The 54036-nt window shown below is 63.0% G+C and carries 53 protein-coding genes and 1 pseudogene (1 of these 54 cut by a window edge); 28 read left to right on the forward strand and 26 right to left on the reverse strand.

Going from position 1 to position 54036, the window contains the following annotated elements:
• Both cydC and CKO11_RS08785 read right to left on the reverse strand, forming a co-directional pair.
• Positions 1–1413: the 5' portion of a thiol reductant ABC exporter subunit CydC gene (gene cydC, locus CKO11_RS08780; protein ID WP_223636640.1), read on the reverse strand. 252 nt of this gene lie to the left of the window's left edge; the window shows 1413 of its 1665 coding nt (coding positions 1–1413); its start codon is at positions 1411–1413; its stop codon lies off the left edge, out of view.
• Positions 1410–3098 carry an ABC transporter ATP-binding protein/permease gene (locus tag CKO11_RS08785; protein ID WP_223636643.1) on the reverse strand — a complete coding sequence of 563 codons (1689 nt, stop codon included), beginning with the start codon at positions 3096–3098 and terminating at the stop codon, positions 1410–1412. The genes cydC and CKO11_RS08785 overlap by 4 nt, the downstream gene beginning before the upstream one ends.
• Before the next feature lie 141 nt (positions 3099–3239).
• Between CKO11_RS08785 and CKO11_RS08790 the strand changes: the two genes are divergently transcribed.
• From CKO11_RS08790 to CKO11_RS08815, 6 genes are all read left to right on the forward strand, one after another.
• Complete coding sequence (locus CKO11_RS08790; protein ID WP_223636645.1) at positions 3240–3947, forward strand: energy-coupling factor ABC transporter ATP-binding protein; 708 nt, start codon at positions 3240–3242, stop codon at positions 3945–3947.
• Positions 3941–4588 carry an energy-coupling factor transporter transmembrane component T family protein gene (locus tag CKO11_RS08795; protein WP_223636647.1) on the forward strand — a complete coding sequence of 216 codons (648 nt, stop codon included), beginning with the start codon at positions 3941–3943 and terminating at the stop codon, positions 4586–4588. Before CKO11_RS08790 ends, CKO11_RS08795 begins: the two co-directional genes overlap by 7 nt.
• A complete protein-coding gene (locus CKO11_RS08800; protein WP_223636652.1) occupies positions 4578–5150 on the forward strand; it encodes a biotin transporter BioY in 573 nt (190 codons plus the stop codon). The genes CKO11_RS08795 and CKO11_RS08800 overlap by 11 nt, the downstream gene beginning before the upstream one ends.
• Before the next feature lie 182 nt (positions 5151–5332).
• Positions 5333–6142 (forward strand): UDP-2,3-diacylglucosamine diphosphatase, encoded by an 810-nt coding sequence (locus tag CKO11_RS08805; RefSeq protein WP_223636655.1) that lies wholly within the window; start codon positions 5333–5335, stop codon positions 6140–6142.
• Positions 6142–7266, forward strand: coding sequence for a ceramide glucosyltransferase (locus CKO11_RS08810; protein WP_411742004.1), 1125 nt, complete (start codon positions 6142–6144; stop codon positions 7264–7266). Before CKO11_RS08805 ends, CKO11_RS08810 begins: the two co-directional genes overlap by 1 nt.
• Positions 7263–7949, forward strand: a complete 687-nt coding sequence (locus CKO11_RS08815; protein WP_223636661.1) for a glycosyltransferase family 2 protein — start codon at positions 7263–7265, stop codon at positions 7947–7949. Before CKO11_RS08810 ends, CKO11_RS08815 begins: the two co-directional genes overlap by 4 nt.
• A 6-nt stretch (positions 7950–7955) precedes the next feature.
• Here CKO11_RS08815 and CKO11_RS08820 read toward each other — a convergent pair whose 3' ends face one another.
• From CKO11_RS08820 to CKO11_RS08830, 3 genes are all read right to left on the reverse strand, one after another.
• Positions 7956–9194, reverse strand: a complete 1239-nt coding sequence (locus tag CKO11_RS08820) for an ROK family transcriptional regulator (protein ID WP_317851803.1) — start codon at positions 9192–9194, stop codon at positions 7956–7958.
• A gap of 157 nt (positions 9195–9351) precedes the next feature.
• A complete protein-coding gene (gene ccrA / locus CKO11_RS08825; protein ID WP_223636664.1) occupies positions 9352–10644 on the reverse strand; it encodes a crotonyl-CoA carboxylase/reductase in 1293 nt (430 codons plus the stop codon).
• Positions 10645–10821: 177 nt separating this feature from the next.
• Positions 10822–11154, reverse strand: a complete 333-nt coding sequence (locus CKO11_RS08830) for a hypothetical protein (RefSeq protein WP_223636667.1) — start codon at positions 11152–11154, stop codon at positions 10822–10824.
• A gap of 228 nt (positions 11155–11382) precedes the next feature.
• Between CKO11_RS08830 and CKO11_RS08835 the strand changes: the two genes are divergently transcribed.
• From CKO11_RS08835 to CKO11_RS08845, 3 genes are all read left to right on the forward strand, one after another.
• Positions 11383–13365, forward strand: coding sequence for a protein meaA (locus CKO11_RS08835; RefSeq protein WP_223636670.1), 1983 nt, complete (start codon positions 11383–11385; stop codon positions 13363–13365).
• Positions 13366–13437: 72 nt separating this feature from the next.
• Positions 13438–14979, forward strand: a complete 1542-nt coding sequence (locus tag CKO11_RS08840) for an ATP-dependent RecD-like DNA helicase (protein ID WP_223636673.1) — start codon at positions 13438–13440, stop codon at positions 14977–14979.
• A 54-nt stretch (positions 14980–15033) separates the two neighbouring features.
• Complete coding sequence (locus CKO11_RS08845) at positions 15034–15270, forward strand: Lrp/AsnC ligand binding domain-containing protein (RefSeq protein ID WP_223636676.1); 237 nt, start codon at positions 15034–15036, stop codon at positions 15268–15270.
• Here CKO11_RS08845 and CKO11_RS08850 read toward each other — a convergent pair.
• The 12 genes from CKO11_RS08850 to CKO11_RS08905 form a co-directional block, all read right to left on the reverse strand.
• Positions 15267–16019 carry a TIGR02186 family protein gene (locus CKO11_RS08850; protein ID WP_223636679.1) on the reverse strand — a complete coding sequence of 251 codons (753 nt, stop codon included), beginning with the start codon at positions 16017–16019 and terminating at the stop codon, positions 15267–15269. The two genes, CKO11_RS08845 and CKO11_RS08850, sit on opposite strands and share 4 nt — an antisense overlap.
• Positions 16016–16936, reverse strand: a complete 921-nt coding sequence (locus CKO11_RS08855) for a sulfite exporter TauE/SafE family protein (RefSeq protein WP_223636682.1) — start codon at positions 16934–16936, stop codon at positions 16016–16018. The genes CKO11_RS08850 and CKO11_RS08855 overlap by 4 nt, the downstream gene beginning before the upstream one ends.
• Positions 16937–17008: 72 nt before the next feature.
• Positions 17009–17809: a purine-nucleoside phosphorylase gene (locus CKO11_RS08860; protein ID WP_223636700.1), complete on the reverse strand. Its 801-nt coding sequence runs from the start codon at positions 17807–17809 to the stop codon at positions 17009–17011.
• Positions 17793–18761 carry an ABC transporter permease gene (locus tag CKO11_RS08865; RefSeq protein WP_223636703.1) on the reverse strand — a complete coding sequence of 323 codons (969 nt, stop codon included), beginning with the start codon at positions 18759–18761 and terminating at the stop codon, positions 17793–17795. The genes CKO11_RS08860 and CKO11_RS08865 overlap by 17 nt, the downstream gene beginning before the upstream one ends.
• Positions 18761–19849, reverse strand: coding sequence for an ABC transporter permease (locus CKO11_RS08870; RefSeq protein ID WP_223636706.1), 1089 nt, complete (start codon positions 19847–19849; stop codon positions 18761–18763). Before CKO11_RS08870 ends, CKO11_RS08865 begins: the two co-directional genes overlap by 1 nt.
• The gene (locus CKO11_RS08875) at positions 19846–21450 is read right to left on the reverse strand and encodes an ABC transporter ATP-binding protein (RefSeq protein ID WP_411742003.1); all 1605 of its coding nucleotides are present in this window, start codon (positions 21448–21450) and stop codon (positions 19846–19848) included. Before CKO11_RS08875 ends, CKO11_RS08870 begins: the two co-directional genes overlap by 4 nt.
• Entirely contained in the window at positions 21450–22439 is a 990-nt protein-coding gene (locus CKO11_RS08880) for a BMP family protein (RefSeq protein WP_223636709.1), read from the reverse strand. Before CKO11_RS08880 ends, CKO11_RS08875 begins: the two co-directional genes overlap by 1 nt.
• Positions 22440–22593: 154 nt before the next feature.
• Positions 22594–23004 carry a ribosomal protein S18-alanine N-acetyltransferase gene (gene rimI, locus CKO11_RS08885; RefSeq protein WP_223636740.1) on the reverse strand — a complete coding sequence of 137 codons (411 nt, stop codon included), beginning with the start codon at positions 23002–23004 and terminating at the stop codon, positions 22594–22596.
• On the reverse strand, positions 23004–23615 hold the full coding sequence (tsaB, locus tag CKO11_RS08890; protein WP_223636743.1) for a tRNA (adenosine(37)-N6)-threonylcarbamoyltransferase complex dimerization subunit type 1 TsaB: 612 nt from the start codon (positions 23613–23615) through the stop codon (positions 23004–23006). Before tsaB ends, rimI begins: the two co-directional genes overlap by 1 nt.
• Positions 23605–24171, reverse strand: coding sequence for a NifU family protein (locus CKO11_RS08895; protein WP_223636746.1), 567 nt, complete (start codon positions 24169–24171; stop codon positions 23605–23607). Before CKO11_RS08895 ends, tsaB begins: the two co-directional genes overlap by 11 nt.
• A gap of 86 nt (positions 24172–24257) precedes the next feature.
• Positions 24258–24713, reverse strand: coding sequence for a universal stress protein (locus CKO11_RS08900; protein ID WP_223636749.1), 456 nt, complete (start codon positions 24711–24713; stop codon positions 24258–24260).
• 84 nt (positions 24714–24797) lie between these two features.
• Positions 24798–25664, reverse strand: a complete 867-nt coding sequence (locus tag CKO11_RS08905) for a branched-chain amino acid aminotransferase (RefSeq protein WP_223636752.1) — start codon at positions 25662–25664, stop codon at positions 24798–24800.
• 179 nt (positions 25665–25843) lie between these two features.
• Here CKO11_RS08905 and CKO11_RS08910 point away from each other — a divergent pair, with 179 nt between their 5' ends.
• The 3 genes from CKO11_RS08910 to CKO11_RS08920 all read left to right on the forward strand — a co-directional run bounded on the left by CKO11_RS08910 (position 25844) and on the right by CKO11_RS08920 (position 29401).
• Positions 25844–26734 (forward strand): NAD-dependent epimerase/dehydratase family protein, encoded by an 891-nt coding sequence (locus tag CKO11_RS08910; protein WP_223636755.1) that lies wholly within the window; start codon positions 25844–25846, stop codon positions 26732–26734.
• Positions 26731–27342: a sugar transferase gene (locus CKO11_RS08915; protein WP_223636759.1), complete on the forward strand. Its 612-nt coding sequence runs from the start codon at positions 26731–26733 to the stop codon at positions 27340–27342. Before CKO11_RS08910 ends, CKO11_RS08915 begins: the two co-directional genes overlap by 4 nt.
• Before the next feature lie 316 nt (positions 27343–27658).
• Positions 27659–29401, forward strand: a complete 1743-nt coding sequence (locus CKO11_RS08920; RefSeq protein WP_223636762.1) for a polysaccharide biosynthesis protein — start codon at positions 27659–27661, stop codon at positions 29399–29401.
• Positions 29402–29423: 22 nt separating this feature from the next.
• Here the strand turns inward: CKO11_RS08920 and truA are convergent, their stop codons facing one another.
• The gene (truA, locus tag CKO11_RS08925; RefSeq protein ID WP_223636787.1) at positions 29424–30191 is read right to left on the reverse strand and encodes a tRNA pseudouridine(38-40) synthase TruA; all 768 of its coding nucleotides are present in this window, start codon (positions 30189–30191) and stop codon (positions 29424–29426) included.
• 131 nt (positions 30192–30322) lie between these two features.
• On the opposite strand from truA, the gene CKO11_RS08930 reads away from it, so the two are divergent.
• Positions 30323–31726, forward strand: coding sequence for a YcjX family protein (locus tag CKO11_RS08930; RefSeq protein WP_223636790.1), 1404 nt, complete (start codon positions 30323–30325; stop codon positions 31724–31726).
• Positions 31723–32727: a YcjF family protein gene (locus CKO11_RS08935; RefSeq protein WP_223636793.1), complete on the forward strand. Its 1005-nt coding sequence runs from the start codon at positions 31723–31725 to the stop codon at positions 32725–32727. Before CKO11_RS08930 ends, CKO11_RS08935 begins: the two co-directional genes overlap by 4 nt.
• A gap of 3 nt (positions 32728–32730) precedes the next feature.
• On the opposite strand, the gene CKO11_RS08940 is transcribed toward CKO11_RS08935, so the two are convergent.
• The 4 genes from CKO11_RS08940 to ruvC all read right to left on the reverse strand — a co-directional run bounded on the left by CKO11_RS08940 (position 32731) and on the right by ruvC (position 35513).
• Complete coding sequence (locus CKO11_RS08940) at positions 32731–33141, reverse strand: group III truncated hemoglobin (RefSeq protein WP_223636796.1); 411 nt, start codon at positions 33139–33141, stop codon at positions 32731–32733.
• A gap of 36 nt (positions 33142–33177) precedes the next feature.
• Positions 33178–34227 (reverse strand): Holliday junction branch migration DNA helicase RuvB, encoded by a 1050-nt coding sequence (ruvB, locus tag CKO11_RS08945; protein ID WP_223636799.1) that lies wholly within the window; start codon positions 34225–34227, stop codon positions 33178–33180.
• A 66-nt stretch (positions 34228–34293) separates the two neighbouring features.
• Positions 34294–34965, reverse strand: a complete 672-nt coding sequence (gene ruvA, locus CKO11_RS08950; protein WP_223636802.1) for a Holliday junction branch migration protein RuvA — start codon at positions 34963–34965, stop codon at positions 34294–34296.
• Positions 34962–35513: a crossover junction endodeoxyribonuclease RuvC gene (ruvC, locus tag CKO11_RS08955; RefSeq protein ID WP_223636805.1), complete on the reverse strand. Its 552-nt coding sequence runs from the start codon at positions 35511–35513 to the stop codon at positions 34962–34964. Before ruvC ends, ruvA begins: the two co-directional genes overlap by 4 nt.
• 347 nt (positions 35514–35860) lie before the next feature.
• Here ruvC and CKO11_RS08960 point away from each other — a divergent pair, with 347 nt between their 5' ends.
• Complete coding sequence (locus tag CKO11_RS08960; protein WP_223636808.1) at positions 35861–36049, forward strand: DUF1127 domain-containing protein; 189 nt, start codon at positions 35861–35863, stop codon at positions 36047–36049.
• Positions 36050–36138: 89 nt separating this feature from the next.
• Here the strand turns inward: CKO11_RS08960 and CKO11_RS08965 are convergent, their stop codons facing one another.
• The 3 genes from CKO11_RS08965 to CKO11_RS08975 all read right to left on the reverse strand — a co-directional run bounded on the left by CKO11_RS08965 (position 36139) and on the right by CKO11_RS08975 (position 39700).
• A complete protein-coding gene (locus CKO11_RS08965) occupies positions 36139–36486 on the reverse strand; it encodes a hypothetical protein (RefSeq protein WP_223636811.1) in 348 nt (115 codons plus the stop codon).
• A 100-nt stretch (positions 36487–36586) separates the two neighbouring features.
• Complete coding sequence (locus tag CKO11_RS08970; protein ID WP_223636814.1) at positions 36587–37459, reverse strand: 50S ribosomal protein L11 methyltransferase; 873 nt, start codon at positions 37457–37459, stop codon at positions 36587–36589.
• Positions 37460–37510: 51 nt separating this feature from the next.
• A complete protein-coding gene (locus tag CKO11_RS08975; RefSeq protein ID WP_223636817.1) occupies positions 37511–39700 on the reverse strand; it encodes a primosomal protein N' in 2190 nt (729 codons plus the stop codon).
• A 128-nt stretch (positions 39701–39828) separates the two neighbouring features.
• Between CKO11_RS08975 and fsa the strand changes: the two genes are divergently transcribed.
• The 6 genes from fsa to CKO11_RS09005 all read left to right on the forward strand — a co-directional run bounded on the left by fsa (position 39829) and on the right by CKO11_RS09005 (position 44568).
• Positions 39829–40482 carry a fructose-6-phosphate aldolase gene (gene fsa, locus CKO11_RS08980; RefSeq protein ID WP_223636820.1) on the forward strand — a complete coding sequence of 218 codons (654 nt, stop codon included), beginning with the start codon at positions 39829–39831 and terminating at the stop codon, positions 40480–40482.
• A 128-nt stretch (positions 40483–40610) separates the two neighbouring features.
• Positions 40611–41315 (forward strand): DUF484 family protein, encoded by a 705-nt coding sequence (locus tag CKO11_RS08985; protein WP_223636822.1) that lies wholly within the window; start codon positions 40611–40613, stop codon positions 41313–41315.
• Positions 41316–41319: 4 nt separating this feature from the next.
• Entirely contained in the window at positions 41320–42243 is a 924-nt protein-coding gene (locus tag CKO11_RS08990) for a tyrosine recombinase XerC (RefSeq protein WP_223636825.1), read from the forward strand.
• Positions 42244–42371: 128 nt separating this feature from the next.
• Positions 42372–43256 carry a hypothetical protein gene (locus tag CKO11_RS08995; RefSeq protein WP_223636828.1) on the forward strand — a complete coding sequence of 295 codons (885 nt, stop codon included), beginning with the start codon at positions 42372–42374 and terminating at the stop codon, positions 43254–43256.
• A 182-nt stretch (positions 43257–43438) separates the two neighbouring features.
• Positions 43439–43735, forward strand: coding sequence for a hypothetical protein (locus CKO11_RS09000; protein ID WP_223636831.1), 297 nt, complete (start codon positions 43439–43441; stop codon positions 43733–43735).
• Positions 43736–43869: 134 nt separating this feature from the next.
• Entirely contained in the window at positions 43870–44568 is a 699-nt protein-coding gene (locus CKO11_RS09005; protein ID WP_223636834.1) for a CDP-alcohol phosphatidyltransferase family protein, read from the forward strand.
• 66 nt (positions 44569–44634) lie between these two features.
• On the opposite strand, the gene ileS is transcribed toward CKO11_RS09005, so the two are convergent.
• Positions 44635–47538, reverse strand: coding sequence for an isoleucine--tRNA ligase (gene ileS / locus CKO11_RS09010; protein WP_223636850.1), 2904 nt, complete (start codon positions 47536–47538; stop codon positions 44635–44637).
• Positions 47539–47786: 248 nt separating this feature from the next.
• Between ileS and glpD the strand changes: the two genes are divergently transcribed.
• The 7 genes and pseudogenes from glpD to CKO11_RS09045 form a co-directional block, all read left to right on the forward strand.
• A complete protein-coding gene (gene glpD / locus CKO11_RS09015) occupies positions 47787–49343 on the forward strand; it encodes a glycerol-3-phosphate dehydrogenase (protein ID WP_263298432.1) in 1557 nt (518 codons plus the stop codon).
• A 9-nt stretch (positions 49344–49352) separates the two neighbouring features.
• Positions 49353–50837, forward strand: coding sequence for a glycerol kinase GlpK (gene glpK / locus CKO11_RS09020; RefSeq protein ID WP_223636857.1), 1485 nt, complete (start codon positions 49353–49355; stop codon positions 50835–50837).
• Between the two features lie 68 nt (positions 50838–50905).
• Complete coding sequence (locus CKO11_RS09025; RefSeq protein ID WP_223636860.1) at positions 50906–51574, forward strand: hypothetical protein; 669 nt, start codon at positions 50906–50908, stop codon at positions 51572–51574.
• Positions 51571–51972 (forward strand): tol-pal system-associated acyl-CoA thioesterase, encoded by a 402-nt coding sequence (gene ybgC, locus CKO11_RS09030; RefSeq protein WP_223636863.1) that lies wholly within the window; start codon positions 51571–51573, stop codon positions 51970–51972. The genes CKO11_RS09025 and ybgC overlap by 4 nt, the downstream gene beginning before the upstream one ends.
• A 121-nt stretch (positions 51973–52093) precedes the next feature.
• Positions 52094–52789, forward strand: a complete 696-nt coding sequence (tolQ, locus tag CKO11_RS09035) for a protein TolQ (RefSeq protein ID WP_223636866.1) — start codon at positions 52094–52096, stop codon at positions 52787–52789.
• A 3-nt stretch (positions 52790–52792) separates the two neighbouring features.
• Positions 52793–53278, forward strand: coding sequence for an ExbD/TolR family protein (locus tag CKO11_RS09040; RefSeq protein WP_223636869.1), 486 nt, complete (start codon positions 52793–52795; stop codon positions 53276–53278).
• Positions 53279–53286: 8 nt separating this feature from the next.
• Positions 53287–54036: pseudogene (locus CKO11_RS09045) on the forward strand (hypothetical protein); the annotation flags it as partial.

The following is a 54036-nucleotide window of genomic DNA, read 5'->3' on the forward strand; positions in this document are numbered from 1 at the left end:
CAGGCCTTCACGGGCACGCAATACGCCTGCCAGATGCACCGCCTCCAGTGCCTGCCACATTCGGTCTTCGTCTTGTGCGCGTTCCTCGGGCAGGGCGAGCGCAAGGTTTTCGGCAATCGTGCCACCAATCAGCGCAGAGCGCTGCGGCACCAAGGTCAACCGCTCGCGCAGTCGTGCCTCGGACCAGTCTTTCAGCGGCGCGCCGGCCAGCAAAATCTCGCCCGAACTGGGCGCGATCAGCCCCGCCAGTGTGGACAGCAGCGTAGATTTTCCGGCGCCCGAAGGCCCGGTGACCAAAAGCGTTTCACCCGGTGCCAGCGTGAAAGAAAGCGGGCCGAAACTGGCGCGTTCCGCGCCCGGGCGCCGATGCACCAAAGCTTTGGCTTCCAGCACCGGGGCGCCGCTGCGCGGGGCGGGGGCACTTTGCGGGGCCGGGCGCGCGGGTGTGTCCACCAGCGCCAAGACCCGGACCGCCGCGCCCTGCATCCTTCCCCATTCAGCCAAGCCCCGGCGCAAGGTTGTCAGCGTTTCCGCCAGCGCCAAGGCAACAAAGAAACCGATCGCGCTTTCGGCTGGGGTGATCCGGCCCGCTTCGGCGGCCGTGCCACCAAGATAAAGCGCCGCCGTCGCCGCCAGCCCCGCCGTCAGCGCAAGCGCGGCACCAGACCACAGATCGATGTCATCAAGCCGTTGGCGCGCGGCTTCCTCGGCCCGCACGGCCTCCAGCGCGCCATCGGTTTGCCGCTCCAGCGCGCCCGCCACGGTCAGATCGGCGCGGTTGCGCATCAGATCAAGGCTTTTTGCGCGAATCTTTTGCAAGCTTTCCTCTGCCAGCGTGGCCGGCGCATGGGCGCGAAGCGCGGTCAGCGCAAGGATGGAAATCCCGCCCAGTGAGTATATCGCCATCACTGCGATCGCCGTGGCAGGTGTGACAAGCAACCAAAGCGCGACAAAGGCGACCGCCTGTGTGGCACAGGCCGCAAAAAAGGGCAGCACAAGGCGCAGCATCAGCCCGTCAAGTGCATCGATGTCGGCGGTCAGCCGGTTCAACGCCTCGGCCCCGCGCAGGCGCGCCTGCACCTCATGCGGCAGCCGGGTGATGCCCGCATGGACCGCGCCGCGCAGCCGGGCAAGGGCTCGCAAGGTGGCATCATGGCTGAGCATCCGCTCGCCATAGCGCGCGGCGGCACGTCCGAGCGCCAAGAACCGCACCCCGGCAGAGGGCCGGAAGAAATCAAAGGCAATGCCGATCCCGCCAATGCCCGCCGCCGCGGCCGCGGTGACGAACCAGCCCGACAGGCCCAACAGCGCGGCGCCCATGATCAAGACGACGATCGACAAAATCAGCCCGCGCAAGAAAGCTTGGCGTTCGTTTTCAGAAATCAGGCGCGCGACCAGAAGCAGCGACTTCATTTCAGCCCCCCGGCTTCAAGCGTGATGACCCGGTCACAAGCGGCAATCACTGCCGGATCATGGCTTGCGATCAACAGCGCGGCGCCTTTTGCCTTCAGCGCCATCAACCCCGCCAGAACGGCCTGCGCCGTCTCGGCATCCAGATCGGCGGTGGGCTCATCGGCCAAGATCAGCATGGCTTGGGCGTGATGTGCGCGCGCCAGCATCAGCCGCCGGGCTTCGCCCCCTGAAACGCCGCCGCCAATATCGCCGAGCGGGGTTTGCAACCCCTCGGGCAGGGCGGCCACGATATCTTCGGCCTGCGCGGCTTTGAGCGCAGAGTTCAGATCGCCCGCACGGCCCAAGGTGATGGCGTCCGCCAGTGGCGCAGCAATGAACTGCGGCGCCTGCGGTAGCCAGCCCATCCCGGCGCGGATGCTGTCGGCGCTGTCATCGTCAAGCCGGGTTTCGCCCCAGCGGATCACGCCTTCATCAGGTCGGATCAACCCGGCCAACGCGGCCAAAAGCGTGGTCTTGCCCGCGCCCGATGGCCCCGAAAGTGCCACCGCCTCACCAGGCGCGATCTGGCCATCGGCGAAACGGATGGGGGCGGCCCCGGGCGCGGGGCGCAGGGCAAGACCGTCCCATGTCAGCGCGGCGGGGGCGGGGGGCGGCTCTGGCGTGCCGTAGCCCAACAGCGTGCCTTCGCGTGCCAGCGTTTCCTTGGCTGCCGCCAAATCGGTCGCAACGGCAAGTGCGGAGGCGCGGTCATGCCACGCCGCCGACAGATCGCGCATCGGTTGGAACACGGTCGGCGCGATCATCAACAGGAAAATCCCGGCCTCGGGGCTAAGCGGTGCGCCCCACGATCCCCAGGGGATTTCCCCCAAAAGGTTGAAGCCCACATAAATCGCCACCAAGGCGACCCCAAGGGCGGAGAAAAGTTCAAGCACGGTCGAGGACAGGAACGCCACGGCCAGCACCTTCATCGTGCGCGCGCGCAGCCGTTCAAATACCGTGCCAAGGTCATTGCCCGCGCGCGTTTCGGCCCCGATCAGCCGCAAATCCGTGACTGCGGCGATCCGGTCCACCAGCGCGCCGTTCAGCGTGCCCATCTGCGCCATCTGCTTTTCAGAGGCTTCTTGGGCGGCAATGCCGACAAGCGCCATGAAGATTGGGATCAGCGGCAGCGCGATCAAAAAGATCAACACCGCGATCCAGCTAAAGGGCAGCGTCATCAAGATCAGCGCCAAAGGCACGATGCGCGAGCGCATTTCGGCCGGGGTGTAGCGCGCGGCAAAGGGGCCCAAAAGCGCGAGCTTTTCCCCCGAAAGCGAGGCCAATTCCGCAGGCGTTAGCCCGGAGGCGCGGGCATCAAGCCGCGCGGCGGCGGAAATCAGCGCCTGCCGTTCGGTTGAGACAAGCCGTGTCGCCCCCCGGCTGGCCAAAGATTGCGCGGCGGCATCCAGCGCGGCACGCAACGCCATCAGAGCCATAAAGCCCACTGCGGCCTCCCAAATGGGCAGCAGCACGGGGGGGGCCAGCATGCCCCCAATCGCCAAGGCCACCAGCGCAGCTTGCGCGGCCCATAGCAATTCGGACACCGCGGCCAGCAGCCCTGCAAGACGCAAGCGGCCTGAGACCGGGGCAATGAGTCGGGCCAGTTCGGCCTTGGCGGAGGAGGTGCAATTGTCGCGTTTCTTCATTGCAGGCGTCAGTCGAAATCCTTGCGCGCATCCGTGCAGCGGGGGCCAAAGCGCCCCTTGCGGTCTCTGCCTTAACACTGTCGTTCGGAAATCACCACCACGTCGGTTGACGGCGGCAGCAACACAGGGCAATGCGGCGCCATGACACAGGGAATCGATATCCAAAACGTCCACCTGACGCGCGAGGGCACGGCGGTTTTTGCCGGGCTCAACCTGCAATTGCGCGAACGGCGGATTGGGATCGTGGGGCGCAATGGTGCGGGCAAGTCCTCTTTGATCCGGTTGATGGCGGGCCTTGCAGTGCCGCAATCGGGGCGCGTCACGGTGGAAGGTGTGGATGTGCTCAAAGACCGCTCCGGGGCTTTGGACACGATCGGGATTTTGTTCCAAAACCCTGATCATCAAATCATTTTTCCGGCTGTGATCGAGGAAATCGCCTTCGGTCTGGAGCAAAAGGGACTCAAGCGCGCGGCGGCGCAGGCGCGCGCGCGGCAGGTGCTGGAACACCATGGGCGCGCGGATTGGGCCGACCGGCTGAGCCATGCGCTGTCGCAGGGGCAGCGCCAATTGTTGTGCCTGATGGCGGTCTTGGCGATGGAACCGCGCTGGATCTTGTTTGACGAGCCTTTTGCCAGCCTCGATATGCCCACGGCTTTGGCGATCGAGGCGCGGATCAAGGCGCTGGATCAAAATGTCGTGCTTATTACCCATGACCCGGCGCGGGTGACCGGATTTGACCGGATTATCTGGCTTGAGGCGGGGCAGGTCGCGGCGGATGGCCCGCCCGAGGATGTGCTGCCGCGCTACCGCGCCGCGATGGAAGATCTGGCGCGGGGCATGGCATGCTGAGCCTTGCACTGCCTCAACGCAGTTGGGCGCATCGGCTGCCCGCCAGCCTTAAATTCGCCGTTTTGGCGATTTTGATGCTTGGGCTAATGCCGCTTGGCACCGTGACCGGGCAGGGGGCGGGCGTGGCCCTCGCTGCGGGGCTGGTGGCAAGCCTTGGCTGGCAGGCGAGTGTGATCGCGCTGCGGGCCCTGCGTCCGGTGATGTGGATCGTTGCCGTGATCGTGGCGTGGCATCTGTGGCAGGGCGAGCTGCGCCAAGGCGCGGTGTTCGGGCTGCGGGTCGTGGCGATGATGGGATTGGCCAATTTCGTCACGCTGACCACGCCGCTGCCCGAGATCATCGCGCTGGTTGAGCGGATGGCGCAGCCGCTCGCGCGGTTGGGCCTGTCGCCCCGGTTGCCCGCATTGGCGGTCGGGCTGGTGTTGCGTTTCATTCCCGAATTGCGCGCCCGTCACGCCGAAATGACCGATGCTTGGCGCGCGCGCTCGCCGCGCCGCGCCCGCACAAAAATCATCGCGCCTTTGGCGTTTTCTTTGTTAGACGATGCCGACCGGCTGGCCGAGGCGCTGCGCGCACGCGGCGGGATCGCGCCGGTTCCAACCGCCCCCCTTGCTGAGGAAAGACACCCCTATGGAACGTAACCTAACCCTGATTGTTTTGTTTTCCGCCCTGATCGTCGTCTTGGGCCTTGTGCCCGCGATCCTGCTCGGTTTCGGTGTGCCGATCACCATGCAGTCATTGGGCGTGATGCTGGCCGGTGCGGTGCTGGGCAGCTGGCGCGGCGCGCTGGCGGTGTTGCTGGTGCAGGGGCTGGTGGCGCTGGGCCTGCCGGTTCTGGCGGGCGGGCGCGGTGGCTTGGGCATCTTTGTCGGGCCGACGGCGGGCTTCTTGATCGGCTGGCTGCCCGCGGCCTTCGTAACGGGCCTTGTGGTTGAGCGTATCCGCGCCCTGCCGGTTTCGGTCGCTGCGGGTCTTGGCGCGGTGCTGGGCGGGATCGGCGTCTTGTATACGCTGGGGATTGTCGGTTTTTGGCTTTTCAAAAATGCTGGAATTGGCCCGGAAGACACCCCGATGAGCCTTTGGAGCGCGACCCTGATCATGGCGCCGTTCATTCCCGGTGACCTCGTCAAAGCGGTTTTGGCGGGTATGATCGCGCGCACCATCGCACGCTATCGCCCCTCGGCGCTGATTGCGCGCGCGTAAATGTGCACCTGCGGCAATCTGGCCATTTCGGCCGATTGCCGCACAAGCCACGGAGGAGTGGCTGTTTTTTCCTGCTAAAGAGGCGTGCCGCTTTCTGATCTGTCACGGAAGTTTCGCATCTTTGCAATGGAAGCGTTGTCCCCGGCGTTCATGGCCTAACTGTGCCATCAGCAGGGGGCCACATGCTCGATACATCGTTTCAACCACCGCGCAGACGCTTTCGTAGCCTGTTCCTGTCCGATCTCCATCTTGGGGCTCGTGGCTGCCGGGCGGACGATATTTTAGAGTTTCTGAAAACTGTAGAGGCCGAGACCGTCTATCTGGTTGGGGATATCCTCGACATCTGGCATCCGGGCAAGGTGCACTGGGGCCGGGCGCAAGATGCGATCTGGGAAGACCTGACCCGGCGGCAGGCGGAAGGGGCGCGGGTGGTTTATCTGCCCGGCAACCACGATGCGGCCTTGCGCGCAGGCGGCGGCGGGCGGATCGACCGGTTCGAATGTGCCGACAGCCTGACCCATGTGGCCGCCGATGGTACGCGCTACCTCGTGCTGCATGGCGATCAATGCGATGCGCGGATCTTCCGGTTCCACCTGATGACCCGGATCGGCTCGCGCGCCGATGCCGCTTTGCGGGCCGTGGATGCGTGGCTGCGCCATCTGCGCCCCTCAATGGAACGGGGCCTGTTCGAACTGCTGATTGGGGCGGTGAACCAGTTGATGATGGTGGGCAACGGCTTTGAAAAACGCCTCGCCACCTTGGCGCGGGCGGGCGACCATGATGGGGTGATCTGCGGACACTTCCACAAGGCGGCGCTGCGCCGGGCCGAAGGCATCACCTATGCGAATTGCGGCGATTGGGTCGATAGCCGCACCGCGTTGGTCGAGACCTTCGACGGGTCTTTGAAATTGCTGGAGTGGCAAGCCGCGCCGCAAACCAGCGCCGCGTCGGTTTCCGCCTCTGGCGTGCGGGTTGGCGAGGTGTCGCAATGATGGTTTGGATTGCTGGTCTGCTGCTTGGATTTGCTGCAATCGCGCTGGGGCTGCATTTGGTCTCGGCGGCGTTGACCGCTTGGCGCTATCGCGCGCCGACCCCGCGCCATCTGCCCGCAGCCCCGCCCTTGGTGACGCTACTGCGCCCGGTCTGCGGGCTTGATACCCATGATGCAGAAACGCTGGGCTCCACCTTTCGGCTGACCTATCCCAATTTGGAGATTATCTTCTGCGCGGCGCGTGACGAGGATCCGGCGGTCGCGCTTTTGACGCGGTTGATCGCCGAAAACCCCGGTGTCAATGCGCGGCTGCTGGTGGGGGAAGATCGGATCACCGCGAACCCCAAGCTGAACAATCTGGAAAAGGGCTGGCAGGCCGCGCGCGGGGAATTTGTCGCAATGACCGATTCCAACCTGCTTTTGCCCGAAGATTACATCGAACAATTGCTGGCCGCTTTCCGCCCAGATACCGGGCTTGTCACGTCGCCACCGATTGGTGTGCGCGGCGATGGGATGGCGGCGGCGCTGGAATGCGCCTTCCTGAACGGGTTTCAAGGGCGTTGGCAATTGGCCGCCGATAGTGTTGGGCTGGGCTATGCGCAGGGCAAAACCCTGATGTGGCGCCATGAGGTGCTTGAACGTGCGGGCGGTCTGGTCAGCCTTGGCCGCGATCTGGCCGAAGATGTCGCCTCGACCAAGCGGGTGCGCGATCAGGGGCTTAAGGTGCGGCTAACCCGGCAGGCCTTCACCCAGCCGATCGGGCCGCGCAATTTCGCCGCCGTTTGGGCAAGGCAGTTGCGCTGGGCGCGGGTGCGGCGCGATGGGTTCGTGGCGCTTTTTGCGCTGGAAATCCTGTTGGGCCCGTTCGTGCCGCTGGCTGCGTTGGTGCCCACGTTGGGCTGGGGCACGCTTGGGGCCGCGGTGCCCTTCCTTGGGCTGTGGTATGGGGCGGAACTGGCGATGATGCGCTTTGCGGGATGGCCCTCGAAACGAACGGATATCGCGGCAATGGCGCTGCGTGATCTGCTGTTGGCGCCCCTGTGGCTGCAAACTTGGCGCAGCCGCGGGTTTGAATGGCGCGGCAGTGCGATGGCGCCGGGTGTCGTGACGGAGGCCAAGGCATGAGAGGGCTGAGCTGTATCATTCCCGCTTATAACGAAGCGCCTCGGATTGCCGCCGTTCTGGAAAGCGTCGTCGGCCACCCGCTGATTGACGAGGTGATCGTGGTCGATGATGGTTCGCGCGATGGCACCGCCGATATTGCCGCGCAGGTGCCCGGCATCCGGCTGATCCGCCTGCGCCAGAACCGGGGCAAAAGCTGGGCCGTGGCCGAGGGGGTGGCGGCGGCCGAGCATGACTTGATCTTACTGCTGGATAGCGATCTTTTGGGGCTTGCGCCGGAATCCTTGGCGGCGCTGATTTTCCCGGTGCGTGAAGGCTGCGCCGATGCCACGATTTCGTTGCGCGGCAATGCGCCATGGCTGTGGCGCGTGATCGGGCTTGATTATATCTCTGGCGAACGGGTTTTGCCCAAGGCGCTGATCGGTGCGCCAGAGGCGCTGCGCGCCTTGCCCCGGTTCGGGCTGGAGATGCATTTGAACCGGCGCATGATCGCGGCGCGGGCGCGGCTTAGGGTCGTGGAATGGCCCAAGGTTGCCAGCCCCTGGAAAGGGACAAAACGCGGCCGCTGGGCCGGGATCAAGGCCGATGTGAAGATGCTGGCTGATATGTTCCGCACCGTGCCGCTGCATCGGGCGATGGCGCAAATCTGGGCGATGATCGGGCTGCGCGCCCCGCCGCTTTACTGATCTGCCTTAGGGCTCGCGCGCGGGCGCGTCCGGCAAGCCGCCAAACTCGACAAGGAATTTGTTCGACAGCGGCAGGCTGGCTGCCCCCATGGCGCGGGCAAGCGGCCCAACCGTGCCCGCCAAAATGGTAGGCCGTGCCATGCCCGACAGCGCGATCTTGTCAAGTTCCGCTTCGATCCCGGCAATCAAACGGCTGCGCAAGCTCTCGGGCAGCCAGCCATCGATCACCATGGCTTGCAAATCGCACAGCGCCCCGGCCGAGGCCGCGACATGCGCCAAGGCCCGCGCCGCCTGCGCAAGCCACGGGGCGACGATCTCTTCGTCCAGATCCCAATCCGGGGCGGATTCCCACAAAAACGCGCCGTCACGCCCGCGCGCCATCAGCGCATGTTCCAAGGCACAAAGCGAGGCCAGCTCGACCAATTGCCGCGCACCGCCCGCCCCATCGGGCACCGGCATCGAGGCCAGCGCACCGGCATTGCCATTATGGCCAGCAAACATCGACCCACCCAAAACCAACCCGCCGCCGACAAAAAAGCCAAGGAAGGCATAAACAAAATCGCGCGGCAGTGCGCGGTTGCCAAAAATGAGTTCCGCATTGCACGCGGCAGAGGCATCGTTTTCCATCAGCACCGGCCATGGCATTTCGGCGCCAAGCTCCGCGCCGATCTCGCGGTGGCGCCAATCGTCCATCGCGCCTGCGGGCAGGCCAAGGCTTTCGGCCCAGTCCCAAAGCTGGAATGGCAGACCGATCCCCAATCCCTGAATGCGGTATTTGAGCTTTTCTGAAAGCGGCGTGGTCAATTCCGCCACCGATTGGCGCGCAAAGGCCAAAACGCCATCAGGCGTGGGGTAGTCATGACGCATCACGGTCGAGGCCATTACCTGCCCCAAAAAATCGATCAACACCATTTCGGTGCGTCGCCGCCCAACCTTAAGGCCTAGGAACAAGGCCCCCTCTGGTGCAAGCGACATGGGCACGGTCGGTTGGCCGACTTTGCCGCGCACGGGCGATTCCCGTTTCAGCAGACCCGCGCTTTCGAGCCCGCGCATGATCACGGAAACGGTCTGTGCGGACAGCCCGGTCAGGCGCGCAATTTCGGATTTTGCCAGCGCGCCGTGCCGACGAATGAGTGACAGCACAAGCCGTTCATTGCGCGCCCGCATGGCAGAGTGATCGGTGCCGATCTTCGGTGTCGGGCTTGGCGTGTCGCGCCCCGTTTCGTCCTTCACCGAGCCTTGCACTGTGACCTCCGCTGTTCTTCCGGGGCAGAATGCCGCCCGGTCGCGATAGGGTCAAGAAATAAATAAATAACGGTGATTTATAAGGTGGCCCGGCGCAAACCGTATGCCAAACAAAAGACCCGCGCCGGGGCGCGGGTCAAGACGCAATCAAAAGGGCTTAGCGCGCCGGGCCTGCCTCTAGCGCATCTTCAAAGGTGCGCAGGCCGGTTTTCGGCGCCTGCACCAGCACCGCCATATTGCCCGGCTTATGCTGGTTGCGCAGCATTTTGGTATGGGCTTGCGGGATTTCGTCCCACGGGAAAACCTCGGACATGCAGGGGTCAATCCGACGTTCCAGCATCATCCTGTTTGCCGCCGCCGCTTGCTTCAGATGCGCGAAGTGCGACCCTTGCAGACGCTTTTGGTGCATCCACATGTAGCGCACGTCAAAGGTGCAGTTGAAGCCAGAGGTGCCCGCGCAGATCACGACCATGCCGCCCTTTTTCACCACAAGGGTCGAAACGGGGAACGTCGCTTCGCCGGGGTGCTCAAACACCATATCGACGTTCACGCCTTTGCCGGTGATCTCCCAGATCGCCTTGCCGAATTTGCGCGCTTCGCCCAGCCATTCCTTGTACTCGGGGCTGTTTACCGTGGGCAGTTGCCCCCAGCATTTGAAGTCTTTGCGGTTGATCACGCCCTTGGCGCCCAGATCCATCACGAACTGACGCTTGTCTTCTTCGGAAATCACGCCGATTGCATTCGCGCCCGCCGCGTTGATCAGCTGAATGGCAAAGCTGCCCAGGCCGCCCGAGGCGCCCCAGACCAGCACGTTCTGGCCCGGTTGCAGATCATGCGGCGCATGGCCGAACAGCATCCGGTAAGCGGTGGCCAGCGTCAGCGTGTAGCAGGCGCTTTCTTCCCAGGTCAGATGCTGCGGACGGCGCAGAAGTTGCTGCGCTTGCACGCGGGTGAATTGCGAAAACGACCCGTCATGCGTTTCATAGCCCCAAATCCGCTGGCTGGGCGAGAACATCGGGTCACCGCCGTTGCATTCTTCGTCGTCGCCATCGTCTTGGTTGCAGTGGATCACGACCTCGTCGCCCACTTTCCAGTTCTTCACCTTGTCGCCGACTTTCCAGACGATCCCCGAAGCGTCGGAGCCCGCGATGTGATAGGGCTGTTTGTGGCCGTCAAACGGGCTTACCGGCACGCCAAGTCCAGCCCAGATGCCGTTGTAGTTCACGCCCGCAGCCATCACCAGAACCAGCACCTCATGGCTGTCGATCTCCCAGGTCGGGACAACTTCGACCTGGAAGCTTTGCTCCGGCTCGCCGTGGCGGTCGCGGCGGATCGCCCATGCATACATGTTTTTGGGCACATAGCCGAGCGGCGGCATTTCCCCGATCTCGTAAAGATCTTTCTCGGGGGCTTCATAAGGCGCAATGCCGGTGTTCTGATCGAGGGCCATCAGCGTCTCCTGGGTTTCGCCGCGCCGCAGAATCGGGGCGCTGTCCGCTAGGAGTTAATCGCGCATGCGCAACAATGCAATGCCTGACGTTAGGTTTTTGTAATTTTATGACCGCGCAAGCGCAGCATTTTTGAGGTAGGCGGTCGCGTCCGGCGGGGCACGACCGCCTTTGAGCGTCTATCTATATGTAAAGGTGCCAATCTCGCAGACATTCACGCCTTCTTTGACCAACTCGTCACCGTCTTCGAACACAGCCTTGAAGTCGAATTTGCAATAGCCCGAGGCATCATCGAAATTGATGATCACCGAGTCGCCCGACGGCAGCACATCGCGACCAAGAATGTCTTCTTCCCAACTGTCAGATCCGGTGTTGGACCCATAAAACCGCACCATCGTATAGCCGGTGACATTCACGATCTTCACGCGACGATCCAAGGCGGCGGCCGGGACCGCGACTGATGCTAGAACTGCCGCAACCGCAGCCACTGTCACAAAACGTCTGGACACCATGTTTTCCCCCTTTGGGTGTGGCCCATGCTGACGCGACGCCATCCGCCGCCTCGCCAAGCTGGCATGTTCTGGCCACGGTGCCTGTGATCCAGGCCAAGAAATCGAAGAAATTCCAGCTTTTGGAGCTCGCCGCAGCGCAGCGAATTGACAGCGACACATTGTTACGCTTATCAGCTTAAATGAATAACAATCTTGCGAACCATAGAATCGCCTGCGCCGGAGGCCGCCATGACCGACACGACGACACCCGCATCGCCCACCAAGGATAAGCCTTGGCTGTTTCGCACCTATGCTGGCCATTCCACGGCCGAGAAATCCAACGCGCTTTACCGCATGAACCTTGCCAAGGGGCAGACGGGCCTGTCGGTCGCCTTCGATCTGCCGACACAGACGGGGTATGATAGCGACCACGTGCTCAGCCGGGGCGAAGTGGGCAAGGTTGGCGTGCCGGTGTGCCATCTGGGCGACATGCGCACGCTGTTCGATCAGATCCCGCTTGAACAGATGAACACGTCGATGACGATCAACGCGCCCGCGCCTTGGTTGTTGTCGCTTTATATTGCGGTGGCCGAGGAACAGGGCGCCGACATCTCCAAGCTGCAAGGCACGGTGCAAAACGATCTGGTGAAGGAATACCTTAGCCGCGGCACCTATATTTGCCCGCCCAAGCCCAGCTTGGCGATGATCACCGATGTGGCCGCCTATACCCGCGAAAACCTGCCCAAATGGAACCCGATGAACGTCTGTTCTTACCATTTGCAGGAAGCGGGCGCGACGCCGGAACAAGAACTGGCCTTCGCTCTGGCGACCGCGATTGCGGTTCTGGATGACCTGAAAACCAAAGTCCCGGCCGAGGGCTTCCCGGCCATGGTCGGGCGGATTTCCTTCTTTGTGAATGCGGGCATCCGGTTCGTGACTGAGATGTGTAAGATGCGGGCCTTCACCGAGTTGTGGGATGAAATCTGCCGCGAGCGCTATGGCATCGAGGAAGAGAAATACCGTCGGTTCCGCTATGGCGTGCAGGTCAATAGCCTTGGCCTGACCGAACAACAGCCCGAAAACAACGTCTACCGCATTTTGATCGAGATGTTGGCGGTGACGCTTTCCAAAAACGCCCGCGCCCGTGCGGTGCAACTGCCCGCGTGGAACGAGGCTTTGGGCCTGCCGCGCCCGTGGGATCAGCAATGGTCGCTGCGCATGCAGCAGATCATGGCCTATGAAACCGATTTGCTGGAATACGGGGATCTGTTTGATGGCAACCCGGCGGTCACCGCCAAGGTTGAGGCGCTGAAAGATGGCGCGCGTCAAGAATTGGCGATGATCGACTCGATGGGCGGGGCGATTGCCGCGATCGACTATATGAAAGAGCGGCTGGTAGATTCCCACGCTGCCCGGATTGGTGGCATCGAGACCGGTGCGACCACCATCGTCGGCGTGAACCGCTGGACCGAGGCGGAACCCTCGCCGCTTTTGGGCAGCGATGGCGGCATTATGACGGTCGACCCGGAGGTTGAAGAAAATCAGATCGCCCGTTTGCAGGCGTGGCGCGCATCGCGCGACGATGCGGCGGTGAAAGCGGCGCTTGAAACGCTGCGCGCCGATGCGGCCGCGGGGCGCAATATCATGCCGGCCTCCATCGCGGCGGCGAAGGCCGGGGTCACCACAGGCGAATGGGCGGGTGTGATGCGCGCCGTGCATGGCGAATATCGCGGCCCCACCGGGGTTTTGCGCTCGCCCTCGAACCGGCTTGATGGGCTGGATGATATTCGCGCGGCGGTCGATACCGTGTCGAGCCGGTTGGGGCGGCGGCTCAAGCTTTTGGTGGGCAAGCCGGGGCTGGACGGCCATTCCAACGGCGCCGAACAGATCGCCTTCCGCGCCCGCGATTGCGGTATGGATATCACCTATGAAGGCATTCGGTTGACGCCCGAACAGATCGTTGCGCAGGCGCTTGAACAAGAGGCCCATGTGGTGGGGCTCTCGATCCTTTCGGGGTCGCATATTCCGCTGATGAAAGACCTGATGGAGCGGATGCGCGCGGCGGGGTTGGGCGACGTGCCGGTGGTCGTGGGCGGCATCATCCCCGATGAGGATGCCGAACTGCTCAAAAGTTTTGGTGTGGCGCGGATCTATACACCCAAGGATTTCGAGTTGAACCGGATCATGATGGATATCGTCGCGCTGGCGACCCCCAGCGAAGCGGCGGCTTAACTGGTGGCGGCGGGGGCGCCCCCGCCGATTTCCCGCCTTTCGGTCGCCGCGCGCGCCTTGTAAAGTCGCGCCATGACGCTGCCCGCCACGCTCACCTTTTCTGACGACCAAGCCGAGGCTTGGGATGCCGTTGCCTCTGCCCTAGAGGCCGCGGGCGTTGATATCTTGGACGGCAGCTTGATGCCCGAAGGGGGCGAAACCCGCGTTATGGCGGTGATCGGCAAGGCGGGCTCTGGCAAGACGCTGTTGTTGGCCCAGCTTTTCAAGGCCTTGGCCGAGGCCGGGGTCGATATCGTTTCGGGCGATTATGAGGGCAAGCGCCGCAAGGATCGGCGCACTTTGGCCATTTTGGCCCCCACCAATAAGGCGGCATCGGTGCTGCGCGCACGCGGGGTGCCCGCCACCACGATCCACCGCATTCTTTATACCCCGGTCTATCACCCCGAATACGAGGCGATTGCAGACTGGCTGGCGGGGCAGGGAGATCGCCCCGATCTGGAGCAGCTGAAGATCGACGGGCTGTCGGAGTTGGCGCTTGATCGCGCCAAGGCGTTTTACGACACCAATGCCTCGATCCCCGGGGCCTTGGCGGCGGCGGGGCTGCGGGGCTCGGATTTCATTTCCGGCTGGAAGCGGCGCGAAGACCCGCTGGATATCGGTTTTGTCGACGAAGCTTCCATGCTGGATGAGCGCCAGTTCGACGATCTGAAAGAAATTTTTCCCACGCTGGTTTTGTTTGGCGATCCAGCGCAGCTCGCGCCCGTCAATCAATCGGGGCATATGTCGTTTGAGCGCCTGCCGCAAAAAGAGGTGCATGCGCTGCACCGCATCCACCGCCAAGCCGATGACAACCCGATCTTGGATTTGGCCCATGCTTTGGCCGATGACAGCCTCGATTTCTACGCTTTTGAACGCAAGCTGGCCGAAGCTGCGAAATCGGACCCGCGCGTGGTTTGGGCCGAACGGGTGGAAAGCGATCTGATGGCGCGCTCGCCGGTGTTGGTGTGGCGCAATGCAACCCGCATCCGGCTGATTCAGGCGTTTCGCGGCGCGCATTCCGCGCCCGCAGACGCGCTGTTGCCCGGCGAGCCATTGATTTGCGACGGGATCGAATTGCCGCTGAAGCATCGCAAGAAGCGCATCGACCTTGAGGCGCGCGGGCTGATTAAGGGCGCGCAGGTGATCTATCTTGGTCCCGGCAAGAAACCCGGCTTTTCACGTCTGCATGTGATCGGGGCGGAAGATCCGCGTCTGTCGGCGGCGTCGATTGTGAAGATCGAAATGCCCGATGAAGAAGAGCCCTTTATCCCCTTTGCCGCGCGGATGGGGGCAACCTTTCTGCATGGGGCGGCGGTCACGATCCACAAGGCGCAGGGTAGCCAATGGCGCGATGTGCAGGTCTTTGCGCCCGATATTTATGCCGCTTTCCGCGCGGGCCGGTCCGAAGCGGGCATCCCGCTTTGGAAACGGCTGGCCTATGTGGCGATCACCCGCGCCGAACAGCGGCTTTTGTGGGTGACCAAGGCGCGGCTTGCCCGTCCTTCGGCACCATTGGGGATCGACGATCTGCCCGCCGGTGCGGCCGCGCTGAAGCTGGAAGCCCAGTCCGACTAGGTCTTTTCCTTTCCGCCTGTGCCGCCTAATCTGGCCCAAACAAGGAGGCATCCGATGCGTTGCGTTTTCGTCCAGTTCCGTTGCCAGCCCGGCCAGACCTACAAGGTGGCCGATGCGATTTATGAGCGCGAGGTGGTGAGCGAGCTTTATTCCACCTCGGGCGATTATGATCTGATCGCCAAGGTCTATATCCCCGAAGACGTGGATGTGGGCCATTACCTGTCGGAAAAGCTCTTCGATATTCCGGGCATCAGCCGCACGCTGACGACGATGACCTTTAAAGCGTTTTAACGCTTCAGCATCCGGAACGCGGCAGAGGCGGCCCAGCCTGCAAAGACCGCAAGCGCCAAAGACATCAGCCCGTAAAGCGCGGGCCGGTCTTGCGACATCATATAGGTAAAGCGCTCCAGCCCGACGCGGCGCACGCGGATGGGGCGCTCTGCCCGGTCGATCAGATTGCCGTCACGCAGCAAAAAGATGCGCGCGGTATAATCGCCCTCGATCAGGTTGGCGGGCAGCTCGAAATCGGCCCGAAACAGGGTGTCTTGCACCAGTTTCACCGGGTTGCGGGTGAGTTGATAGACCCCCGCCTTTTCCCGAATACGCATCAGCGCCTCGGCATAGGGGCGGGTGTCGCTTTCCCCCAAGGGTCCGGCAAAGGCCCGCATCGCCAGCGGCAGCGAGATGTTTTCCAGCGCATCCAGCGCGGGCGGCAAGATCCGTTCCAGCGGTGCCGAACTGGCCACCGCATAATAGCTTGGTGCCTCTGGCACCACCACCTTGCCGGTGTTGACCCAAATGCCGAATTCGCGCGATTTGCGCCGCACGGTGACTCGCTGCATCGGCCCTTCCAGCGTGACAATCACCCCAAGCCGCCCCGGCGGTTCGGGCGCATCGCGTTTCACCGCGCCATAAAGCAGCACGGTCGAGCCATCGAACGACGCCGTGATGCCAATATCTTCTTCGCTTAGCCCGGCCACGACCTTTTCGGCCTGCGCGGGCAGGGCCAGCATCAGCCAGATCAGCATCACCCGGATCATCTGGGCACCCCCGTGGTGAGGGAGTAAAGCTCGCCCGGCATCAACAGCAGATCGAGGCCCAGTTTCACCGCCACGGCCAGAACCAGAAGCGCCAGCAGGATGCGCAATTGCTCGGCCTTCAGCTTCGCCCCCAGTTGCGAGCCGATCTGCGCGCCCACGACCCCGCCGACAATCAGCAGCAGCGCCAGCATCACATCCACCGACTGGTTGGTAATCGCATGCATCAAGGTGGTAAAGGCGGAAACGAACAGGATCTGAAACAGCGAGGTGCCGATCACCACCTTGGTCGGCATGCCCAGCAAATAGATCATCGCGGGCACCATGATGAAGCCGCCGCCGACCCCCATGATGGCTGCCAGAACGCCGACCGCCATCCCCACCAGAACCGGCGGAATGACCGAGATATAAAGCCCCGATGCGCGGAATTTCACCTTGAAGGGCAGGCGGTGAATCCAGTTATGGCTGCGCGCCTTGGTGCGCGGCGCATCGGCGCGGCGCGTGCGGCGCAGCGCGCGGATCGATTCTTGCAACATCAGCGCGCCGATCGACCCAAGGAAGACGACATAGGACAATTGCACCGCAAGGTCGATTTGGCCCAGCCGCGTCAGCAGGTTGAAGAGGTAAATCCCCATGCCGGACCCGGTCAGGCCGCCGATCATCAGCACCAGCCCCATCGGCACATCGACGGCCTTGCGCTTGAATTGCGCCAAAACCCCGCTGACCGAGGAGGCCACAACCTGATTGGCCCCGGTTGCCACGGCCACGGCGGGCGGAATGCCGATAAAGAACAAAAGCGGCGTGATCAGAAATCCGCCGCCCACGCCAAAAAGACCCGACAAAAGGCCCACGAGCCCGCCTAGGCCCAGCAAAAGGAAGATGTTCACCGATATCTCGGCGATGGGGAGGTAGATCTGCATGGCGACGTGTCGGCTTTGCTATTGCAGCATGACGTGCATGGCGCAGGGTAGCAAGACCCGCTTTCGCCCCGGTTAACCGGTTTTCAGCATCCGGCGCAGGATCTGCTCGAATTTCGCCGCGCCTTTGGGGGCCATGGCCTTGGTCTGTTCATGGCTGATTTGTTCATCGGCCATGCCCGCGCCCATATTCGTGATGATCGAAACCGCCGCGACCCGCAGCCCCAAAAAGCGCGCAAGAATGATTTCCGGCACTGTCGACATGCCCACCGCATCGGCGCCAAGGATTTTGGCGGCGCGAATTTCGGCTGGGGTTTCGAACGAGGGCCCCGAAAACCAGCAATAAACCCCTTCGGGCAGGTCAATCCCCTCGGCCTTCGCGGCCGCTTTTAACTGTGCCCGTAGGCCAGCGTCATGCGCATCGGTCATCGGCACAAAACGGGCATCGGTCGGCTCGCCGATCAGCGGGTTGATACCGGCAAAGTTGATATGGTCATTGAGCAGCATCAGCCCGCCGGGCGGGATGTCGGCGCGCAGGCTTCCGGCGGCATTCGTCAGCAAAAGCTGGGTGCAGCCCAGATCGCGCAAAACTTCAAGCGCGCACCGCATTTCGGCGGGGTTGCCATGCTCATAGTAATGCCCGCGCCCGCCGAATACCGCGACCCGCACACCCTCTAGATCGCCAATCGCCAGTGTTGGATTGTGGCCCGACACCCCCGCCTGCGGAAACCCCGGCAGATCGGTATAGGGGATCGCCACGCCCTCCACCGTTTCAGCAATATGGCCCAGTCCCGAGCCAAGGATCAGCCCCAGTTTTGGGGGCGCATCGCCCGCGCGGGCGCGGATCAATTGGGCAAGTTCAGCGCTCTTTGACATAGGGCTGGCCTCCGGCACGGGGGGGGATGGCGCGGCCGACGAACCCGGCCAGCACGATCACGGTGAGGATATAAGGCAGCGCATCCAGCGCAGGCACCGGAATCTTCATATGCAAAGTGCCCTCGATCACATCGGGGCGCAGGGCGATGGCTTGCAAAAAGCCAAACAGCATCGTGGCCCCCAGCGCATACCAAGGCCGCCATTTGGCAAAGATCAGCGCGGCCAGCGCGATATAGCCGCGCCCGGCGGTCATTTCGCGCCCAAATCCCGCTTGCAGCGCTGTGGCCATATAGGCCCCGGCAATCCCGCACAGCACCCCGGTCAGCACCAGCGCGGTATAGCGCAGCCGAATGACCGAAACGCCCGCAGTATCGACCGATTCCGGGTTTTCACCCACCGCGCGCAGCCGCAGCCCGAAACGGGTGCGGAACAAAAGCCACCACGTCAGCGGCACCGCTGCCAGCGCAAGATAAACCAGCAGCGAATGCCCCGAGATCACCTTGGCATAAAACGGCCCCAGCCATGGCACGGAGGACAGCGCCTCGACCCCCGGCAGGGCGATGCCGTGAAACCGCGCGTCGCCCGACAGCGGCGGCGTGCGCCCGCCTTGGTGAAACAGCGTTTGCGCGATCAGCACGGTTGCGCCCGACGCCACGAAATTGAGCGCGACGCCAGAGATCAACTGATTGCCGCGAAAGGTGATAGAGGCGAGCCCATGGATCATCGCAAAGATCAGCGACGCCACGATCCCCGCCCCAAGGCCCAGCCAAGCCGAGCCCGTCAGCGCCGCCACCGCGCCAGAGGCCATGGCGGCCATCAGCATCTTGCCTTCAAGTCCGATGTCGAAAATGCCCGCCCGTTCGGAATAAAGCCCGGCCAAACAGGCCAGAAGCAACGGCGTGCCCAGACGCAGGGTCGATCCCAGAACCTCGATCAGTGTTGCGTAATCCATCACGCGGCCCTCCGGGCAAGGCGGAAGAATGGCAAAAGCATCATCCGCACCATCGTATCCAGCGCGCCGGTGAACAGGATCACCAGCCCCTGTAACAAAAGCCGCAGCTCAATGGGAATGGTGGTCCAAAGCCCCATTTCGGCCCCGCCCTGATACAGAAACCCGAACAAAAGCGCGGCCAGAAAGACACCAAAGGGATGGTTGCGTCCCATCAACGCAACGGCAATGCCAATGAAACCTGCCCCTTCGGAAGAGTTCTGCACCAGCCGCTCGGATTCCCCCATCACGTTGTTGATCGCCATAAGCCCGGCCAAACCGCCCGAAATCAGCATCGACAGCATGATCACCCGCACCGGCGAAATTCCGGCATAGACCGCGGCACTTTCAGATTTACCAAAAGCGCGGATTTCATAACCAAGCTTGGTGCGCCACAAGAGTGCCCAAACCGCGAAACAGGCTGCCACCGCCACAAAGAAGCTGACATTGGCGGGCACCTTGTTTGAAAAGATCAGATCAAACCCCGGAATTTGTCCGAAGTTGGGCAGCTTCGCGCCCTCGGGGAAGCGGGCCGAGGCCGGGTCCATCTGGCCCACCGGGCGCAACACTTCGACCAGCATGTAAACGATCAGCGCCGCGCCGATATAGTTGAACATGATCGTGGTGATCACGATATGGCTGCCGCGTTTTGCTTGTAACCATGCGGGAATGGCGGCCCAAGCCGCGCCGAAGAGCGCTGCCCCCACGCTGGCCGCCAACAGGGCCATGCTCCAATGCGGCCATGGTAGCGCAAGGCAAACAAGCGCTACGCCCAAGCCCCCAAGCTGCGCCTGCCCCTCGCCGCCGATGTTGAACTGCCCGGCATGATAAGCAACCGTCACCGCAAGCCCGGTGAAGATGAAAGAGGTGGTGTAGTAAAGCGTGTAGCCCCAGCCATAGGGCGAGCCAAGCGCCCCATCGACCATGACCGTCACCGCCTCGATCGGGTCACCGCCAATCGCCAAGATCACGATGGCCGAGATCGCCGCCGCCAGCACCAAAGAGATGAGGGGCACCAGAACAAGGTCCGCCCAAGTGGGGAGTTTTGTCATTCTGCCGCCCCTTCGCCCTGCGCAACGCCCGCCATCAACAGGCCCAGTTCGCGCTCATTCGTCTCGGCAGGCAGCCGCTCGCCCATGATCTGGCCGTCGAACATCACCGCGATCCGGTCAGAAAGCGACATGATTTCGTCGAGCTCGACCGATACGAGCAGCACCGCCGCCCCTGCATCGCGCAATTCCACAATCCGGCGGTGGATGAACTCAATCGCGCCAATATCCACACCGCGCGTGGGCTGGCCCACCAGCAACAGCGCCGGGTTGCGCTCGATCTCGCGTGCTAAAACGATCTTTTGCTGGTTGCCGCCCGAAAAGCTTTTCGCGGGCAGTTGCGGGTTCGGCGGGCGCACGTCGAACCGCTCCATTTTGCCTTCGGTGTCGCGGATGATCGCGCCATTATCCATGAACAGCGCGCTGGCCTGATAGTCCGGCGCGGAGTGATAGCCAAAAGCCATGTTTTCCCAAGCAGTGAAATCAAGGATCAGGCCAAGGTGATGGCGGTCTTCGGGCACATGGGAAATGCCCGCCGCGCGCCGCGTTTGCCCGGTTGCGCCGCGCCCAGACAGCGCGAGTGGCTGCCCTTGCAGCGACAACTGCCCCGAGATTTTGCCCGCGCCAAAACCGCCCAGCACCTTGAGCAATTCCGATTGCCCATTGCCCGCCACCCCGGCGATCCCCAAAATCTCGCCCGCGCGGATCGACAGGTTTACGCCCTTCAGCCGGGCCACGCCCTCGTCATCGGTGACGCGCAGGTTTTCCAGCCGCAGCACTTCGGCGCCGGGATTGGCCGGGCCCTTGGGCACATGCATCAGCACCTTGCGCCCCACCATCAATTCGGCCAGCGCCTCGGGCGAGCTGTCGGCGGTTTGCACCGTCGCCACCATCTCGCCGCGCCGCATCACCGAAACGGTATCGGTGATCTCCATGATTTCACGCAGCTTGTGGGTGATCAAAATGATCGTCTTGCCTTGATCTTTCAGCCCCCGCAGGATGCGAAACAGGTGATCGGCCTCATCGGGCGTCAGCACGCCCGTGGGTTCATCCAAAATCAAAATATCGGCGTGGCGGTAGAGCGCCTTGAGGATTTCAACCCGCTGTTGGTGGCCCACCGAAAGCTCTTCGATGACGGCTTCGGGATCAACATCGAGTTCATATTCTTCGGCCAGATGGGCGAGCGTTTTGCGCGCTTTGGCTAGCGAGGGGCGCAACAGCGCACCATCTTCCGCGCCCAGAATGACATTTTCGAGCACGGTGAAATTCTGCACCAGCTTGAAATGCTGGAACACCATCCCAATACCCGCGCGGATCGCGGCTTGGCTGTCAGGAATGGTGGTCGGGCGGCCATGGATCAAAATTTCGCCCGCATCGGCGCGGTAAAAGCCGTAAAGGATCGACATCAGCGTCGATTTGCCCGCGCCGTTTTCGCCGATGATGCCGTGAATCGTGCCCGGCATCACGCGAATGGAGATATCCTTGTTCGCCTGAACCGGCCCGAAAGCCTTGGAAATGCCGCGCAATTCGATGGCGGGCGCAGCGGCCCCGGCGTTCATCGGGGCGGCAGTTGCCTGCCGCCCCGCATCCGTTGTCATGGTCATCATTCCACCGGGCAGGTGTTGTCCGTCATGTAGTCATGCACGACGATCTCGCCCGCAACGATTTTCGCAGCGGCTTCATCGACGGCGGCCTTCATCTCGTCGGTAACCAGATCGGCGTTATATTCATCAAGCGCATAGCCCACGCCATTATCGGCCAGGCCCGAGACGATCACCCCGGTTTCCAGATCGGTCCCTTCCATGAACGCCTCATAGACCGACAGATCGACGCGCTTGACCATTGAGGTTAGCATATTGCCCGGATGCATATAGTTTTGGTTGCTGTCGACGCCGATACCCAAAATGTCTTCATCGGCAACGGTTTGCAGGATACCAAGCCCGGTCGAACCTGCGGCCGAAAAGACCACATCGGCGCCTTGCGCAATTTGCGCCTTGGTCAGTTCCGACCCTTTGACCGGGTCGTTCCAGGCCGCGGGCGTGGTGCCGGTCATGTTATAGACCACTTTCACATCGGGGTTCGCCGCTTTCGCGCCTTGTGCGTAGCCGCATTCAAACTTGCGGATCAGCGGAATATCCATGCCGCCGACAAAACCGACGACGCCGGTTTTCGACGCCATCGCCGCCATCATGCCGACAAGGTAAGAGCCTTGCTCTTCTTGGAACACGACCGAGCGGACATTGGGCTGATCCACCACCATGTCGATGATGGCGAATTTCGTGTCGGGGTAATCGGGGGCCACGGTGTTGAGCACATCGCCAAAGGCAAAGCCCGTCATCACGATCGGGTTCGCGCCCGCTTCGGCAAAGCGGCGCAGCGCTTGTTCACGCTGGGCTTCGGATTGCATTTCCAGCTCTTTGTAGCTGCCGCCGGTTTCCGCGGCCCAGCGTTCGGCGCCGTTAAAAGCCGCTTCGTTGAAGGATTTGTCGAATTTGCCGCCAAGGTCGAAGATCAGCGCGGGATCTGCTGCAGCGGCCCCGGCACACAGCGCCAGCGCGGCGGTGGCGCCAAGAAGGTATTTCGTCATGCTCATGGATCACTCCCGGTCATTGTTGCGCGTTCCCCGACGGAACGCTATTGGCGGGGCGCGCCCGCGGACCTCGGGGATTAGGGCGCTGAAACCGGGGGCGGTCAAGCGGGTTTTTGGCTATCGTCGCGTCTTGGTGGGGCAATCGCGGCGCGGCTGCCTAAAGCGTTTGCACAAGCACCAGCGCATCTTCCGCCGTGCCATCGGGGGCGTGGTAATAGCCTTTGCGGCGCCCGGCCTTTGTCCAGCCGGTGCGGGCATAAAGCACTTGCGCCGCGTTGTTATTGGCCGCCACTTCTAAAAAGGCTGTGGTGGCGCCGCGCGCACGGGCCGTGGTCAAAAAATCGCTCACAAGCTTGGCGCCGATGCCCTGACGCCGGGACTGCGGATCAACCGCTAAAGTCAGCAGTTCGGCTTCATCCGCGATCACCCGCCCCAACAAGAAACCCTGTGCCGCACACAGCAAAAAACAATGCCGGGAGCGGATGAGATCAGCGAATTCCGCCGCCGACCATGGGCGCGGCGTGGTGAAACATGCGGCATGAAGCCGTTCAAGCGCGGAGGGGTCCATCAATCCAGCAATACGGGCGGTGGGTCAGAGGGGGGCGCGGCATCGGCGCCGCGCAAATAAAGCGGCGCGGGTTTGGGCTGTGGACTGCCCAAACGGCTGGCGGCCACCCGTGCCATGGCCACGGGCAAGGCAAAGGCCGCTTGATCCGGCCCCAAGATCGGTGTGCCTGCCAGTTCGGCTTGCAAAATCTCTGCCGGGGCCAGACGAGGCGCATCGGCACCGGCTTGCGTAAACCGCTGGGCATAGGCTTCGCCGCGCCGAGCATCCAACAGCACTGCGACGGGGCGCGCGGCGCCCTCGGCCACCGCCTCGAAGGTGGACACGCCAATGGCCGGAATGCCAAGGCTCAGGGCCAGTCCTCGCGCGGCAGAAACCGAAATCCGAACCCCGGTGAAATTGCCCGGCCCGACGCCCACGCCAAGGCCGGCAAGGTCGTGCCAGCCATAGCCCGCCTCGGCCAGCAGCTCCTCCAAAAGCGGCATCAACCGTTCGGCTTGGCCCTTGGCCATCTCTTCCACCCGATGCGCCAGCACCGTCTCGCCTTGCAGCAAAGCGGCCGCGCAATGCGCGGCCGATGTGTCAAAGGCCAGGATCAAGGCGTCATTGCGCAACGGCGCGCACCTCGGTCACCTCGGGGATGTAATGGCGCAGCAAGTTCTCGATCCCCATTTTCAGGGTATAGGTCGACGAGGGGCAGCCCGCGCAAGCCCCCTGCATATGCAGGTAAACAACGCCTTTTTCAAAGCCGTGAAAGGTGATGTCGCCACCATCTTGCGCCACGGCGGGGCGCACACGGCTGTCGAGCAATTCCTTGATCTGGGCGATGATCGCGCCATCCTCACCATCATCGGCACTGCCTTCGGTGTGGCCGCCGCTGGCGGCCCCCATCAACACCGGCTGGCCAGATTGGTAATGTTCCATGATCGCGCCCAAGATCGCCGGGCGGGCATGGGCCCAATCGGTTTCTTCGTCCTTCGTCACGGTGACGAAATCGGCCCCCAAAAACACACCTTTCACGCCCGCGACGCGGAAAATGCGCCCCGCAAGCGGCGAGACCTGTGCGGCTTCTTCTGTGGTGAAATCGGCGCTGCCCTCGGGCAAGACTTCAAGGCCCGGCAAGAATTTCAGCGTGGCGGGGTTCGGGGTGGTCTCGGTCTGGATGAACATGGCATGCCTCCTTGGCTTGCGGCAGATATGCGCCTTCCGACCAAATTCGTCAAGTTTTGGGCGGTGAAAGATACGTGCCGCAGCGCTCAGGTGATTGATTCGAGCCGTTCTTTCGACATATCGCCCGGCACGATGGTCACCGGGATCGGCAGGCTGCCGGAATTGCGGCTCATCTGGGTGACAAGCGGGCCGGGGCCGGCCTTTTCGGTGCCCGCGCCCAGCACAAGCACGCCGATTTGCGGATCTTCATGCACCTGCGCCAAGATTTCGGCCACCGGATCGCCTTCGCGGATCACCAGCTCCGGGTTCACGCCCTGCTTGTCGCGCATCCATTTCGCGAACACTTCGAAATGGGCCTCGATCGCTTCGCGGGCCTCGGCCCGCATGATATCGGCGACCCCGATCCAATGCTGGAATTCTTCGGGCGGGATCACCGACAAGATCGTGACCCCGCCATGGGTTCGGGACGCCCGCATCGCCGCATAGCGCATGGCGTTCAGGCATTCACGGGTCTGGTCGAGCACGACGAGAAACTTGCGCATACGCACCTCCGACATTGGCGGCATGTTCACCTCCCTGTCGCGTTTTGGCAACTGCGGCGTTCGCGCGCCCGGTGGCCGGGTGGCTTAAAGCGGCTGAGAGGCCGCCCAATCCCAGTAAAGCGACCGGATGCGCTGCGTCACCGGGTTGTCGCCATAGCGCACATCGTCAAAGGCCGTGACCGGCGTGACCTTGGCAAAGTTGCCTGACAAGAACACCTCGTCGGCGGCGCGCACATCCTCGATGCGCAGCACGCATTCGCGCACCTCGATCCCGGCGGCGCGCATATTAGAAATATGCCGCGCCCGGGTGATGCCCGATAAGAAGGTCCCATTGGCAATAGGCGTCATCGCAACGCCATCGCGGATGATGAAAACATTGGCAGTGGCGGTTTCGGCGACATTGCCCATCGCATCGCAGACCAGCGCATTGCCAAAGCCCTTACGCTGCGCCTCGACCAGCATCCGCGCGTTGTTGGGATAAAGGCAGCCCGCTTTCGCATTGCACACATTGTCGGCCAGCACGGGGCGGCGGAATTGCGTGGTGGTCAGCGTGGTGGCTTTATCGGCGGGCGGCATCGCCACCTCTTCAAGGCACAGCGCGAAACGGGTGGAATTGGCCATCGGCGCCACGCCCAGTTCAGAGCCCGCAACCGCCCAATACATCGGGCGGATGTAAACGGCGGCGTCGCGCCCATAGGCGCGCAACCCCTCGCGCGCGATTTCAACCATTTCGGTGGCCTCCACCGTGGGGGTGATCATCAGCGCCTCGGCCGAGCGATTCACCCGCGCGCAATGGGCCTCCAGATCGGGCACCAGCCCGTCAAACAGCCGCGCCCCGTCGAAGACCGAGGAGCCTTGCCAAAGCCCATGGTCGGCGGCGCGCATAACGGGAATGTCGCCCTCGTGCCAGCTGCCTTCGAAAAAGGTGCGGATGTTGGTGCCGAATGCCATGAGCCTCTCCTTTGCGTCGCGCGCGGATGCTAAGCACCACGCGCCGAAAAGGTCCAGAGGGGCGATTGTATCGGTGCAAACGCGCGGCGCGCCGCGCGCCGGGGCGATTGCGGCATTTGACTGCGCGGCTGCGGATGCTATCGGTCGAGCGGTATTTTGAAACCGTGACAGGAGCCGCTATGCCGCGTTCGCCCCTTTCTCGCCGGTCAGGCGTGGCCCGTCTGCTGATCGTTGGCGGTTCGGGCCGACTGGGCAGCATGATGCGCCGCGCTTGGCCTTTGGCCGGGGCGGGGGTCGTGCCAATCTGGCAGGCGCGGCGGCAAAGCGATTTTGCCGGGCTTGGCGGGCCAGATGTGGTGTTTGATCCGCTGGCCGCGCCTGAGGCGTTTCAGGCCGCCGCGCAGGGCGCCGACGCGGTGCTGATGCTGGCCGCGCCGATGCCAGGCGGTGCGGCGGATTGGGCGCAAGGCACCGATCTGGCCTTGGCGGCGGTGGCGGCTGCGGCGGGGCGTCCGGTCTTTGTCGCCTCGTCGGCAGCGGTCTATGGCGCACCAACCGGCCCCGCGCCCTTTGGCGAAGACGATCCGCCTGTGCCTGTGTCGGACTATGGGCGCGCGAAAGCGGCGATGGAGGCGGCACTGGCGGACCATCCCGGGGTAACGGTGTTGCGGATCGGCAATGTGGCGGGGGCGGATGCGCTTTTGGGTTTTGCGCCCGAGGGCGTGCCGCGGCGGCTGCATATTCTGTCCGATGGGATTGGGCCGCGCCGCAGCTATATCGGGCCGCAGGCCTTGGTGCGGGCGCTGGCCCGGGGGGTGCGGCTTTCCGTTTTTGCCGAGCAGGCAAAGCTGCCCGCGCGGCTCAACCTTGCCTTGCCCGGTGTCGTGCCGATGGAGGCTTTGTTGCGCGCCGCCGGGGCGGATTGGGTGGCCGAACCGGCCCCCGACAGCGTCATCCCACGTGTGGAACTGGATGTAACACGGGCCATCGCGCTGGGGCTTGTTCCCGAAGATCCTGCCAGTGCGGCGCGGATCGTGGCGGATCTGCGCGCGCTGGAGGGCACCGCATGAGGGCGCGCAAACGTCTTTTTGATCTGACCGTCGCGCTGGTCTTTCTGCCGGTGCTGACGCTGATCGGCCTTGGCGTGCTGATCGTGCTCGCGCTGACGCAGGGGCGGCCCTATTTCTATGCTGGCGAGCGGATGAAAACCCCGACCGAGGCGTTTCGCTTGTGGAAGTTCCGCACGATGACGGTGGCGCAGGCAGATCGCGGCGTCTCTGGCGGCGACAAGGCGGGCCGGATCACCCCGGCAGGGCGTGTGCTGCGGCGGCTGCGGCTCGATGAAGTGCCGCAAATCTGGAACATCTTGCGCGGCGATATCGGCTTTGTCGGCCCGCGCCCGCCGCTGCGCGAATATGTCGAGCGTTTCCCCGAGGTCTATGCGCAGGTTCTGCGCACCCGGCCCGGGGTCACCGGGCTTGCCTCGATCCATTTTCACCGCCACGAGGAATGGCTTTTGGCGCGCTGCGACACGCCCGAGGAGACCGACCGCATTTATTGCACGCGCTGTATTCCATCCAAGGCCCGACTTGATCTGATTTACGCCCGCCACGCCTCGGTCTGTTTCGACTTGCGGTTGATCGGGCGCACGATCCACCGGGTGCTGCGCAAAGATTGAGCCAGATAGGTCACTTTCGCGGCGAAAAACCGCTCTTAGCGCCGGTGAAAAGGTGTGAACCGTTGACCAAGCGGGACATGTGAGTATTGTTTGCGTGAATTATCAGCGCGGAGCCGTGCCGGGCGTGCTCGTCAAATCTATCATATCTCTCAGTAGGGCACAGAAGGCCGTTATCCTTCTGTCCCTTGATATTCTTCTGGTTGCAGGCGCCTTCCTCGGCTGCCTTGCGCTATTGAATGGCGCGACCGGGTCTCTGTGGGCCGGACTTTCGCAAAGTCTTCTGCAGTTGCCTTTGCTTTTGCTTGTGACCGGGGGCTTGTCGTTTGCGCTCGGCCTGTCGCGGATGCGGCTGCGCGATTATCAGGGGGGCGCTGTTGCGCGCTCGGTGTTTCTGGCGGTGATTTTGGGCGTTGTGTCGGCGGTGCAAGCGTCGATCAGCCATTTTGCGACGCCACCGGGCATGCATGTGGTCTTTGGCCTGCTGTGCTTCAGTGCCTTTTTTTTCAGCCGCGTTGGCTTGACCTGGTTGGTGACGGAAATTTACCGCCATTCACGCAATTTCAAGCGCGTCGCAATTTATGGGGCGGGCCGCACCGGGATGGCTTTGGCGCATGAATTGCGAAAAAGCGAAGACTTTGTCGTTTGCGCCTTTCTGGATGACAATGCCGCGCTGCGCGGCATGACGTTGAACGGGCTGCCGGTGCTGCCGGGTGCGCAGGTCGCGCGCGCGATGGAGCGTTACAAGATCGACCGGGTGATCTTGGCGATGCCTTCGTTGTCGCGCGATAAGCAGACCTTCCTGACACGACGGCTTGAAAAGCTGAATTTGCAGGTGCAAAGCCTGCCCGCCTTCACCCAATTGCACGGCTCATCGGAATTGCTTGAGATGCTCAAGCCGGTGGGCACGGCGGCGCTGTTGAGCCGGGATCCTGTCTCTGATGAGCTGTCGGCCGGGTCGGTGGCTTATGCCGGGCGCAATGTGCTGATTTCCGGCGCGGGCGGCTCGATCGGGCTGGAATTGTGCCGCCAGATTTTGGCCTGTCGTCCGAAAAAGCTTGTCCTGTTCGAACTTTCGGAGCTGGCGCTTTATAAGGCCGATGCCGAAATGCGTGTTTTGGCAGAGCCCTTAGGCGTGGAAATCGTGCCGGTTCTGGGATCGGTGACGGATGCCGTCCATGTTGCGCAGGTTTTGAACGAGCAAAAGATCGATATCGTGTTGCATGCGGCGGCTTACAAACATGTGCCGCTGGTCGAGGTGAATGCGCGCGTGGGTTTGGCCAATAACACGCTGGGCACGGCGGTTCTGGCGCGCGCGGCGCGCGATGCCGGTGTGCAGCGTTTTGTTCTGGTGTCGTCGGATAAGGCCGTGCGACCCGGCAACCTGATGGGGGCGTCCAAGCGCTTTGCCGAACTGGTGGTGCAAGACCTTGCCGCCCGGCCGCAAAAAACCGTGTTTTCGATCGTACGCTTTGGCAATGTGCTGGGGTCTTCGGGCTCGGTCGTGCCGCTCTTTCAAGAGCAGATCAGCCGTGGCGGCCCGGTCACGCTGACCGATGAACGGGTGACACGCTATTTCATGACGATTCAGGAGGCCTCGCGTCTGGTGCTTTTGGCCGGGTCTTTGGCCGAGGGCGGAGAGGTGTTTGTGCTGGATATGGGCAAACCGGTGCGGATCGGTGATCTGGCGCGCAAGCTGATTGCCGCAGCGGGCTACAGCGTCCGTTCGGCGGCGAACCCAGAGGGCGAGATTGAGATTGTCACCACCGGCTTGCGTCCGGGCGAAAAGCTGCATGAAGAACTGATGGTGCGCAAAGGCGCGACCACCACCACGCATCCAAAGATTATTTCTGTGCGCGAAGATCATCTGTCGGAACTTGAAACTGCCGCCGCGCTGCGCGATTTGCGCGAGGCGATCGAGCAAGGTGTCGAGGCGGATGTGATCGCAGCCGTGGCTTGGGCCGTGCCGGAATATGCCCCGCAAAGTCTGCCGGTCGAGGCGCTGCAATGTCAGGTGGTGCGGACGCGGCGCAACCGGAACCGCGACCTTCCGGCGGAATAAGGCGAAGCCGGGCCTTGCGCCTTCAGGCGAACGGGTCTTTGGGGTAGCCCACATCCGTCAGATACAGCCCTTGCGGGGGGGCGACGGGCCCACAAGCGCTGCGGTCTTTTGCCGCAAGGGCGGCAGCCACAGCCTCGGGCGCCCAGCTTCTCGCGCCCACCCGTTCCAGCGTGCCCACGATCGACCGGACCTGATTGTGCAAAAAGCTACGCGCCCGTAGCCGGAAGCGGAACTCGGTCCCGTTGGGCAGGGCGATGTCTTCAAGCGTGATTTCATCAAGCGTTTTGACGGGCGATTTCGCCTGGCACATGGTGGCGCGAAAAGTGGTGAAGTCATGATGCCCAACCAAATACGCCGCCGCGGCGCGCATCGCCGCGCCATCAAGCAGGTTCTGCACCTGCCAGACCGTATCACGTTCCAGCACCATCGGCGCGCGCCGCGACACAAGCCGGAACAGATAACGCCTTTCAATTGCAGAGAAACGGGCGTGGAAATCGTCATCGACCCGGGCGCAGGCGACAATCGCCACCGGCGCGGGTTTCAGGTGATAATTCAGCGCCTCTGACAGCCGAAACGGGTCCCAGTCTTTGGTCAGATCGGCATGGGCCACTTGGCCCGTGGCATGGACCCCGGCATCGGTCCGGCCCGCCGCCGCAATCGTATGCGGGCCGGGTTCAAGGCGTGCCAGCGCCGCCTCGATGGCGCCTTGCACCGAGGGTTGATCGGCTTGCCGCTGCCAACCGGCAAAGGGGGTGCCATTATATTCGATCTTGAGCGCGTATCTGGGCATGGCGCGGCGATAGCGCGGGCGGGCGCGGCGCGCAATGGTTTTACCGCCTGACGCGGCCTGCGCCGCTTTCGCATCTGTGAAACCAGCCGCGCCGCGCCTATCTTGTGGCAAAACAAGGGAAAGGCAACGCAGTGGGTATCACAGAGATTGCCGATGACATCGGCCGCAGTATCGAGGGCCTTGGCTCCTCGGTTTCCGAAGCCCTGTTCGAGCCGGTGATCCGGTTGGGCGTCACCGGCCTGTCGCGGGCGGGCAAAACCGTTTTCATTACATCATTGGTGGCGAACCTGCTGGATCGGGGCCGGATGCCGGCGCTGACGGGGGCGGATCGTATTCGCGCCGCCTATCTCAAACCGCAGCCCGACGATACCGTGCCGCGTTTTGATTACGAAGATCACTTGGCCGATCTGACGGGGCCCAATCCGCAGTGGCCCGATGGCACCCGCGCGGTGTCAGAATTACGGCTAAGCTTCCGCGTGTCTTCCGGTGGACTTTTGGGCGGTTTGCGCGGCTTGCGCACCGTGCATCTGGATATTGTCGATTATCCGGGCGAATGGCTGTTGGACCTTGGCCTGATCGAACAGGATTTTGAGGAATGGTCCACCGGCGTTTTGGACCGGTTGCCGGGCCGCCCGGGCGCGGATGAATTTTTGGCCGCGCTGGATGAGGCCGATCTTTATGCCCCCTTCACCGAGCCCAATGCCCGTGTCATCGCCGAGGCGTTCACCGCGCATCTGCATGCGTCGCGCGAGGCGGGCTTTTCGGATTGTTCGCCGGGGCGGTTCTTGTTGCCCGGCGAAATGGCGGGCTCGCCCGTGCTGACCTTTGCGCCCGTGCCGCCGGGCAAATATCCGCGCGATTCCATTGGCCGCGAATTTGCCCGCCGCTTTGACGCCTATAAGCGCGAGGTGATCAAACCCTTCTTCCAAGATCATTTCGCCCGGATCGACCGGCAGGTGGTGCTGGTTGATGTGCTGGGCGCAATCCATGCGGGGCCTGCAGCCTTGGAGGATTTGCGCCAGTCGATGGCCAATATCTTGGGCGCGTTCCGCCCCGGTGTGCCGGGGTTCTTGATGACGCTTATGGGGGTAAAACGGGTCGAAAAAATCCTGTTTGCCGCGACCAAGGCAGACCATTTGCACCATGCCCAGCACGCCAAACTGACCGCGATCACCGAGGCTTTGCTGCGTGAAGCCAAAGACCGGGCCGATTTCGCAGGCGCGCAAACCACGGCCATGTCTTTGGCCAGTTTGCGCACCACATCGGAAGATATGATCCCGCATGAGGGCGATGAATTACCCGCTGTGCGGGGGCGCTTGGCCGATGGCCGCTCGGTTGCACTTTATCCGGGCGACTTGCCCTCTGACCCGGCGCAACTTTTGGCCCCCGCGCGCGAAGGCGCGGAAAGCTGGCTGGATGCCGATTTCGGCTTGATGAACTTTGCGCCTGCGCCAGTGTCGCTGCGCCCCGGTGAAGGCCCGCCGCATATCCGGCTGGATCGTGCCGCCGATTTCTTGCTTGGGGACAAGCTATGAAACGGCCCGTGATGATCGAACTCGACGCCCCGCCCGCCTCGCCCGCCGAGGCGCCGCCGGTGGTGGATGCGCCGACCGCGCAAGAGCTGCCGCAGGGCCGGGCGATGCAAATTGCCGCTCGGCTGGCGGCCCGGCCCCGCTCCAAACTCACCCGGTTCTTCTGGCAGGCGACCACGGCGCTTTTGGGCTTCCTGATCACGATTGCCGCCTGGCAATTCGTCGATGGCCTGTTTGCCGCGAACCCGATCTTGGGGTGGGCGGCCACGGCGCTTTTGGCCGTGTTCTTGTTTGCCGCTTTCCTGGTCACGATGCGCGAGGTCTCAACTTTTGCGCGGCTGGGGCGGCTCGACAAGATCCAGCACGAGGTGGCGGAGGCGGTCCAGACCGATCAACTTAAAGCCGCGCGGTCGGTGGTGGGCAAGCTGCAAAAGCTTTATGCCGGGCGCGAAGACCTGCAATGGGCGCTGTCGAAGCTTAAGGAACGCGGGCCCGAGCAGTTGGATACCGGTACGCTGATCTTGCTGGCGGAAACCGAGTTGATGGCGCCCCTTGATGCCGCCGCAAGGCTTGAGGTGGAGGCCGCCGCGCGCACCGTGGGCACGATCACCGCGATCGTGCCGCTCGCGCTTGCCGATGTGGCGACGGCGTTGATTGCCAATATTCGCATGATCCGCCGCGTGGCCGAGATTTATGGTGGCCGCGCCGGGGCGCTGGGGGCCATTCGGCTGGCCCGCACGGTGATGACGCATCTTATCGCCACGGGTGCTGTGGCGGCGGGCGATGATCTGATTGATACGGTCGCCGGTGGGCATGTCGCGGCGAAACTGTCGCGCCGCTTTGGCGAAGGCATTGTGAATGGCGCGCTGACGGCGCGTGTGGGCATTGCCGCGATGGAGGTCTGCCGTCCGATGCCCTTTGCCGCGCTGCCCCGGCCCAAGGTGCGTAGCCTGACGGGCCGCGCACTTTCGGGGGTTTTCTCGAAGTCGAAAGACGAGGATTAAGCGCTAGCGCAGGGTGGGCGCCGCATCCGGGGCCCGCCCGACATCCTCAACTCCCATGCGCAGGCCCTTGCCGATCCGATGTGCCAGCGCAGACCAGGCTTGCGCCACCTCGGGGGCCAGCGTCTCATGCAGCACGGCATCAAAGGTTTCGAGCCAAAGCGGGAAATGGCCGCCCTCCACATCGCCCGCGCGGCGGTGTGCGATCATCGGGCTGCCCTCATAGCCTTTGGTATGCAGGATCGAGCCTTTCCAAAACCGCGCGATCTTGGCTTCATGATGCGCCCAGTCTTCCACATGGGCGGCAAAGATCGGTGCAAGCTCGGGATGCGCGCGCACGCGGGCATAAAAGCGTGCAACGACACGCTCAATCTCGTCTTCGGTCACGGCAAAGCGGGGGGGCGGCAGGGTGTTCATACCTCAAATGATACGCCGAAGCGGCGGCCCGTCCAGTCACGCGCCGTCAAACAGATCATTCTGGACCAAAGCTTGCACGGCGGCGGGTGCCTGCGGGGCCTCAAGCCCCAAATGACGCCACGCGCGTTGCCCCAGCATCCGCCCGCGTGGGGTGCGTTGCACCAGACCCTGTTGCAAAAGATAAGGCTCGATCACCTCTTCAATCGCATCGCGGCTTTCTGACAGCGCCGCCGACAGCGTTTCCACCCCCACCGGGCCCCCACCGTAATGCTCTGCCACCAGCCGCATATAGCGCCGGTCCGCCCCATCCAGCCCAAGGTGATCCACGCCGAGCCGCGTTAGCGCGCCATCGGCCAAGTCGCGCGTCAGCCGCCCGTCGCCCTCGACCAGCGCAAAATCGACCACACGGCGCAACAGCCGCCCGGCAATGCGCGGGGTGCCGCGCGCGCGCTTGGCAATTTCGCGCGTGCCATCGGCATCGGCAGGAATGCCAAGCATCCGCGCGCCACGGCTCACGATCAGATCCAACTCGTCTTCGGTGTAAAACTGCAACCGGGTGGGAATGCCGAACCGGTCGCGCAGGGGGGTCGTCAGCAGGCCAAGCCGGGTGGTGGCTCCCACCAGCGTGAAGGGCTGCAACTCAATCCGCACTGTGCGCGCGGCGGGGCCTTCGCCGATCACCAGATCCAGCTCGAAATCCTCCATCGCGGGGTAAAGCACTTCTTCCACCGCCGGATTCATCCGGTGAATTTCGTCGATAAATAGCACGTCGCGCGATTCAAGATTGGTCAGAATCGCCGCCAGATCGCCCGCCTTTGCCAGCACCGGGCCCGAGGTCATTTTGAAATTCACGCCCAATTCGCGCGCCATGATCTGCGCAAGCGTGGTTTTGCCAAGACCCGGCGGGCCGTGAAACAGCGTGTGATCCATGGCTTGGCCGCGCATCTTCGCGCTTTCGATGAAGACGCGCAGGTTCGCCCGTGCCTCGGCCTGACCGATAAATTCCTCCAGCACCTGCGGGCGCAGGGCGCGATCTGCATCTTCGGGCAGGCGGTCGGGGCGAAGGGTCGGGTCCGGGTCGGTCATGCTTTACTGTCGCGCGAGAGGGCAGGAGGTGCAAGCCGCACCCGGCGGTTGCGGCTGGGCAGAGGGCTAGTCCTTGGGGGCGAGCAGGCGCAGCGCGGTGCGGATCAGCTTCGCGGTATCGGTCGCCTCGGGCTGTTCTGAGGCTTGGGCCACCGCCGCCGCAGCGTCTGAAGGTGAATAGCCAAGGTTGGTGAGCGCCGAAAGCGCCTCTGCGGTGAAGTTGGTCTTGGGCGTGGCTGCTGGCGCGGCGGCGCGTCTGGGGGCTTTCGGTTTGGCCTCGATCACCTCATCCGAAGGTGCGGTATCGACCGTCAGCGTGCCGCCCATTGCCATCACGGTGGGGGCTTTGTCTTTAAGCTCCATCACCACCCGCTGGGCGAGTTTGGGGCCCACACCCGGCGCGGCTTTGATCGCGTTCCAATCCCCTAAAGCCAGCGCGCGCGATACACCATCGGGCCCAAGCGTGCCCAAAATGGCCAGCGCCGCTTTTGCGCCGATCCCTTGCACCGAGGTCAAAAGCTTGTGCCATTCCTTCTCGATCAGCGTCGGGAAGCCGAAAAGCTGCAACAGGTCTTCGCGCACCACAAGCTCGGTATAAAGCGCGCAGGCTTCCCCAACCGGGGGCAGGGTGGAGGCGGTGCGCGACGATACATGCACGATATAGCCCACCCCGCGCACATCGATCAGCACCTCATCCATACCGCGATGCAAGATGACACCCGCAATCCGCCCGATCATGGCCGCGCCCTCCGCACCCGGGCTTGGCCGGCGGTGATGTCCAGCGCGCCGCGCCCCAAAAGCGCGGCATGGGTGCGCTGCGCCGATTGCAGGTGATGCGCGTGGCAAATGGCAATCGCCAAGGCATCCGCCGCATCGGGGCTGTCAAACACGACGCCGGGCAACTGATGGCGCACCATGTGCTGCACCTGCCCCTTTTCGGCATGGCCCACACCGACCACGGTTTTTTTGACAGCGTTGGGGGCATATTCGCCGACGGCAAGCCCGGCTTGCGCGGGCACCAAAAGCGCAATCCCGCGCGCTTGGCCGAGTTTCAGCGTGGCGACGGCATCTTTGTTGACGAAGGTTTGCTCCACCGCCGCGGCCTCTGGGCTGTGGGTCGCGATGACATTAGAAAGCCCATCGTAAAGCGCCACCAGACGCTTGGCCAGATCATCGCCCGCCGAGTGAATCGTGCCATTGGCGATATGGCGCAGACGGGGGCCGTCCATCTCGATTACGCCCCAACCGAGGTTGCGCAACCCCGGATCGATTCCCATCACCCGCATCTGCCCGTCCTTGTTTTTGTCCCGCTGTGGGACATTTGCCACAGGGTTAGCACAAAAGAAGAACATCGAAAAGCGCAATTCCCCCCGCGACACCTTGCCGCCAGTGGCGTGACCTGTCGCAAATGATCCAAAAGCGACATTCGGCGTGCGGAACGGGAAGTCAAAATGACGAAGAAATCCGGCATTTTGCATGATATGCTGAAACTGCATTAACCGTATGAAAAGGCATGCAAAATCTGCATGACTGTGGTGTTTCGGAAGCGCTTGCCTTTCCAAAAACACGGGTCTAGAGGCGAACATATGGGCGCCCCGCCCAAAGAGTTCGCAGTTTAAAAAGGAATCGCGACATGTCCGCCCTCGACAGCTATCGCCTTCCCGCCCGGGCCGATCGGGCGGATTTTTTCACCCGGATTATGGACGCGGTGACCTTGTGGCATGATGCCCGTCAAACGCGCCGCACGCTGGCGCGGTTCAGCGATCGCGAGTTGAGCGATATCGGACTGAGCCGGGACGACCTTGACCGCATCGGTCGCTAAGGTCCACATCCTGCGGACAAACGCAGTGCGAACACACGAGGGCCGCGTCTTTGCGCGGCCTTTTGCATGCGGTAACGTCGGCAGTTGGATCAGTAAAGCACCGCGCGCAATTGCGTGGCGATCCATTGCGTCGGGGCATCGGCTTGCAACACCCATGCCCCAACGCGTTCAAGGCTGCTGCCCTCGGCCAAAAGCGTGACGCGGGCCTGATAGGTGTCGGGTCCGATCTCGGCCAGAAGCGCGCCTTTGAAAAGCAAAATTCCAATGCACAAGAAGGCCAGCGCCCGCAACGGCAGACCGCGGCGCGCCTTGCGGCGATGGCTGTCAAACCAGCTCCGGCCCAAGGTGCCATTGGCCTCAAACGCGCCACCCGCAGCATGAATATCATCGATACGCGCCAATCGGCGCTCGAAGGTCGTTCTTCCAGCGTCTCTCATGACCATGCTCCACAAATCACCGAAACCGCCAGCCGAAATAGCTAACAACTTCTTAATGACTATGGACCCGTTTCACCGTTTTGGCGAGCGGCGTGGCAGGTTATTGGTTCCGCTGAAGAACCAATGTTGTCCAGTCACCGAATTCGTCGCGTGATGCGAGGGTAAAGCCCTGCGGCTGATAGGCGGCGATCACCTCATCGGCCTGTTCATGCAAGATGCCCGACAGGATCACATGGCCCGATTCGGTGCAAAAACGGCCCATATCAGGGGCCAACGCGATCAGCGGCGCCTTGAGGATATTGGCAAAGATCAGATCAAATGGCGCGGCGGCTTGCAGGTCGGGATGGGCAAAGCCTGCCGCCTCAAGGCAGATCACCCGGCCGTCCATCCCATTGGCAGTAACATTCGCCGCGGCTGTCTCGACCGCGACCGGATCAATATCAGAGGCCAGAACGGTTTCGGGCCAAAACTTTGCCGCCGCCATGCCCAAAACCGCGGTGCCGCAGCCGATATCGGCGACGTTTTTCGCGCGCAGGCCCGCGCGCTCCAACCGATCCAGCGCGGTCAAACAGCCAAGCGTGGTGCCATGGTGCCCAGTGCCAAAGGCCATCGCGGCATCAATCAAAAGCGGTATCGCGCCTTCGGGCACTTTGTCGGCATCGTGGCTGCCATGCACGAAGAACCGCCCCGCAACCACCGGGGCCAATTCGCGGCGCACATGGGCGACCCAATCGGTTTCGGGCAGTTCGGAAACGGTAAAACCGCTGCTGCCATAGGCGGCGGCCAAAAGGTCCAGTACGACCTCGTTCGGGCGTTCGATGAAATAGGCGCCGACCTCGAAATTGCCCGAGCCATCCTCGATCTCGAAGACGCCCACGCCATAAGGGCCGGGGTCAAGGCTCTCGAGATGGTCGGCAAGGGCTTCGGCGGGCGCACGTTCGGGCAGAACGGCAAAGGCGGTGAAGGTGGTCATGGCGGCTCCGGCGTTTTGGCTGCAATGGCGCGAATGCGGCCACGGGTCAACCTAAAGGAAGCTTTGCGGGTCGATGTCGATGGCAAGCTTGACCGCATTGGGCTGTTTGACGCCGCGCAGCCAAGTGCGGATCGCCTGTTGCAGGGGCGCGCCCTTTTCCGCTTTGATCAGCAATCGCACCCGGTGACGGCCCCGAACCCGGGCGATGGGGGCGGGGGCAGGGCCAAAGACTTGCGCGCCGATCCGGCGCAGCGCCCCGTCATTGCGCGCCAGTGCATTGCCCAGATCAAAAAGCGGCTCAATCTCCGGGCCGGACAGGATGATCCCCGCCATGCGGCCATAAGGGGGCACGCCCACCGCTTTACGCCCTGCCGCTTCGGCGCGCCAAAACGCTTCTTCATCGCCGCCCAGAATGGCGCGGATGACCGGATGTTCTGGCTGGAAGGTTTGCAACAATGCGGTGCCCGGCTTTTCCGCCCGGCCCGCTCGGCCCGCAACTTGGCGCATCAGTTGAAAGGTGCGTTCCGCCGCGCGCAGGTCCGAACCTTGCAAGCCAAGGTCGGCATCAATCACACCCACCAAGGTCAGCCGGGGAAAGTTATGCCCCTTCGCCACGATCTGCGTGCCGATGATGATATCGGCCCCGCCCGCCGCGATGCTTTCGACCGCCTCTTTCAGGGCGCGGGCCGAACCGAACAGGTCAGACGACAGCACCGCCAGCCGTGCGTCGGGGAAGCGTTCTTTCACCTCTTCCGCTAGCCTTTCGACCCCGGGGCCGACCGGAGCCAGCTTGCCTTCAACCCCGCAAGAGGGGCAGGCCGTGGGAATGGGCTTTGTCTCGCCGCATTGGTGGCACACAAGGCGCTTTTGGAAACGGTGCTCGACCATCCGCGCATCGCAATGGTCACAGCCGATCTGGTGTCCGCAAGCGCGGCAGATGGTAACCGGCGCATAGCCGCGCCGATTGAGAAACAGCATCGCTTGGTCGCCGCGCGAAAGCGCGCCCAGCACCGCGCCGACCAAGCTGGGTGAAATCCAATGCACGGGTTCGATGCGTTCTTCGCGCATGTCGATGGTGCGCATCTCGGGCAGGTCCGAGGCGCCGAACCGGCTTTGCAGATCCACGCGGCGGTACTTGCCCGCATCGGCATTGGCCCAGCTTTCAAGGCTGGGCGTGGCCGAGGCCAGCACGACTTGGCTGCCCGCTAAAGACGCGCGCAGCACAGCCATATCGCGGGCATTGTAAAGTGCGCCCTCTTCTTGTTTGTAGGAGGTGTCGTGTTCTTCATCGACGACGATCAGCCCAAGGTTTTGATAGGGCAAAAACAGGGCCGAACGTGCGCCCACCACCATTTGCGCGCCGCCCTTGGCCACCATGTGCCACAGCCTGCGCCGTTCGGCCTGTGTGGCGCCCGAATGCCATTCGCCGGGTTTCGCGCCAAAGCGCGCCTCGACCCGCGACAGAAATTCCGAGGTCAGCGCGATTTCGGGCAAAAGCACCAAAGCCTGTTGCCCCTTGGCCAAACATTCGGCCACCGCTTCCAGATAAACCTCTGTCTTGCCCGAGCCGGTCACGCCTTTCAAAAGCGTCACGCCAAATTGCCCGATGCCCGCGCGCAAGGCATTGGCGGCGGCGGCTTGGTCGTCTGACAGCGTCTTGCCGGGCAGATGCGGGTTCAGCTTGGGGTAGGGCAGATCGCGCGGTTGTTCGGCCTCGACCACCGCGCCCTGCGCGACCAAGCCCTTGACGACTTGCGGCGTCACGCCGGCCAGTTGTGCAAGCTCGGTCTGGTAAAACCCGGCCCCGCCATGATCGCGCAACACAGCGAGAACCTTTTCGCGCGCCTCGGTCATCCGATCGGGCGTTTCACTGCCAAGCCGGTAGATTTTCCGCGCGCCGGGGGCCTCAAACAGGCCCGGCGTGCGGGTGGCAAGCCGCAGCACCCCGGGCAGCGAGGTCATGGTGTAATCCGCCATGCGGATCAAAAATTGCTGCAGTTCTTCGCGCATCGCCGGCACGTCAAGAACCCGCGCCACGGGGCGCAATTTCTGCGCGTCAAAGCGGCCATCCCCTGGCCCCCAGACCACGCCCACCACCCGCCGCGGCCCCAAGGGCACTTCGACGAAGGCGCCGGGGAAACAGCCGCCTTCGGGCGCAAGATAATCGAGCGGCTTGCCAATCGGTTCGGTCGTCAGCACCGAAACCCGCGCCCCTTCGGCAAAGAACCCGGTCTCAGCCATGCGCGCCCCCATTGGGCCGATCCGACCCCGGCTGCGCCACATAGATCGGGCGGAATGTGACGATCCTCTCTCGCCATTCGTGCTTGTTTGCGCTAAATCGCCGCAAGAGAGAGCGCAGGAGGCCCCCCATGAAATTCTTTGTCGATACCGCCGATGTTGCCGCCATTAAGGAACTCAATGACCTCGGCATGGTCGATGGTGTCACCACCAACCCGTCGCTGATCCTGAAATCGGGGCGCGATATTCTCGAGGTGACCAAGGAAATCTGCGACATGGTTTCGGGCCCGGTCTCGGCCGAGGTTGTCGCCACCGAGGCGAAGGAAATGATCGCCGAGGGGATGAAACTGGCCAAAATCGCCTCCAACATCGCCATCAAGGTGCCGCTGACCTGGGACGGCCTGACCGCGTGCAAGGCTTTCGCATCCGAAGGCCATATGGTCAACGTCACTCTGTGCTTCTCGCCCGCGCAGGCGATCTTGGCGGCGAAGGCCGGGGCGACCTTCATCAGCCCCTTTATCGGTCGGCTCGACGACATCAACCTTGATGGCGTGCAACTGATCGAAGACATCCGCACCATCTACGACAATTACGACTTCAAGACGGAAATCCTTGCCGCCTCGATCCGCTCGGTCAACCATATCACCGATGTGGCCCGCATCGGCGCGGATGTGATCACTGCCCCGCCCAGCGTCATCAAGGCGATGGCGAGCCATCCGCTGACCGATAAGGGGCTGGATCAGTTCTTGAAAGACTGGGCGAAAACCGGCCAGAAGATCGTCTGAAAACCGTGACATTTCGCACAAGGCCCGCTTTTTTAAGCGGGCCTTTACCGTATTTACCGGAAATTTAACCTGCAATTAACTAGAATCTGTGTCAATTTCTCCGGTAACCCGCTGACCAAGAGGCGAGCATGAGCGACACCGCATTTGCAACCGAACTCCGGACGAAGATCATCAACGACCCCGATGTGATCTTGGAAGATCATGACCTGATGCGCGCCCTGATCTCGGCGAATGAGCGCGCGATGGGCGCCAATATCGTCGATTTGCGCGGCGTGGCGATGGAACGGCTTGAGCGACGGCTTGACCGGCTGGAAGACACGCATCGTTCGGTGATTGCCGCCGCCTATGAAAACCTTGCCGGGACCAATCAGATCCATCGTGCGGTGCTGCGCATGCTGGACCCGACCGAATTTGAAAGCTTCCTGAAAAACCTTGGCACCGAAGTCGCCGATATTCTGCGCGTCGACAGTGTGAAGCTGGTGCTGGAAACGGAGCAGGATGCCGAAGATGCCGCACTGCGCCGTTTGGGCGACGTGCTGTGCGTCGCCGAGCCGGGCTTCGTGGAAGAATACATGCGCGCGGGCAAAGGCGGGCAGGCGCGTCCGGTGGTGCTGCGCCAGACCATGCCGCAAGCGGAAACGATCTATGGCGAGGCCTCGACCTGGGTCCGGTCCGAGGCGCTGATGCGGCTAGATCTGGGCGAAGGGCGTCTGCCCGGCATGCTGGTGATGGGGGCCGAAGACCCGCATCAGTTCAAACCCTCGCAAGGCACGGATCTTCTGGCCTTCTTTGCGGGTGTGTTTGAACGCGCGATGCGGCGCTGGTTGGCGTAAGATCATGGCGTTCGGTTTCTCTCCCGCTGCGGGCCTTGCGCTGGGCCGGTGGCTTGACCATCTGCGCGCGCTCAAGGGCGCCTCGCCGCATACGCTGACGGCTTACCGCAACGATGTGAGCGGCTTTCTGGGGTTCTTGCACCTGCATTACGGCGAAAGCCTTGGCATGGACCGGCTGGCGCAACTGACGCCTTCGGACATGCGTGCCTGGATGGCCTATGAACGCAATCGCGGCCTGTCGGGGCGGTCTTTGGCCCGGGCGCTTTCGGCGGTCAAAAGCTTCATGCGTTGGCTGGCGGATCGCGAGGGGTTCGACGCGACCCATGTGCTTGCCACCCGTGCGCCGAAATATCAACGCAAGCTGCCGCGCCCCTTGGCCGAGGATGCCGCGCAAGCGGTGATCGAACAGGTCGAATTGCAAGCCTCTGAACCGTGGATCGCCGCGCGCGACGTGGCGGTGATGACACTGCTTTATGGCTGCGGTCTGCGGATCTCGGAAGCCTTGGCGCTCGAAGGGGCCGATGTGCCGCTGCCCGAAGTGCTGCGCATTCGCGGCAAGGGCGACAAAGAACGGCTGGTGCCGGTGTTGCCTGCCGCGCGTGATGCGATGAATGAATATCTGCGGCTGTGCCCCTTTGTGCCTGCGCCGTGGGAACCGGTTTTCCGGGGCAGCCGCGGCGGGGCCCTGAGCCCACGCATCGTGGCGAAAACCATGGAACGCGCCCGCGCCGCGCTGGGCCTGCCCGCTTCGGCCACCCCGCATGCTTTGCGCCACAGCTTTGCGACGCATCTTTTGTCAGCCGGGGGCGATCTGCGCGCGATCCAAGAGCTTTTGGGCCATGCGAGCCTTGCCACGACACAAGTCTATACAGCGGTGGATGCCGCGCGGCTGATGGAGGTCTATCAGGCGGCCCATCCGCGCGCCTGACGCCATAACCCGCTAAAATCCGGGCCTTTTCAAACCAAGGTTTATGGGGCGAAAGGGCCGCTGGCAAGAAACCGTTCATCACATGAGACGAGCCTTTAGGCACGTTGTCATCCAGAAAGGATCATGTGATGAACGTTTCTTCGCTTAGCTCACTGTCGGCCTATTCCGGCAGTTCGGCGCTGTCGCTTATGCAGCAAAGCAGCGCCGCCAATAGTGCCTCGGGCACTGCCAATACGCAGGAAACCGAGGCAAGCCGTCCGCCACCCCCACCTCCGCCGCCGCCCGCCTCAACCTCGGGCGGGGCAGAGGCGCAATCGTTGTTCGAGGCGCTGGCCAGCAATGATGACGCCGATGGCGATGGCTTGCTTTCGGAAGAAGAAGTCGCCGCAAGCCCGGTGGCCGATCTCTTGTCGGAACAGTTCGCCAGTATCGACAGCGATGCTGACGGTCTGCTGAGCCAGACCGAGGTCGATACGGCAGAAGCCGAAAGTCGTTCGGGGTCGATGGGGGGGCCCGGTGGTCCGGGCGGCCCCGGGGGACCGCCGCCCTCTGGCCCGCCTCCGGGAGAAGAGAGTGAGACCGATATCACCTCGCTTTTCGAAGCCCTGTCGGAGAATGATGATACCGATGGGGATGGGCTCTTGTCGGCCGAAGAAATCGCCGCAAGCCCGGTGGCCGATCTTTTGTCGGCGCAGTTCTCCAGCATCGACAGCGATGGCGATGGCCTGCTGAGTCAGTCGGAGGTCGATATGGCAGAAGCCGCATCGCGCGAACAGGGCATGATGGGGGAAATGGGCGCGCAAGGCAGTATGCCGCCGCCGCCTCCGGGCCCGCCGCCGGGTGAGGCTGCCCAAAGTGGCGGTGGCACCGGGACCAGTGCCGAAGCCACGGCGCAGTCGCTCTATGAGTCGCTGTTTGACGCGCTTTCGGCACAGGAAAGCACCACGGATACCGTGTCGCTTGACCGTGATCTGGCCAGCCAGTTCATGTCGCTTCTGCAGGAAATCTCCTGATCTTTGCGCGGGCCGGGATAGCCCCGGCCCGCATCCCCTGCGGCAGCTTCTTAAAAACCGTTCGAAATACGCTGGATTCGGCCCCCTCTCGGTAAGGCGCTGTTCACGCGTATCGTGCAGGTTGGCCGCAGTCGCGCCCGCCCCTCTGGCGCGCAGAAGAAGCCGCACCGAAGGAGTTCTTGATGGACCTGCCCCAACTTTCGGGTCTTTCCCCGCAAGCCGCCCCGGCCACGCATCCGGCCTCGGCCCCCGCGCCACAGGCCGCCGGGCGGGCCGAAGCTTTTGAAAGCCTTGTCGCAGCCCCCGGTGGGGCCACGGTCGAGGCGTTGTTTCAAGCTTTCGTCGTGCCCGAAGGGGGCGCCGTCGCGCCGTTGGGGGCGCAGGCCCCGGCTGCCCCGGTGCAGGCAGTTTCGGCCAGTGCGCCAAGCTTGACCGAGTCGCTTTTCGCCGCCTTCCATGCCCCGGCAGAGGGGCTGTAGAGCCCGGTTCCCGTGCTTGGCGCTGCCTTTGCGCGCGCGCAGCGTCTGACGAATTTTCAAATAGCGTGAAATGCGGGGCCGCTATGCGCCCGGCTCGGGTTGCACCATAGAAACGTTTCCGGCAGGAAGGGCGCATGGATATACGTCTTAAAGCCCTTTCGGTTCACTTGTTCACCGCCACCGGCGCTGTGCTGTCGATGCTTGCCATGCTGGCTGCGGTCGAAGAACAATGGTCACTCATGTTCCTTTGGCTGGTGGTCGCGCTGGTTGTCGACGGGATCGATGGTCCCTTGGCGCGCCGCTATGATGTCAAAGCCAACTGCCCTACCTATGACGGGGTTTTGATGGATTTGATCATCGATTACCTGACCTATGTGTTCATTCCCGCCTATGCGCTGTTCAAATCGGGGCTGTTGCCGGGCTGGACGGGGTGGCTTGCGATCATCGTCATCACCTATGCCAGCGTGGTCTATTTCTCTGACACGCGGATGAAGACCAAGGATTGCTCTTTTTGGGGCTTTCCGGGGTGCTGGAATATGGTGGTGCTGGTGCTGTTTGCGCTCAGCCCCGGCTATTGGGTGACGCTGGGGGTTGTACTGGCGCTGACCTTGGCGATGTTCTTGCCGCTGAAGTTCATTCACCCGGTGCGTACGGCGCGCTGGCGGCCGCTGTCGCTGACGGTTGCGCTTTTGTGGACGGCCTTTGCCGCCCGCGCCGCTTGGGTCGATTTTGACGAGGGCAACTGGGCGCACTGGGGCTTGGCTATCACCTCGGTCTATTTGCTGGTGGTCGGCGTCTTGCAGCAGATCATCCCGGAACGGAACGCGGCCTAAGCCAAACGCGAGATGCAAAAGAAAAGGGCGCCCAAAGGCGCCCTTTCTTATTTGCTTCTTGGCAGGTTAGCCCAGCACATCGTTGCAGCGCTTACAGGTGTGCGGATGCGCATGGCTGCCCACATCGGGCAGGATCTTCCAGCAACGCTCGCATTTCTCGCCCTCGGCGGTTTCAAACACCACTGCGATGCCCGGCACTTCGGGCAGGCGGAAGGCTTCCGAGGGGGCCGCATCAGTGGTGAGCGACAGATCCGAGGTGATGCAGATATCGGCGAAATCGACCGATTTCAGCACCGCTTCCAGCGCCGCGTCTTCGACATGCACGACCGGCGCGGCCTCAAGGCTGGCCCCGATCACCTTGGCCGTGCGCTGCACCTCCAGCGCAGCGGTCACGGCGCGGCGGGCACGGCGGATGCTGTCCCATTTCGCGGCCAGTTCCGGCGCGCGCCAGCTTGCGGGCGTTTCGGCGAAGTCTTCCAGATGGACCGAGTTTGCCTCGCCGGGGAAGCGGCTCAGCCAGACATCTTCCATCGTGAAGGGCAGCATCGGCGCGAGCCATTTTGTCAGCCGGTGGAACAACAGGTCCAGCACCGTGCGCGCGGCGCGGCGGCGCAGGCTGTCGGCCCCGTCGCAATAAAGCGCATCCTTGCGGATATCGAAATAGAAGGCCGACAATTCCACCGTGCAGAAGGTGAACAGCGTCTGGAACACGCCTTGGAAATCGTACGCCGTGTAGCCCGTGCGGACCGTTTCATCCAATTCGGCCAAGCGGTGCAGCACCCAGCGTTCCAGCTCGGGCATCTCTTCCGCGGGCACGGCTTCCGCTTCGCTATAGCCCGCAAGCGCGCCCAGCATGAAGCGCAGCGTGTTGCGCAGGCGGCGGTAGCTGTCGGCGGTGCCTTTCAGGATTTCTTTGCCGATCCGCAGATCGACCGTGTAATCCGATTGCGCCACCCAAAGCCGCAGAATGTCGGCGCCATATTGGCCGATCACATCGGCGGGCGCGACGGTGTTGCCGAGCGATTTGGACATTTTCATGCCCTTTTCGTCCAGCGTGAAGCCGTGGGTCAGCACGCCCCGATAGGGCGCGCGGCCCTTGGTGGCGCAGGCTTGCAGCATCGAGGAATGGAACCAGCCGCGGTGTTGGTCGGTGCCTTCCAGATAAAGGTCCGCGATCCCGTCTTCGGTGCCATCTTCGCGGTCGCGCAGCACAAAGGCATGGGTCGAGCCGGAGTCGAACCACACATCCAGCACGTCGAAGACTTGGGTGTAATCGTCGGGGTTGACGACATTGCCCAGCACCTTTTCCTTGAAGCCCTCGGTATACCAGACATCGGCCCCGTCTTGTTCAAAGGCGGCGGCGATGCGGGCGTTCACTTCCGGGTCGCGCAGCAGGAAATCGGGATCGGTGGGTTTTGCGCCTTTTTTGGTGAAGCAGGTCAGCGGCACACCCCAAGCGCGTTGGCGCGACAGCACCCAATCCGGGCGCGATTCGATCATCGAATAAAGCCGGTTGCGCCCGGTCGCCGGGGTCCATTGCACCAGTTCGTCGATGGATTTGAGCGCGCGGGCGCGGATCGTGTCGCCATAGGTGCCCATCCCGTCATCGAGTTTTTCATCGATGGCAGCAAACCATTGCGGCGTGTTGCGGAAAATGAGCGGCGCTTTGGAACGCCACGAATGCGGGTAGGAGTGTTTCAGCTTGCCCTTAGCCAACAGCGCGCCTTGGGCGTGCAGCGCCTTGATGTTGGACACGTTCGCCGGGCCTTCCTTACCATCCGGCTGGATGATCGTTTGCCCGCCAAAGACCGGCAGATCCGCACGATAGGACCCATCAGGCTCGACGTTATAGGTCATCGGCAGGCCGAATTTCAGGCCAAGCTGATAGTCGTCATCGCCGTGGCTCGGCGCGGTATGCACAAAGCCCGTGCCCGCATCATCGGTCACGTGATCGCCCGGCAGCATCGGCACGTCGAAGTCCCATTCGCCATTGCCGCCCTCGATGCTGGCATAGGGGTGGGCCAACTGCACGCCTTCAAATTCCGAAACCGGCACATCGCGCAACCGGCGATACATCGTTTCATCCAGCTTGGCAGCAGCCATGACTTGCGCGGCCAAAGCATCGGCCAGCACAAGGCATTCGCCGATCACGGCGGTGCTGTTTTCGGGGCGACCCGTCACCTCGTAGAGCCCATAGGCGATGTCTGGCCCATAGGCGACGGCGCGGTTTTGCGGGATCGTCCAAGGCGTGGTGGTCCAGATCACCACCTTTGCGCCATCGAGCCCCTTGCGCGATTGGAACCGCACCCAGATCGTGTGGCTGGTGTGGTCGTGGTATTCCACTTCCGCCTCGGCCAGCGCGGTCTTTTCCACCGGCGACCACATCACAGGTTTGGAGCCTTGATAGAGCGTGCCGTTCATCAAAAGCTTCATGAACTCTTCCGCGATCACCGCTTCCGAGTGGTAATCCATCGTCAGATAGGGCTTTTCCCATTTACCGGTGATGCCAAGGCGTTTGAATTCCTCGCGCTGGATGTCGATCCAGCCTTCGGCAAAGCGGCGGCATTCCTGGCGGAAGGCGACGGTATCCACGTCGTCTTTGTTCAGCCCTTTGGCGCGGTATTGTTCTTCGATTTTCCATTCGATCGGCAGGCCGTGGCAATCCCAGCCGGGCACATAGCGGCTGTCTTTGCCCATCATCTGCTGGCTGCGCACGATGAAATCTTTCAGGATCTTATTCAGCGCATGGCCGATGTGCAGATGCCCATTGGCGTAGGGCGGGCCATCATGCAGCACGAAAGAGGGACGCCCCTCTTTTTCGCGCAGCCGGTCATAAATGCCGATCTTTTCCCAACGCGCAAGCCAGTCAGGCTCGCGCGTGGGCAGGTTCGCGCGCATCGGAAAGTCGGTTTCGGGCAGAAAGACAGTGTCGCGGTAATCGACGGTATTTTCGGGCGTGTCGGCGCTCATCTCATATCCATTCAGGCTGGAGGGGGCGCGGCGTGCGCCCGGGGCTGGCTCATAGTGTCCCGGCAACCCTGACGCGTCAGAGCGCCGGGCCGGTAATTCGATGTATGAAGCAAAGCCCGGTCATGGGCGCGTTATAGGCGCGCGCTAAAGGGCGGGCAAGCGCGAAGCGGGCCACAGTGCCTTGCCATCACGGGCAAAAAGACGATGAATTGGGGCAAAGGGGGGCATGGCGCATGGAAAAGCCGGAAATGACCGATCTTTTCGTGATCGGCGGCGGGGTGAACGGATGCGGTATTGCCCGCGATGCGGCTGGCCGGGGGCTGTCTGTCACGCTGGCCGAACAGGGCGATCTGGCGCAGGGCACGTCTTCGGCTTCGTCCAAGCTATTTCACGGCGGGCTGCGCTATCTGGAATATCTTGATTTCAAACTGGTGCGCGAGGCTTTGGCCGAACGCGAGCTGCTTTTGAAGGCGATGCCGCATATCGCCTTTCCGATGCGGTTCGTGCTGCCATACGACCCCGAGATGCGGTTTGAAAAAGGTTCGCCTGTCAGCAAATGGTTGGGGCGGGTCGCACCGTGGTGGCGTGGGCGGCGCCCGGCATGGCTGATCCGGCTGGGCCTTTTTATCTATGATCATCTAGGCGGCAAACAGGATCTGCCGCGCACGCAAAAGCTGGACCTGCGCAAAGGCAAGGCCAGCCGCAAGCAGGAAAGCTGGGGGCTGAAGCCGCGCTTTCGCAAGGGGTGGGAATATTCCGATGCCTGGGTCGATGATGCGCGGCTTGTGGTGCTGAATGCCCGCGATGCGGCGGCGCGCGGCGCCCAGGTTCTGACCCGCACCAAAGTGGTGGCGGCGCAGCGGCAGGGTGATCATTGGAAGATCATCACCGAGGGGCCGATGGGGCAAGTGACCCACCGGGCTAAAGCGCTGGTGAATGCGGCGGGGCCGTGGGTCGACGCGGTCATGCACGGCCCGCTTGCGCGACAAGGGGCGGGGCATGTGCGGTTGGTGCGCGGGGCGCATATCGTGACCAACCGGCTGTTCGCCCATGACCGCGCGCTGTTTTTGCAAGCGCCAGATGGGCGGATCATCTTCTTGCTGCCGTTTGAGCGCGATTTCACCCTGATCGGCACGACCGAGGTCGCGCAGGCCACCGCGCCCGAAACCGCAACCTGCACCGAGGCCGAGCGCGATTACTTGATCGCTTTCGCGAACCATTACCTTGCGACACCGATCATAGCCAAAGATGTGGTGTGGTCCTTTGCTGGGGTGCGCCCGCTTTATGAAGACGGTGCCGCCTCGGCGACGGCGGCCACGCGCGATTATGTGCTGGCGCTTGATGGCGAAGGCGCCCCGCTTCTGACGATCTATGGCGGCAAGATCACCACCTATCGCCATTTGGCACAAGCGGCGGTGGACAAGCTTGCCCCGCATTTCCCGGCCGCCAAACCGGCATGGACCGCAGGCGCGGCGCTGCCCGGCGGCGATTTCGGCTATGGGGCGCGGGCGCTCGCTGAACGGCTTCGGGTGCGGTATCGTTTCTTGGGCGAGGCGCGCGCTTTGCGGATGGCCCATGCCTATGGCACCGATGCCTTTGAGCTTCTGGGCACGGCGACCCGTGCCCCCGACCTGGGCCGCGATTTCGGCGCGGGCCTGACCGAGGCGGAACTGCGCTGGCTCATGACCCGCGAATGGGCGCAGACGGTCGATGATGTGCTTTGGCGGCGCACGAAACTGGGGCTGCGCATGACAGATGAACAGGTGGCCGCGCTGCAGGCGTGGATGCAGCAGACACAACATTAGGGGGCGGCGATGACGCATATTCTGGCGATCGATCAGGGCACCACCTCGACGCGGGCGATCATCTTTGATGCCGGGCTGCGCGTGATTGCCACGGCGCAAGAGGAATTTCCACAAATCTATCCGGCGCCGGGCTGGGTGGAGCATGATCCCGAAGGGATCTGGCAAACCGTGCTGTCGACCGTGCGCGGTGTGCTCTCCAAGGCGGGGCTTGTGGCCAGCGATATTGCTGCGCTGGGCATCACCAACCAACGCGAAACCACGGTGATCTGGGATCGCGCGACCGGCGCGCCAATCCATAACGCGATTGTCTGGCAAGACCGGCGCACCGCCGAAACCTGTGCCACCCTGCGCGCCAACGGGCAAGAGCCACGCATCAGTGCAACGACCGGGCTGCTGCTGGACCCGTATTTCTCGGCCACCAAGGTGTCTTGGCTTTTGGATCACGTCCCCGGCGCGCGGGAACGGGCTTTGCGCGGCGCCTTGGCCTTTGGCACCATCGACAGTTTCCTGATCTGGCGTCTGACAGGGGGCAAACGGCATCTGACCGATGCCACCAATGCCGCGCGCACGTTGCTGTACGACATCGGCGCGAATGCATGGGACGACGAGATTTGCGCGCTTTTGAACCTGCCGACAAACCTGTTGCCCGAGGTGAAAGATTGCGCTGCCGACTTTGGGGTGACCGATCCATCGCTTTTCGGGGCGGAAATCCCGATCCTCGGCGTGGCAGGCGATCAACAGGCCGCCACGGTCGGACAGGCCTGTTTTACGCCCGGGATGCTTAAATCCACCTATGGCACGGGCTGCTTTGCGCTGTTGAACACCGGGGGCGAGCGGGTGGCCTCGCAAAATCGGTTGCTCACCACCATTGCTTACAGGCTGAATGGCGAAACCACCTATGCGCTGGAAGGCTCGATCTTCATTGCGGGCGCGGTGGTGCAATGGTTGCGCGACGGGCTGAAGATCATTGGCCATGCCGCCGAAACCCAACCTTTGGCAGAGGCGGCGGATGCCGCGCAGGGGTTGGTGCTGGTGCCTGCCTTCACCGGGCTGGGCGCGCCCTATTGGAGCCCCGAATGCCGTGGCGCGATCTTTGGGCTGACGCGCAATTCGGGGCCTGCGGAATTTGCGCGCGCCGCGCTTGAAAGCGTCGGGCTGCAAACCCGCGATCTGCTGGAGGCCATGCGGTCCGATTGGGGCACCGCAGCCGAGGGTGTCTTGCGTGTCGATGGCGGCATGGTGGCCAGTGATTGGACGATGCAGTTTCTGGCCGATATTTTGGGCGCGCCGGTCGACCGGCCTGTGGTGACCGAAACCACCGCTTTGGGCGCGGCCTATCTGGCGGGCCTACAGGCAGGCATTTGCCCGCCGCCCGCCGAATTTGCCGAAAGCTGGGCCTTGGAGCGGCGCTTTTCGCCGCAAATGCCGCGCGCGGAGCGCAATGCCAAATATGCCCGCTGGCAGCGCGCGGTGCAGGCGGCGATGACGGTCTAGACGTCTTGCGGTTGAATTGATCTTGGCGGCGCAATGGCTTACGCTGCTATGCAGCAAGGGGGAATGCGATGCGCGAACCGACTGAAAAACCGATTGAAATGCCGGGGCCCGAAGCGGTCGCGGCCTTGTTCACCGGGGCCGACGGAAGCTATCGCTTCGCCCGCTGGGGGCGGCCCATCGTGCCCATCGTTTTTGGGGTGGATGCGGCGACGCTGGCCATCGTCAAAGGGGCGACCGAGGCGGTGGTGGCCATGGCAGGCGCGCGCATGGCCGAAACCGATATGGAAATCGGCGCGAACCTGATGATCTTTTTCTTCCGCGACTGGCAGGAGTTGCTTGAGGTGCCAAACCTCGATCAGATGATCGACGGGCTGCAAGATATCGTCGCGCGGCTGGATGATCTGGGGGCCTCGCAATACCGTACATTCCGGTTCGACCAAGAGGGCGCGATCCGGGCTTGTTTCTGCTTTATCCGCATGGACCCGGCATTGGACGAGGTGCCCGCCGATACGATCGCGCTTAATCAGGCGGTGCAGATGATCCTGACTTGGGGCGAAAAGGCCTTTGCCACCCAAGCGCCGCTGGCGCAGGCGCAAGGCGTGGCAGTGGTGCGCCCGGAAATCGCCGCGGTGATCCGCGCAGCCTATGACCCGGTGATGCCTGCCGTCGCAACTGATCCAAGCCATGCGCTGCGGCTGGCGGCGCGTATGGCCGTGAATGGGGGGGCACAGGCATGACCCACAAGTTTTCGATCCGCGTCTATTACGAAGATACCGACCTTGCGGGCATCGTCTATTACGCCAATTACCTGAAATTCATCGAACGCGGCCGGTCCGAATGGGTCCGCGCGTTGGGCCTTGACCAAGTGGCGATGAAGCGCGATCACGGGATGGTGTTCGCCGTGCGCCGGGTGGAGGCGGACTACCTCAAACCCGCGAAATTCGATGACGAGCTGACCGTCACCACCGCGCTTTTGGCCGAAACAGGCGCGCGTTTGGTTCTGGAACAAGCGGTTTGGCGCGGCGCCGAAAAGCTGTTTTCCGCCCATGTGACGCTGGTTTGCCTGAATGAAGCCGGCGCGGCGGCGCGGCTTCCCGCCGATGTGCGGCACAAAATATCCCCTTCGGTGCATTAATACGGCCAAAGCGCCGCTTTGCGGGGGCAAATGACGTAGTTGTTATGGCGCGGGCCCTCAATATCCGGTAGAGTCATTGCTAATGAGGCCCGATAACGCGGCCCGTATGAGAGCAGTGACCATGGACCAGCAAACCCTTGCGATGGCGCAGGAGATGGATTTCTCTTTGCTTGCGCTTTTTCTGCGCGCCTCGCTGACCGTCAAACTTGTTATGATCGTGCTTACCTTGGCCAGCTTCTGGTCGTGGTCGATCATGATCCGCAAATATATCACCTTCCGTGCGGCGCGCGCCGAGGCCGAGGCCTTTGACCGCGCCTTTTGGTCGGGCGAGCCGCTCGATGAGCTTTTCGACCAGATCGGCCCCGCGCCGGAGGGGGCGTCGCAGCGCATCTTTGCCGCCGGCATGATGGAATGGCGCCGCAGCCATCGCCATGACGGTGAACTCATCACCGGCGCGCAGGCGCGGATCGAACGCTCGATGGATGTGGCGATCGCGAAAGAGGGCGAGGCGCTGAACGCGGGCCTCAGCTTCTTGGCCACGGTGGGCTCCACCGCGCCCTTCATCGGCCTGTTTGGCACGGTTTGGGGGATCAAGGTCGCCTTCGAGGAGATCGCGATTTCGCAAAACACCTCGCTTGCCGTCGTGGCGCCGGGCATTTCCGAAGCTTTGGTGGCGACCGCCATCGGCCTTGTGGCCGCAATTCCGGCCGTGGTCGCCTATAACAAGTTTTCGTCGGATGCCGACAAGATCACCTCGGGCTATGAGGCCTTTGCCGATGAATTCTCCACCATCTTGTCGCGCCAGTTGGACGCCTGATCCATGGGCGCGGGGGTGATGAAAAAGCACGGCGGCGCTGCGCGGCGTCGCCGGGGTGGCAAGGGCAAACATGCTGTCATGGCAGAAATCAACGTCACCCCGATGGTGGATGTGATGCTGGTGCTGCTGATCATTTTCATGGTGGCAGCCCCGATGATGACGGTGGGGGTGCCGCTCGAACTGCCGAAGACGGCGGCCAAGGCGGTGCCGACGGAACAAGAAGAGCCTCTGGCAGTGTCATTGGAGCTGGATGGCACGGTGTCGCTGATGAACAGCGATGTGCCCGAGGAGGAGCTTGTCGACCGGTTGCGCGCGATTGCGGCGGAACGCGACAGCACCAAGGTCTATCTGCGCGCCGATGGCGGCATCGAATATGCGCGCGTTGTGCAGGTGATGGGGGCGCTCAATGCGGGCGGCTTCAATGACATTATTCTTGTCACCGATCCGGGCGGGCCGAGTTTGACGGGCAACGCTGCGGCGGGGAACTGAGGCGCATCATGCGCATGGATCGGGCGGAACGGATCGGCACCTGGGTTTCGGCGGCGCTGCATATTGCGGTGATCGCTTGGGCCGTGATTGGCACATCGTTGATCAAGCCCAAACCCACAGAGCCGGTAGAGATTACGCCTGCCGGGATGATTTCGGAGGCGGAATTCGCCGCCCTGCAGGCCGCTGCCCCGGCCCCGGGCGCTGCGCCCGCGCAACCCGAAACCACGCCCGAGGCCGACATTGCCCCCGATGCGCCTCTGCCCGAGGCCGTGCCGGAAACCCCGCCCGCGCCCGAACCGCCGCCCGCTCCCGAGGCGGACCCGGCCCCCGATATGACCGACCTGACCACCCCCGCGCCGCCCACCGAGGTGACGGAGGTGCCGCCCTCGATGATGCCGCCGGTGCAAGAGCCGCAAGATACCGAAGCGCCGGAATTTTCGCCGCGTCCGCGGCCGAAACCGGCAAGCCGTGTGGCTCCCACGCCGTCCGAGGCGCCCGAGCCTGATGCGCGAGTCTCGCCCACCGCAGTGGCGGAAACCCGCCCCGACCCCGAGGCCGAACCCGATACGCCGCAAGAAGAGCCGACCGAAGAGGCGGCGCCGCCCGAAGCCACGACCGAGATCGTGACCGAGGCGACCGAGACAGAGAAACGCGCCACCACCTCTGCGCCGCGCACTTCGCCGCGTCCGCGGGCCAAACCGCCGGTGCCGCGCCCCGCGCCGGTGGAAACCGCGCGCCCGGCCCCGACGACCCCGGCC

Origin of the sequence: Rhodobacter sp. TJ_12 (assembly GCF_020023995.1) — a bacterium.
GTDB lineage: Bacteria > Pseudomonadota > Alphaproteobacteria > Rhodobacterales > Rhodobacteraceae > Rhodobacter.

Bases quoted from the DNA above. Each gene is read 5' to 3' on its own strand.
- CKO11_RS08915 (WP_223636759.1), top strand. From the start codon at position 26,731: ATGAGGGCGCGCAAACGTCTTTTTGATCTGACCGTCGCGCTGGTCTTT.
- ileS (WP_223636850.1), bottom strand. From the start codon at position 47,538: ATGAGCGCCGACACGCCCGAAAATACCGTCGATTACCGCGACACTGTC.
- CKO11_RS08835 (WP_223636670.1), top strand. From the start codon at position 11,383: ATGACCGACACGACGACACCCGCATCGCCCACCAAGGATAAGCCTTGG.
- CKO11_RS08995 (WP_223636828.1), top strand. From the start codon at position 42,372: ATGAACGTTTCTTCGCTTAGCTCACTGTCGGCCTATTCCGGCAGTTCG.
- CKO11_RS08895 (WP_223636746.1), bottom strand. From the start codon at position 24,171: ATGTTCATCCAGACCGAGACCACCCCGAACCCCGCCACGCTGAAATTC.
- CKO11_RS08850 (WP_223636679.1), bottom strand. From the start codon at position 16,019: ATGATCCGGGTGATGCTGATCTGGCTGATGCTGGCCCTGCCCGCGCAG.
- CKO11_RS08795 (WP_223636647.1), top strand. From the start codon at position 3,941: ATGCTGAGCCTTGCACTGCCTCAACGCAGTTGGGCGCATCGGCTGCCC.
- CKO11_RS08970 (WP_223636814.1), bottom strand. From the start codon at position 37,459: ATGACCACCTTCACCGCCTTTGCCGTTCTGCCCGAACGTGCGCCCGCC.
- ybgC (WP_223636863.1), top strand. From the start codon at position 51,571: ATGACCCACAAGTTTTCGATCCGCGTCTATTACGAAGATACCGACCTT.
- truA (WP_223636787.1), bottom strand. From the start codon at position 30,191: ATGCCCAGATACGCGCTCAAGATCGAATATAATGGCACCCCCTTTGCC.
- CKO11_RS08790 (WP_223636645.1), top strand. From the start codon at position 3,240: ATGACACAGGGAATCGATATCCAAAACGTCCACCTGACGCGCGAGGGC.
- CKO11_RS08810 (WP_411742004.1), top strand. From the start codon at position 6,142: ATGGTTTGGATTGCTGGTCTGCTGCTTGGATTTGCTGCAATCGCGCTG.
- CKO11_RS08845 (WP_223636676.1), top strand. From the start codon at position 15,034: ATGCGTTGCGTTTTCGTCCAGTTCCGTTGCCAGCCCGGCCAGACCTAC.
- CKO11_RS08965 (WP_223636811.1), bottom strand. From the start codon at position 36,486: ATGAGAGACGCTGGAAGAACGACCTTCGAGCGCCGATTGGCGCGTATC.
- glpD (WP_263298432.1), top strand. From the start codon at position 47,787: ATGACCGATCTTTTCGTGATCGGCGGCGGGGTGAACGGATGCGGTATT.
- CKO11_RS08860 (WP_223636700.1), bottom strand. From the start codon at position 17,809: ATGTCAAAGAGCGCTGAACTTGCCCAATTGATCCGCGCCCGCGCGGGC.
- CKO11_RS09005 (WP_223636834.1), top strand. From the start codon at position 43,870: ATGGATATACGTCTTAAAGCCCTTTCGGTTCACTTGTTCACCGCCACC.
- fsa (WP_223636820.1), top strand. From the start codon at position 39,829: ATGAAATTCTTTGTCGATACCGCCGATGTTGCCGCCATTAAGGAACTC.
- CKO11_RS08815 (WP_223636661.1), top strand. From the start codon at position 7,263: ATGAGAGGGCTGAGCTGTATCATTCCCGCTTATAACGAAGCGCCTCGG.
- ruvA (WP_223636802.1), bottom strand. From the start codon at position 34,965: ATGATCGGGCGGATTGCGGGTGTCATCTTGCATCGCGGTATGGATGAG.
- rimI (WP_223636740.1), bottom strand. From the start codon at position 23,004: ATGGACCCCTCCGCGCTTGAACGGCTTCATGCCGCATGTTTCACCACG.
- CKO11_RS08900 (WP_223636749.1), bottom strand. From the start codon at position 24,713: ATGCGCAAGTTTCTCGTCGTGCTCGACCAGACCCGTGAATGCCTGAAC.
- tolQ (WP_223636866.1), top strand. From the start codon at position 52,094: ATGGACCAGCAAACCCTTGCGATGGCGCAGGAGATGGATTTCTCTTTG.
- CKO11_RS09025 (WP_223636860.1), top strand. From the start codon at position 50,906: ATGCGCGAACCGACTGAAAAACCGATTGAAATGCCGGGGCCCGAAGCG.
- CKO11_RS08805 (WP_223636655.1), top strand. From the start codon at position 5,333: ATGCTCGATACATCGTTTCAACCACCGCGCAGACGCTTTCGTAGCCTG.
- CKO11_RS08830 (WP_223636667.1), bottom strand. From the start codon at position 11,154: ATGGTGTCCAGACGTTTTGTGACAGTGGCTGCGGTTGCGGCAGTTCTA.
- CKO11_RS08940 (WP_223636796.1), bottom strand. From the start codon at position 33,141: ATGAACACCCTGCCGCCCCCCCGCTTTGCCGTGACCGAAGACGAGATT.
- CKO11_RS09040 (WP_223636869.1), top strand. From the start codon at position 52,793: ATGGGCGCGGGGGTGATGAAAAAGCACGGCGGCGCTGCGCGGCGTCGC.
- CKO11_RS08870 (WP_223636706.1), bottom strand. From the start codon at position 19,849: ATGACAAAACTCCCCACTTGGGCGGACCTTGTTCTGGTGCCCCTCATC.
- CKO11_RS08800 (WP_223636652.1), top strand. From the start codon at position 4,578: ATGGAACGTAACCTAACCCTGATTGTTTTGTTTTCCGCCCTGATCGTC.
- CKO11_RS08990 (WP_223636825.1), top strand. From the start codon at position 41,320: ATGGCGTTCGGTTTCTCTCCCGCTGCGGGCCTTGCGCTGGGCCGGTGG.
- CKO11_RS08910 (WP_223636755.1), top strand. From the start codon at position 25,844: ATGCCGCGTTCGCCCCTTTCTCGCCGGTCAGGCGTGGCCCGTCTGCTG.
- CKO11_RS08855 (WP_223636682.1), bottom strand. From the start codon at position 16,936: ATGCAGATCTACCTCCCCATCGCCGAGATATCGGTGAACATCTTCCTT.
- CKO11_RS08875 (WP_411742003.1), bottom strand. From the start codon at position 21,450: ATGACCATGACAACGGATGCGGGGCGGCAGGCAACTGCCGCCCCGATG.
- CKO11_RS08905 (WP_223636752.1), bottom strand. From the start codon at position 25,664: ATGGCATTCGGCACCAACATCCGCACCTTTTTCGAAGGCAGCTGGCAC.
- CKO11_RS08840 (WP_223636673.1), top strand. From the start codon at position 13,438: ATGACGCTGCCCGCCACGCTCACCTTTTCTGACGACCAAGCCGAGGCT.
- ruvC (WP_223636805.1), bottom strand. From the start codon at position 35,513: ATGCGGGTGATGGGAATCGATCCGGGGTTGCGCAACCTCGGTTGGGGC.
- CKO11_RS08880 (WP_223636709.1), bottom strand. From the start codon at position 22,439: ATGAGCATGACGAAATACCTTCTTGGCGCCACCGCCGCGCTGGCGCTG.
- CKO11_RS09000 (WP_223636831.1), top strand. From the start codon at position 43,439: ATGGACCTGCCCCAACTTTCGGGTCTTTCCCCGCAAGCCGCCCCGGCC.
- CKO11_RS08960 (WP_223636808.1), top strand. From the start codon at position 35,861: ATGTCCGCCCTCGACAGCTATCGCCTTCCCGCCCGGGCCGATCGGGCG.
- CKO11_RS08865 (WP_223636703.1), bottom strand. From the start codon at position 18,761: ATGGATTACGCAACACTGATCGAGGTTCTGGGATCGACCCTGCGTCTG.
- ruvB (WP_223636799.1), bottom strand. From the start codon at position 34,227: ATGACCGACCCGGACCCGACCCTTCGCCCCGACCGCCTGCCCGAAGAT.
- ccrA (WP_223636664.1), bottom strand. From the start codon at position 10,644: ATGGCCCTCGATCAGAACACCGGCATTGCGCCTTATGAAGCCCCCGAG.
- CKO11_RS08935 (WP_223636793.1), top strand. From the start codon at position 31,723: ATGAAACGGCCCGTGATGATCGAACTCGACGCCCCGCCCGCCTCGCCC.
- glpK (WP_223636857.1), top strand. From the start codon at position 49,353: ATGACGCATATTCTGGCGATCGATCAGGGCACCACCTCGACGCGGGCG.
- CKO11_RS08975 (WP_223636817.1), bottom strand. From the start codon at position 39,700: ATGGCTGAGACCGGGTTCTTTGCCGAAGGGGCGCGGGTTTCGGTGCTG.
- CKO11_RS08985 (WP_223636822.1), top strand. From the start codon at position 40,611: ATGAGCGACACCGCATTTGCAACCGAACTCCGGACGAAGATCATCAAC.
- CKO11_RS08785 (WP_223636643.1), bottom strand. From the start codon at position 3,098: ATGAAGAAACGCGACAATTGCACCTCCTCCGCCAAGGCCGAACTGGCC.